Here is a 56,539-nt window from a genome sequence, read left to right as displayed (position 1 = left end):
CGGGCGGCCGGGGCGCACCCCCGCGCCGCCACCCCCGCCCCCGGTGTGGCGGCCCCGGGGCTCGGCCCCGGACCCCGCGCCTCAATCGCCGGCGGGGCTTGATATGCCCACCCGCCGCTGGGCTTGAAAAGCCTGCTCAATCGCCGCAGGGGCTTGAACTGCCCACCCGAAATGCCCGCCGCTCAATCGGGATTGATCGCTACGCCACCGCCGCGAGTTCGCGCGGAACGAACTGGACGTGGCGTTCGCCGCGGCGGAGGTCCACCTTCAACCGGAGGTTCGCCGCCCGGGCCAGCATGAGCCCGACGCCGACCGCGGCCACCGCACAGATCACCCCGGCCAGGGCAAAGCTGACCCGCACCCCGTACTCGTCGGCGAGCCAGCCGAAGAGCGGACCGCCCAGCGGCGTACCACCGGTGAACACCATCATGAACAGCGACATCACACGCCCCCGCATCTCCGGATCCGTACCCATCTGGACCGTGGAGTTGGCGGTCACGTTCACCGTCAGGCCGAGGATGCCGAGCAGCACGATCAGCGGGGCGAACGCCCAGACGCCCGGCGCCCACGCGGCCGCGACCTCCAGGACACCGAAGCCGATCGCCGCGCCGACCAGGACCCGCAGGCGGGTCGATCGGCGCCGGGCCGCGAGCAGCGCGCCGGCCAGCGAGCCGATCGCCATGAGCGTGTTGAACAGGCCGTACTGGCCGACCCCGCCGTGGAACACGTCGTCCGCGTACGCGCTCAGCCAGATCGGGAAGTTGAAGCCGAAGGTGCCGACGAACCCGACGAGCACGATCGGCCAGATCAGCTCGGGGTGGGCCGACACGTACCGCAGCCCCTCCCGCAACTGGCCCTTGCCGCGCGGCGCCCGCTTGATCTCGTGCAGCTCGTGCGTGCGCATGAGCATGAGGCCGGTGAGCGGCGCGAGGAAGGACAGGCCGTTGGCGAGGAACGCCCAGCCGGGGCCGACCGCGGCGGTCAGGGCGGAGGCGACGGCCGGGCCGATGAGGCGGGCGGACTGGAAGTTCGCGGAGTTCAGAGAAACAGCATTCCGAACCTGATCCGGTCCAACCATCTCCGACACGAACGACTGTCGCGTCGGGTTGTCGACGACCGTGACGAGACCCGTGAAGAAGGCCGCGAGGTAGACGTGCCACACCTGGACGTTGCCCGTGAGGGTGAGCGCCGCGAGGAAGAGGCCGGACAGGCTCATCGCGCCCTGCGTGCAGAACAGCAGGGTCCGCTTGGCGAACCGGTCGGCGATCACACCGCCGTACAGGCCGAAGAGCAGCATCGGGAGGAACTGCATCGCCGTGGTGACACCCACGGCGGCGGAGGAACCGGTCAGCGAGAGCACCAGCCAGTCCTGGGTGATGCGGGCCATCCAGGTGCCGGTGTTGGAGACGACGGCCCCGGTCGCGAACAGCCGGTAGTTGCGTACCTTCAGGCTGGCGAACATCGAGGGCTTACGTGGGCGGGCGTTCGAGTCGTGGGCGGCTGGTGCGGGGGCGGAGTCTGCTCCGGATCCCGTACTCAAAGTGGGTTCGCCTCCTCGGCGGTCGTCGGTCCCCAGGGGGGGCTCACAGGTGGGGCTCAGTGGGGGGGCTCAAAGGCAGGGCTCAGTGGTGGGGCTCAGAGGTGGGCGAGCTTCTCCAGGACGGGGGCGGCCGCGCGCAGCTTGGCCCAGTCGTCCTCGTCCAGCCCCTCGGCGAGGTTGGCCAGCCACGCGTTCCGCTTGCGGCGGCTCTCCGCGAGCATGGTCTCGGCCCGCTCGGTGGAGGTGACGACCTTCTGCCGGCGGTCCTCGGGGTGGGGTTCGAGACGGACCAGCTCCTTGGCCTCAAGGAGCGCGACGATTCTGGTCATCGACGGCGGCTGGACATGCTCCTTGCGGGCCAGCTCACCCGGTGTCGCGGAGCCGCATCCGGCGAGGGTGCCGAGCACCGACATTTCGGTGGGACTCAGCGATTCGTCGACCCGCTGGTGCTTGAGCCGACGCGACAGGCGCATCACTGCGGAACGCAGGGAGTTCACGGCGGCTGCGTCGTCGCCATGGGAGAGGTCTGGCATGTTCGTTAGCGTAACTCATTACTGTGTCTAACGACTACCCGCCGCACGACACACGTCCGTGATCCCCACCACCTCTTCACCTGTGGCAGGAGTGCAGAAAAGTTTCATCACCCATACGAGTGAGCCGGACGCGGAAAGTGACGCAACAGGTCGCGGAGCCCGGCGACCCTGTCCGTATGGGATCGACAGTGCTCAGTCTGCGGATCGACGTTGAGCTGCTCGACCGGCTCAAGGCGCATGCCGCCAAAAGAGGAATGAGCGTCCAGGACTATGTGGTCCGGACGCTCATTCGGGACGACTTCGACGAACGCTTCAAGACTGCCGTCGAGGAGACGGAGCGGTTCTACGGAGACGTGACTACGTAAGACGGAAACGCGACTACGTAAGGCGCGACTACGCAGGGTGCGATTACGTAAGGCCCAGCGCCGGCATCAGGTAGTAGAAGACGAACACGGCGGAGACGGCGTACATCGCGGCCGGCACCTCCTTGGCGCGGCCCGCGACCACGCGCAGCACCGTGAAGCTGATGAAGCCCATGCCGATGCCGTTCGTGATCGAGTACGTGAACGGCATCATCAGCATCGTGATGAACGCGGGGATGGCGACCGTCCAGTCGTCCCAGTCGATCTCACGGATGCTGCCCGACAGGATCAGGAAGCCGACCGCGATCAGCGCGGGCGTGGCCGCCCCGGACGGGACCATCGTGACGACGGGCGTGAGGAACAGCGCGACCGCGAACAGACAGCCGGTGACCACGTTGGCGAGGCCCGTGCGGGCGCCCTCGCCGACACCGGCAGTGGACTCCACGAAGCAGGTGGTGGCCGAGGAGGACGAGGCGCCACCGGCGGCGACGGCGACACCGTCGATGAACAGGACCTTGTTCATGCCGGGCATCTGACCCTTCTCATCGGTCAGATGCGCCTCGTCGCTGATGCCCATGATCGTGCCCATGGCGTCGAAGAAGCACGACAGCAGCACGGTGAAGACGAAGAGGATGCCGGTCAGGATGCCGACCTTCTCGAAGCCGCCGAACAGGCTGACCTGGCCGACGAGCGAGAAGTCCGGGCTGGCGACCGGGTTGCCGGGCCACTCGGGCACGGTCAGACCCCAGGACATCGGGTCGATGTCGGCCACGGCGTTGATGATCAGCGCGGCCACCGTCATCACGACGATCGAGATCAGGATCGCGCCCGGCACCTTGCGTACGAGCAGCGCCAGCGTGAGCAGTACGCCGAGCACGAAGACCAGGACCGGCCAGCCCATCAGGTGACCGCCGGTGCCGAGCTGGAGCGGGACCGTGGTCTGCGCGGCGTCCGGCATGCGCGTGACGAAGCCGGAGTCGACGAGGCCGATCAGCAGGATGAACAGGCCGATGCCGATCGCGATGCCCTTGCGCAGGCTGTACGGCACGGCGTTCATGACCCGTTCCCGCAGCCCGGTCGCGACGAGCAGCATCACGACGAAGCCTGCGAGGACGACCATGCCCATCGCGTCCGGCCAGGACATGCGGGGCGCGAGCTGCAGGGCGACGACCGTGTTCACACCGAGGCCCGCCGCGAGCGCGATCGGCACATTGCCGATGACGCCCATGAGCAGCGTGGTGAACGCGGCGGTCAGCGCGGTCGCGGTGACCAGCTGGCCGTTGTCCAGCTGGTGCCCGTACATGTCCTTCGCGCCGCCGAGGATGATCGGATTCAGCACGATGATGTAGGCCATCGCGAAGAACGTGGCGAGGCCGCCGCGGATCTCACGCGGGACGGTCGAGCCGCGCTCAGTGATCTTGAAGTAGCGGTCGAAGCCGTTCTTCGGGGCCGGCGGCGGCGAGTCATTGACATCGACCGGAGTGGTGGCCGAAGTGGACATGGATGACCTCAGCTGTATTCAGCAGTGAAATGCGGGCGGGGTGCGTGATGGAGTCTGGTCGTCGTGTGGTCACCTGCGGGTTACCCCGAAGTTTCCGCTGGTGTTTCATACGAACATAAGTGGCCAGGCTCAGGCTGTTTCAGTATGAACATATGAGGCCGAATTTGCTATCTCCGCGCGTAGACCCTTGCGGTGAGGGGCTTGTACCGGGTTGTCGGTGGGTCCTCGTAAGCTGTGCACATGGCGAAGTGGATCCCGAAGCACGAGGCACCCGAACCCCTTGAGGGGCCCGTGGTCACCACCATCATTGGTGGCACGATCCTCTGGTTCGTCCTCTTCCTCGTACAGCTGCCGTTCTACGGCTGGTTCGCCGACCGCGGGATCACGTGGTGGGTGTGGTGCTGCCTGGCCGGAGCCGGGCTCGGCCTGATCGGGATCTGGTACGTCCGCGGGCGTGACGCCGCGCTCAAGCGGGCGGCCGCCGCCGCGGTCACGGATCGTGAGGATTCCACACCCGAGGGGTAAACCCCCGAAATCGCCCGTACCGTCGTTTTCATGACGCACATCGACGCGGGAACGGAACTCGATCCGGGCGATCCGGGCGAATCCGCCGACCCGGCACCGATGCCGTCGCGGGCGAGGGCCCGTCTGACGGATCAGGCTGGATGCGGAGGGCCGCACACACTCGGCGCAGGCAAGCGGGTCCTGGCGCGTGCAGCTGCAAGGCGGAGGATTGAGGCATCGCGGAGCGATGGTGATTGACGACAACGCCGCAGATGCGCGCGCCAGGACCCGCGACTCCAGCAAGATCCGTCAGACGGGCCCTCGAGGGCTGACGAGCGCCGAGGTCGCCGAGCGGGTCGCGCGCGGCGAGGTGAACGACGTACCCGTGCGCAGCTCGCGGTCCGTGACGGAGATCGTGCGCGCCAACGTCTTCACCCGGTTCAACGCGATCATCGGTGTGCTCTGGGTGATCATGCTCAGCGTCGCGCCGATCCAGGACAGCCTCTTCGGGTTCGTGATCCTGGCCAACACCGGCATCGGCATCATCCAGGAGTGGCGGGCGAAGCAGACCCTGGACTCGCTCGCCGTGATCGGCGAGGCCCGGCCCACCGTGCGGCGCGACGGGAACGCCGTCGCCGTCCCCACCTCGGAGATCGTGCTCGGCGACCTCATCGAGATCGGACCGGGCGACAAGATCGTCGTGGACGGGAGCTGCGCCGAGGCCGACGGCCTGGAGATCGACGAGTCGCTGCTCACCGGCGAGGCCGACCCGGTGATCAAGCGGCCCGGCGACGCGGTCATGTCGGGCTCCTTCGTGGTCGCGGGCGGCGGCGCCTTCACCGCGACGAAGGTCGGGCGCGAGGCATACGCGGCGCAGCTGGCCGAGGAGGCGAGCCGGTTCACACTCGTCCACTCCGAGCTGCGCAGCGGCATCTCCACGATCCTCAAGTACGTGCAGTGGATGATGATCCCGACCGCGCTCGGCCTGATCATCAGCCAGCTCGTCGTCAAGGACAACGACCTCAAGGACTCGATCGCGCGCACCGTCGGCGGCATCGTCCCGATGGTCCCCGAGGGCCTCGTCCTGCTCACCTCCGTCGCCTTCGCGATCGGCGTCATCCGGCTCGGCCGCAAGCAGTGCCTCGTCCAGGAGCTCCCGGCCATCGAGGGCCTGGCCCGCGTCGACACGGTCTGCCTCGACAAGACGGGCACGCTCACCGAGGGCGGCATGGACGTCACCGAGCTGCGGCTGCTCGGCGACAGGACCGGGGACGAGACGTACGAGGCGTACGTACGGAAGGTGCTCGGCGCCCTCGGCGAGTCCGATCCGCGGCCCAACGCATCGCTCCAGGCGATCATCGACGCCTACCCGGACAGCGTGGACTGGCGCTGCACCGAGGCGCTGCCCTTTTCCTCCGCGCGCAAGTACAGCGGCGCCGCCTTCAGCGAGGGCGACGGGACGGACAGCGCCTGGCTGCTCGGGGCGCCCGATGTGCTGCTGCCCGCGGACGACCCGGCGCTCGCGGCGACCGAGGAGCTCAACCAGCGCGGCCTTCGGGTGCTGCTGCTCGCCCGCGCGCCCGAGGGGCTGGAGGGCGCGGGTGTCGTGGAGAGCGCCGAACCGGCCGCCCTCGTCGTCCTCGAACAGCGGCTTCGCCCCGACGCCGGGGACACGCTCGGCTACTTCGCCGAGCAGGACGTGCGGGCCAAAGTCATCTCCGGTGACAACGCCGTGTCGGTGGGCGCCGTCGCCGCGAAACTGGGTCTCGAGGGGCGGGCCGTCGACGCCCGTACGCTGCCCGAGGACCCGGAGGAACTGGCCGACGCGCTCGACGACGGCACGGTGTTCGGCCGGGTGACGCCGCAGCAGAAGCGGGACATGGTGGGCGCGCTCCAGGCGCACGGGCACACCGTCGCGATGACCGGCGACGGCGTCAACGACGTGCTCGCGCTGAAGGACGCCGACATCGGGGTCTCGATGGGCTCCGGCTCCGAGGCCACGCGGGCCGTCGCGCAGATCGTCCTGCTCAACAACTCGTTCGCGACGCTGCCCTCGGTGGTCGCGGAGGGCCGCCGGGTCATCGGCAACATCACGCGCGTGGCCACGCTCTTCCTGGTGAAGACGGTCTACTCGGTGATCCTCGCGCTGCTCGTGGTCTGCTTCCAGGTGGAATACCCCTTCCTGCCAAGGCACTTGACCCTCCTCTCCACCCTGACGATCGGCGTCCCGGCGTTCTTCCTGGCCCTCGCGCCGAACAAGGAGCGGGCCAGGCCGCACTTCGTACGGCGGGTGATGCGGTACGCGATTCCCGGCGGGGCCGTCGCCGGGATCGCCACGTTCGTGATGTACCTGATCGCCCGGCACTACTACGCGGGTTCGGGGGCGCTCGCCGCGGAGACCAGTTCGGCGACGCTGACGCTCTTCCTGATCTCGATGTGGGTGCTCGCGATCATCGCGCGGCCGTATACGTGGTGGCGGGTGGGGCTTGTGGCGGCGATGGGGTTCGGGTTCCTGCTGGTGCTTGCGGTGCCGTGGCTGCAGGAGTTCTTCGCGTTGCGGTTGGTGGGGTCCGTCATGCCGTGGACTGCCGTCGGGGTGGCGGTCGTTGCGGCGGGCCTGTTGGAGTTCTTGTGGCGGTGGGTGGGGCGGAGGTTCCCGGCATAGGTGTGTTGCGGCCTCGGGGCTCCGCCCCGGACCCCGCGCCTCAAACGCCGGCGGGGCTGGAAAGATCGCCTCAATCGCCAGCGGGGTCTGGGGCAGCGCCCCAGGTCCGCAACGACGGTGCCGGGTGCTAGTCGAACCACCTGTCGCGCGCCAGCTCAGCCGTGCGGGACGGGTCTTCCAGGAGGGCCGCGACCTCGAAGCGGCGGGGCCACTGGCCGGCCGCCCACGCGAGGCCCGCCGCGACGCCCTCCAGCGTCGCCGCGTGCACCACCCCGTCGGCCGTCCGGCACCAGTCGACCTCGACGTCGGAGACGTACAGCTCCTCGTGCTCGACGTACGACTCCGGGGTCGAGGGCCCGAGGAGGACGCGCACGGCCCCTGGCACCTCGTGCACGTCGCCGCCCTCCACCGCCCCGGAACCCACCGCCTCGCTCAGCCGCCGCACCTGGAACAGCTCCGCGAGGTGCGCCGCCTTCGACGGGGTGACCGGGAGGAGCGCGCGGCCCCCGGTGAGCGGGATCAGGTCGGGGGCGTCGGCGACGAGCGCGTCACGGGCGTCGACGATCACGACCTCCCCGTCCCGTACGGCCCGCAGTTCGTCGGGCAGCGTGACCTGCTCGGGGTCGAGGTCGGCCAACCTGCCGTAGAGGGCGTGGAGTTGAGCGGCCTCGACCGGGCGGTCGGGGTCGGCGAGCCGGTCGAGGAGCTCCGCTGCGCCGCCCGGCTCGTCGAGCAGCGCGGCGACGGAGGTACGGACGCCGAGGGCGCGCAGCACCTGCTCGTCGTCGAAGCCCGCGGCGTCGACGGGCTCGTACAGGCCGCTGAGCAGCGGGTCCCCGCCGTCGGCGCGCAGTCCGGCAGGACGGCGACCGTCGAGGACCGGGTTCCCGCGCAGCCACCAGGCGGTGTACGGGCGGACGAGTTCATGGGTGCCGTCGGGCAGCAGCACGCGGACCGGCTGGGTGAGGGCGTCCCGCAGCGGCGGCTGCGAGAGCAGCGCGAGCGCCTGCGGCCAGCGGTCCTCGTCGACCAGGTCCAGATCGCGTACGGCGATCAGTTCGGTGGCGACCGGCGGGACGGGCGTGTCGGGCAGCCCGTCGAGGACGTCCTCGCACCACACGTCGACGGCGTCGAGGAGCCCGGCGTCGTCCGGCTCGGGGAAGTCGCTCTCGCGCGGGTCGAGTTCGTCGGGGTCGAGGACGACGTCGGTGGCGCGGACGAGGGCGAAGGTCGCGAGGACGCCGCAGGCGGCGAGCGGCTGCTGCCCCCAGCGCCCGGCCAGCTCACCGTCCACGAACGGCAGTTCGTCCTCGCGCAGGACGGCGGCGATGGGACTGCCGGGGAGCAGCAGCTCGGCGGCCGGGGCGAGTTCGCCCTCGTCGTCGGGGAGGGCGAGCGCGCCCAGCCAGGGCTCGTCTCCTACGTCGAGGTGGGCGTCGCGTACGAGGGTGAGGACGACGTCGGCCAGCTCGTCGGCGTCCAGCGTCGTGTCGTCGTCCCAGGCGGACGCCTCGTCGTCGAGGGACGCGGCGACCGCGGCGCGCACCTGCGGGGTGCGCAGGACGGCTCGCGGGGTGGCGGGCAGGGCGCCCAGTTTCTCCAGGAGCGGGTGGGCGGCGTCGGCGTGCGCGACCTTGAGGCCGAGCCGGGCGAGCGCTTCACCGGGGACGGTGGAGGCTTCGGCGGTGGGGAGCAGCACCTGGCGCGGGCCGACGGTGGTGCGGCCGCCGGCGAGCGGCACGGGCAGCCCGCTGAGCCGGTCCGGGTCGACGCCGGCGAGGGACTCGTACAGCCGCCGCCACCAGCCGGGCTCCTTCTCAAGACCGGCCAGCCGGTCGACCGCCTCGGTCAGCGGGACGCGGGCGACGCCCAGCGTCCGCAGTTCCACGCGCCGTTCGAGCCCCGCGGGCAGCAGGCTCGGCAGCACGTCGGCGAGGACCCGTACGGTGTCGGCGCCCGCGCCCTCGACGACCTCGGCGTCGCGCGGCTTGAGGGAGGTGGGCCGGTCCTCGTCCTCGGGGTGGTCTCCCGGTTCGGTCGCCGGAGGCAGGAACGCGGTGCGCGGCAGCCGTTCCAGGACGGCGGCGCGCAGAGCCCCGTCCAGCTCGCTCCTGCCGAGCGGTCCTGGCACGAGGTCGATGATGCCGGGGCCCACGGGGCGCCAGCCGCCGAGCAGTTCCGCGTACGCGTCGGCGGCGCGCTCGGTGAGGAAGTCGGTGAGCGGGCCGGGGGCGACGTGCCGCCGCGCGGTGTCCAGCGGGTACGTGGCGATGAGCAGGGCCGGCACCCCGAGGGCCTCGTCGCTGGGGGTGGGCGCGTACAGCACGGGTTCGCTGCGCGGCCTCTGCGGCGCGCCTTCGGCGTCGACCGGCACGGCCCACGTCACGGCCCAGTGCGGCCGCAACCGCTCCTCGACGGGCCGGTCGGCGAGGAGGCCCACGTCCAGCTCACCGGTACGGGTGACGGTGCGGTACCGGTTTTGCCTTTCCAGCCCCGCCGGCGTTTGAGGCGCGGGGTCCGGGGCGGAGCCCCGTGAGGTCAACCCCGTGTCCGTGATCACGACGTAGGGCGCGTCGTCCGAGCGACGCAGCGTCCGCTGCCCCGCCTCCGTCGTGATCACGACCTCCGTCAACCCCGGCAGCGCCAGGAGAAGCGTGTCGTCAACCCCGTCCAACAGCCGCGAGGCCAACGCCTCCGCCGCCGCATCCCGCAACGGAAGGATGACCACCGTGTCGTACGGCTCGGGCGCGGAGCCCTCCGCCGCGAACGGCAGCCGCAGCAGCGGTACGTGCCCGTCCCGGCGGCGCAGCTCGTCGCCGAGGTCCGGGCCGCGCAGCGCCGTGTCCGACGCGGCGAGCCGCGCGTCCGTCAGGGACCACCGCACACCCCCGCTCCGCCCGACCACCGCGGGCTCGTCGGAGACGGCGAGCACGGCCGCGAAGCCGACGCCGAACCGGCCCACCGCGCCGCTCGTGTCCTCCCGCTTGGCGGAGGCCCGCAGCGTGGACAGCGACTCGACGCCTGCCGCGTCCAGCGGGGCGCCGGTGTTGGCGGCGGCGAGCACGCCGTCCTTCAGGGTGAGGGCGATGCGGCCCTCGACGCCGGCGCGGGCGGCGGCGTCCGCGGCGTTCTGTGCGAGTTCGACGACGAGGCGGTCGCGGTAGCCGCCGAGCGCGAGGTCTTCCTCGGCGTTGGCGTCCTCGCGGAACCGGGCGGCGCTGCCGGCCCATGCCTGGAGCACGGTGTGGCGCAGTCGCGCGGTGTCGAACGGGTCGACGCCCTCGGGTGCGGGGCGCGCGATGTTGCTGACGCTCACGGGTGACTCCTCTGGGCGGCGTGGTCGTGATCGGCCGAACCGTACCGCGCAGGGTTCCCCGTAGCGCCGGGAGCATGCGGCCGCACCGGCGTTACGCCCTCGGGGCTCCGCCCCGGACCCCGCGCCTCAAACGCCGGCGGGGCTGAAAAGATCGCCTCAATCGCCGGCGGGGCTTGATCTATCAAGCCCCGCCGACGCTTGAGACAATCCAGCCCCGCCGGCGATTGAGGCGATCAAGCCCCTGCGGCGATTGAGCAGGCCCGCATCATCAAGCCCCTGCGGCGATTGAGCAGGCCCGCATCATCAAGCCCCTGCGGCGATTGAGCAGGCCCGTCCGGCAGGACTTACGAGTGGCCCAGGTCGTCGTCGCCACCGCCGGAGGCCACCGCTCCGACCGAGCCGGCGTCCGGTTCCACGCGGAGCGGGAACGTGTCGACCACCGTCTCGTCGATCACCGGCGGCGCCGGCCTCGGGGCCTTCGGCATGACGGCCGCCTCGGAGTGGCCACCGCAGCCGTACGACAGGGACACGACCCGGCCGTCCGCGGAGGAGAACTCGTTGGCACAGACTCCGAAGGCCTGGCCGAGCGAGCCGCCGATCTTCGCGAGGAACCCGCAGGAGACACAGGTGGCGGGGGCCGCCTGCGCCATCGGGGTCTTCGCCCCGAAGGAGTCCTCCCAGCGGTCGGCCGCGACATGCAGCCCGTACCGGGAGAGCACCCGCGCCCGGCGCATGCCCAGCTCCTCGGCGACCGCCGCGATCGAGCCACGGGTGGGGGTCACCGGCAGCGCCCCCACGGGGCCCTCGGTGATCTCGGCGTCCTCCGCCTCGACGAGCTCCGCCATGTCCTCGGACACGGGAGAGTTCGGCGGCGGCCCGTCGTCGCCGGTGTAGCCGGGCTCCAGGCGCAGATCGTCGGCCTCGGTCGGCAGCAGATCGCCGGGCCCGAGGTCGCCGGGGCGCAGCCGCTCGCTCCACGGCACCCACTCGGGGGCGAGGAGGGCATCGGGACCCGGCAGCAGCACGGTCTCGTCGAGCGTGACGTACTTGGCACGGGAGGCACGGGCCACGGTGACGGCCCAGCGCCAGCCCCGGTAGCCGAATTCCTTGCACTCGAAGAGGTGCGTGACGACGCGGTCGCCCTCGACGACCGTTTCGACGTGCTCGCCGACCACCCCTGGTGCGGCGGCCTCCTCGGCCGCGGCCCGGGCGATGTCCACCGCCTCGGCGCACAGGCGGTCCGGGGTGCGGCTTCGCGTTGTCGCTGCGCTCACAGGTATCGCTTCTCTCCTACGCCGTCTCACGAGTGCGCCGTCCTGTGTGCGGGAGCGCGGACGGAGCGGACCGGGGGACCGCGTCGACGTCCGCGCCCGACGTTCCGGGCGCGCCTACGCCATCCATTCTGCGGGATGGCCGAGAGGCGCGCGGCCGAGAACAACCGCCGCGGGCGCGCTACGCACGCTACCTCCTCTGACGCCCTGGGCCCACACCGACGTACGAGCCGCACCTGGCCGGAAAGCCGACCAGCGTGTCCATAACGGCACTAGTACGGCCGAACAAGAGGCACCATTGGCTGCGTGGCTGCCGGTAGGTCGTCGTTCAAGTCGTCGTCGGGTTCGTCGTCGCGCGCGTCGGACGCGCCGAGCCCCCTTCGCAAAATCGGCCGCGCCCTGCACCTCCCTTTCACCGGCACCGCACGCGGTATCCGCAAAGCGACACACGCGCACGGCGCGGGCGAGTCGGGGCTCGGGAAGCTCATCGAGCTGCACGCGGTGAACGGTGCGGGCGATGTCATGATCACGGTCGCCCTCGCCTCGACGGTGTTCTTCTCCGTGCCCACGGACGAGGCGCGCGGCCGTGTCGCCCTGTATCTCGCGATCACCATGGCGCCTTTCACGCTCCTCGCCCCCGTCATCGGGCCGCTGCTCGACCGGCTGCCGCACGGGCGGCGCGCCGCGATGGCCGCGTCGATGCTGGCGCGGGCGCTGCTCGCCCTCGTCCTCGCGGGCGCCGTGGCGGGCGGCGGACTCCAGCTGTATCCGGCGGCGCTCGGCGTCCTCGTCGCGTCGAAGGCGTACGGGGTGGTGCGCTCGGCGGTCGTGCCGCGCCTGCTCCCACCCCGCTTCTCGCTGGTGAAGGCGAACTCGCGGGTCACGCTCGGCGGGCTGCTCGCCACGGGCGCGGCGGCGCCGGTCGGGGCGGGACTCCAGGCGCTCGGCCCGCGCTGGCCGCTGTACGGGGCGTTCGTGCTGTACGTGTGCGGGGCCTTCCTGTCGTACTCGATGCCGCACAAGGTGGACTCGGCGCGGGGCGAGAGCAAGGCGCTGCTCGCGGCGGACGAGGAGCATCTGCACGGTCCCGCGAAGAAGCGGGGGCAGCGCAGGCCCGGACTGCGGACGGTCGGCCCCGCCGTCACCCACGCCCTCGCCGCCAACGCCACGCTGCGCTGTCTGTCCGGCTTCCTCATCTTCTTCCTGGCGTTCCTGCTGCGCGAGCATCCGCTGCCAGGCCAGAGCGCGGCCGTCTCGCTCGCCCTGGTGGGCGTGTCGGCGGGGGCGGGGAACGCGCTGGGCACGGCGGTCGGGGCGTGGCTGAAGGCGCGGGCCCCCGAGGTCATCATCGTGACGGTGCTCGCGGTGGTGCTCGGCGTGGCCGTCCTGTCCGCCCTCTTCTTCAGCGCGCTCATGACGGCGTGTCTGGGCGCGGTCGCCGGGTTCGCGCAGGCGCTGGCCAAGCTGTCCCTCGACGCGACGCTCCAGCGGGACGTCCCGGAGGCGGTGCGCACGTCGGCGTTCGCGCGCTCGGAGACGTTGTTGCAGATGGCGTGGGTGGTGGGCGGGGCGATCGGGATCGTGCTGCCGCTGAACGGGGTGCTCGGGCTGTGTGTCGCGGCGGCCATCGTGGCGGCGGGCTGGCTCTCCACGGTGCGCGGATTGCTGGCGTCGGCACGCCACTCCGGGCCCACCCGCCGGGCACGCGTGGCGTGAGGCCGGCCTCACGGTGCAAACGCGACACCCGCTCCCCCACTCGGAGCGGGAGCGGTGGCGCCAGATAGCCTTCCGCCATGACCTCCCAGCGTTTCGCCCAGCGCCACCGCCGCGCCGCTGCCGCCGTCGGTGTTGTCGGCGCCGGACTGCTCGTCCTCTCCGCCTGTGACAAGCCGACTCCGATGGCCACCGTCACGGTGGACCGCAACTCGGTGAACTCTGAGGCCAGCTGCTACAACGACGGCGACGCCCTCAAGCCGACCTCGTTGCAGGGCTGCCTGAAGGACGCGAAGGACGCCAAGTCCATCAAGGTGGACCCGGACGCCACGGTCCGCTTCGGCGTCGACCCGGAGATCGCGGACAAGGGCTGGACGCTCCTGATGAACGGCCAGCCGCTCACGGACTCCAGCAAGAAGACGTACCGCACGGTTCCGGGCAGCGTCTTCTTCAACCAGCAGTACGGCGCCTCCGGTTCCGCGACCACCGTCACGATCCTGGCCGGCGGCAACTCCAAGGCGTACGGCCTGTGGTCGTTCAAGCTCGAGAAGGACTCCTGACGAACACCGCACGCGTACTCGTAGCCACCGCCGTCCCGGCCGAACGGGACGCGGTGGCGGGCGCGCTGCACGACCACCCCGCCCTTGATGTCGTAGCGGTCGGCGTGGGCCCCGCGGCCGCCGCGGCCGGCACCGCGACCGCGCTCACCAGGGCCGAACTCGCGGGCAACCCGTACACGCTGGTCGTCTCGGCCGGCATCGGCGGCGGCTTCACGGCCGCGCCCGGCGCGGTCCTGGTCGCGGACGCGATCACCGTCGCCGACCTGGGCGCCGAGACCGCCGAGGGTTTCGTCCCCGTCACCGGACTCGGTTTCGGCACCGTCACCCACACGCCCCCGGAGTCCCTCGTACGGGACCTCGCGTCGGCCGCCTCCGCCACGGTCGGCACCGTGCTCACCGTCTCCACGGTGACCGGCACCGCCGACCGCGCCGCGCTGCTCGCGCAGCGCCACCCGGGCGCCGTGGCCGAGGCGATGGAGGGCTTCGGGGTCGCGGAGGCCGCCGCCGCGCACGGCGTGCCGGTGGCCGAGATACGTGCCGTCTCCAACGCCGTCGGTCCCCGCGACCGCGACGCCTGGCGCATCGGTGACGCACTCGCCGCGCTGGCCTCCGCCTTCGGGAAGACCGCGCCCGTACTGGAGAGTTGGAAGAACACATGACCGACACCGCCACCACCACGGCACGCATCGCCTTCTCGCCCTGCCCGAACGACACCTTCGTCTTCGACGCCTGGGCCCACGGCCGCGTCCCCGGCGCCCCCGCGCTCGACGTGACCTTCGCCGACATCGACATCACCAACGGCGTCGCCGAACGCCGCGAGGACGCCTACGAGCTCCTCAAGGTCTCGTACGCGGTCCTGCCGTACGTCCTCGACGACTACGCGCTGCTGCCGTGCGGCGGTGCGCTCGGGCGCGGTTGCGGCCCGCTGGTCCTCACCCGCGAGGCGGGCGTGGACCTGTCCGACAAGCGCGTCGCGGTGCCGAGCGAGACCTCCACCGCGTATCTGCTGTTCCGGCTCTGGGCCGCGGACGTGGTGCCCGGTGGCGGGGTCGGCGAGATCGTCGTCATGCCGTTCCACGAGATCATGCCCGCGGTGCGCGACGGCAAGATCGACGCCGGGCTCGTCATCCACGAGGCGCGTTTCACGTATCAGAACTATGGCCTGCACAAGCTTGCCGACATGGGTGAGCACTGGGAGGCGACCACCGGGCTGCCGATTCCGCTCGGTGCGATCATCGCCCGCCGCGACCTGGGCGCCGACAAGCTGCGTTCGTACGCGGATGCCGTGCGCGCCTCGGTGCGGATGGCCTGGGACGAGCCCGAGGCCAGCCGGCCGTACGTCATGGCGCACGCGCAGGAGATGGATCCGGCCGTCGCCGACCAGCACATCGGGCTGTACGTCAACGAGTTCACGGCCGACCTCGGGGAGGACGGGTATGCGGCGATCCGCGGGCTGTTGACCCGGGCCGCCGCGGAGGGCCTGGTGCCGGCCCTTGGCCCGGACGCGCTGGCTTTCCCGTAACGGTGGGCCCCCACGGAGCTGAGGCCTGGGGCTCTGCCCCAGACCCCGCTGCTCAATCGCCGCAGGGGCTCAATAGATCAACCGCCCGCAAGGGCTTGAAAGGCCTGCTCAAACGCCGCAGGGGCTTGATATGGCGCCCACCCGCCCGCAGGGGCTGAAAGGCTCAGACGTCCAACTGGTCCGCCACCGCACGCAGCAGGCCCGCGATCTTTTTGCCCGCCGTCTTCTCCGGGTAACGGCCGCGTTCCAGCATCGGTGTGATGTTCTCCAGCAGCGTCGTCAAGTCCTGGACGATCGAGGCCAGTTCGTCCGGCTTGCGGCGCTGTGCCGCCGCGATCGACGGGGTCGGGTCCAGGACGGTGACGGAGAGCGCCTGGTCGCCGCGCTGTCCTGCGACCACCCCGAACTCGACCCGCTGGCCGGGCTTGAGTGCGTCCACGCCTGCGGGAAGTACGGAGGAATGCACGAAGACGTCGCCGCCGTCGTCGCGGGAGAGGAAGCCGAAGCCCTTCTCGCTGTTGAACCACTTGACCTTGCCGGTAGGCACGTGAAGTCCTCGTCCTCGTACTAGAAGAAAACGCTGGGATAAAGCGGCTGGATAGCAGGACGGCGGGCCGTGGCCCGACCCGCCGTCACCAAGACTATTGGTCTCGGGCCCGGTGACAAGATGTCGCCCGAGGGTTCGCTCGCTGGTCTGATCTCGTCTGTGCTCGGCCCGTGTTCGTCCCTCTGCGCTGGGAACTACCCTGGTGGGGTGCGTGACAAAACCCAAGCCAATTCCGCGGTGGCCGAGACCGGCCCCGGCGACGGGCTCGTGAAAGCCGGCGGCATCGTCTTCATCGTGGGGGCGATCGCCACCCTCGTCACGATGGCGCCGCTGTTCCTCCACACCGACCCGTTCCCGCCCATTTCCTATGCGGTGTGCATGCTGATGGGCGTCGGGTTCATCGTCGCCGCGGCCGGCGTGCTGCGTGGTGTGGCCGCGCAACGCCGTCAGGCGCGCTCGGCGACGTAACCCTCCAGCCAGGCCGGGAACTCGGTCAGGTCGTTCAGCACCACGTCGGCGCCCGCCGCCCGCAGCTCGGCGGCGTCGCACGGCCCTGTCGTCACGCCCACGGACAGGGCGTCCGCGGTGCGTGCCCCGCGTACGTCGCCGACATGGTCGCCGACGTAGACGCTCGCGCCGTGCTCGCGCAGCGCGTGGCCCTTGCCCTCGGCCCACAGATCGCCGATGACGGCGTCCGCGTCGATGCCGAGGTGCGCCAGGTGCAGCTTGGCGTTCGGCTCGTACTTGGCGGTGACGACGATCGCCCGGCCGCCCGCCGCGTGCACGGCCGCTATGGTCTCGCGCACGCCCGCCATCAGCAGCGTCGGCCCGATGCCGTATGTGGGATACATCTCACGGTAACGGTCGGCCATCGCCGGGATCTGCTCCGGCGGGCACCAGTGCGCCAACTCGTCGGTCAGCGGCGGGCCCAGGCGCGAGACGATCAGATCCGCGTCGATCCGCATCCCGGTCTCCTCGGACAGGGCGACCCAGGTGGCGCGGATGCCGGGCCGGGAGTCGATCAGCGTCATGTCGAGATCGAAGCCGACGGTGGGGCCGGTGGGCGTGGGGTCTGTGTGAGGAGCCATGGGGATCATTCTGCCCGCACGGTGACGGCTTCCCCGAAGGCGATCCCAGGGGCACCATGGGCCCCCATGAACCACACCCGCCTCGCCCTCGGCGCCTCCCTCGCCCTCGCGCTCACCCTCACCGCCTGCAGCTCGGACGACGGCGGGGGCGCCGCCAAGCCCGCCGCGAAGGCCTCCGGCAGCCATACGGTCGGCACCGCCATGGGCGACGTCAAGGTCAAGAACCTTCCCGAGCGCGTGGTCGTCCTGAACACTGCAGGACTCGACTCGGCGATCACGCTCGGTGTGCGGCCCGTGGGCGCCACCCGGGCCGGCGCCGGACAGCCCTTCCTCTCGTACCTGCCCGCGGCGAAGACCAAGGGCATCGCCGAGGTCGGCGAGAGCGGCAGCCCCGATCTCAAGAAGATCGCCGCGCTGAAGCCCGACCTGATCATCGGCGACAAGGCCCACGACGGCCGGCGCTACAAACAGCTCACCGCCCTCGCCCCCACCGTCCTCACCGGGTCCGCCGACGACGCGTGGAAGCGGAACTTCCTCGTGCACGCCGACGCGCTCGGCGAGAAGACGCGGGCGAAGCAGGTCGCGGCCACGTACAAGGAACACGTCGCCACGGTCACCAAGGCCATGGGCGGGGCGGGCGCCGCGGCGCGGACCGAGGTCAACGTCGTCCGGTTCGTCGCGGGCTCCGACATCCGCATCTCCGGCAGCCGGACGCCCACCGCCACGGTCCTGTCCGACGTGGGCCTCGGCCGCCCCGCGATCACCAAGCAGGCCAGGGGCGGGATCGCGTACGAGGTGGGGCCCGAGCGGATCGGCGAGGCGGACGCGGACGCCATCTTCACGTCCACGTACGGGAATCCGGGCCTTGCCAAGGTCGCGGAGGCGACGACGAGCGGTCAGTGGCGCGGCATCAGGGCGGTGCGGGACAGCCGGGTCTACACCGTCGACGACGACCTGTGGGCCCAGGGCGTCGGCTACACGGCGGCCAACCAGATCCTTTCGGAGCTGGAGTCGGATCTGGCGCGGTGAGGCGTGACAGGCCTCAGAGCCGTGGTGAGCGGGCCCGCCACACCAGGTAGAGCGCCGAGGCGAACGCCGCGCAGCGCAGCACCCACGGCCACGTCTCGTCGAGCGCGCCGCTCAGCCGGCCGTCGGCGATCGGATCGCCCCAACGCCCGTCGCCACGCCCCCACAACCAGACGATGCCGCTGAGCGCGGCGAGCCCCGGCAGGCCGAACACCGCCCACTTCTTCTGCCCGATGGTCAGCTGCCGGGACAGGTAGACGACGGCCCAGCCGATCAGCAGCACGAGGATGTTGCCGAGTACGGCGCCGACGACCAGGGCGAGGGCGGCGAGCAGCAGGAAGGGCTGGTTGAAGGAGCGGCCGAAGGAGGCGCGGGGGACGCGGCCGGCCACGCCGCGGGGCCGGAAGAGGCGGCGGGTCCTGCCGGGGCCGGACTCGTCGTCCTCCTCGTACTCGTCCTCTTCGTATGCGTCCTCTTCGTACTCGTCCTCGGCCCTGGCCGGTTCGGGGATCGGGCGCTTACGGAGGTCGGGACCGCGGCCCGCTCCCGGCGGCTTGAGGATGTCCGGTATCTCTATGCCTCCGACGAACCCCGGCACGTCGTCGACCTCGGTACCCGGTATGCCGCCCCCGGCGCGCCACCAGTCGGCGGCCTCGACCGTGCCCAGTTCGTCGGTCCCCGCGAGGTGCACGGGCGTCGGCCCGTCGTCCGCGTCCGCTTCGACGGGTGACTCGGCCGGCGTCGCCCTGCGGCGTACGCGGGCCTTCGGCACGATCCGGCCGAGCGTGCCCCTGCCCTGCCCGGGCTCGTCGGGCGTGGGACCCGCGGCGCCGAAGTCGAAGGTGCCGTCGCCGTCCTTCGCCCCGGCGACGATCTGGTCCGGCGTGCCGATCCGGCCGATCAGCCTGCGCACGGCGGCGGGGCTTTCGGCGCCGCCCGCTGCGCGGCGTTTGTCGATCTCGGAGCGGAGGTCGGCGACGAGGCGCATGCGGGTCGATGACGGGAGTTGCCGTGACTGGGCCAGGTCTCCGACCTTGCTCAGGTAGTCGAAGACGATCTGATCACTCTCGATCCCCACGAAGTCCCCTCCGGGGTGGCGCTGTTGACGTTCCGACGGTATCGCGGATGTTTCCGGGAGTCCGTCCCCCGGTCCCGGGGCTCTGCCCCGGACCCCGCGCCTCAATCGCCGGCGGGGCTGAGAACCAGCCCCTGCGGCGATTGAGCCCCGGGCCGCTAACGTGGTGCGATGAGCAGCGACGAGCAGACGACCGCGGCAGCACCCCGCTCCCTCGCGGAAGCGCTCCGCGCACGCAACGACAGTTCCCTCGCAGCGCTCCTGCGCGCCCGCCCGGACCTGCTGGGCCCCGTGCCGAACGACATGACGCAGCTCGCCACCCGCGCCGGCACCCGCGCCTCGGTCATCCGCGCGCTCGAGCGCCTGGACCGCTACACGCAGCAAGTGGCGCAGGCCCTCGCCGTGGCCCCGGACCCCACGACGTACGACACGCTGGAGACCCTCCTCCCCGGCGAGGACTCCGTCGCCGCGCTCCCCCGCGCCGTCGCCACCCTCCGTGGGCAGGCCCTCGCCTGGGGCGGCGACGACCAGCTGCGCCTCGTCCGCACCGCCCGCGAACTGCTCGCGCCCACCCCCCAGCACCCGTCCCCGACCGGGCTCGGCCCCACCGTCGCCGAGGTCACGTCGGGGATGTCGCCGGGGCGCGTGCAGGAGATCGTCGCGGCGGCGGGCCTGCCGTCGACGCACGATCCGGTCTCCGCCGTGGCCGCGCTCACCGCCCTGTTCACCGACCCGACCCGCATGTCGGCGCTGCTCGACGAGGCGCCGACCGAGGCCATCGACGTACTGAACCGGCTGGTCTGGGGCCCGCCGTACGGCCAGGTCACGGCCCAACCGGCGGCGCACCTGCGGTGGTTGCTCGACCGCGGTCTGCTCGTGCCGACCAACCCCGGCACCGTGGTGCTGCCGCGCGAGACGGCGCTGCACCTGCGCGGCGGCCGCGCCCACCGGACACTCGAACCGCTCGCACCACCCCTGCGGGAGAAGGCGGCGCACCGTCCACAGGTTGTGGACGCGACGGCGGCGGCCGAGGCGTACACGGCGGTGACGACCGTCGAGGAGCTGCTGAAGGACTGGGACGAGGGCGGGCCCGCCGTGCTCCGCGCGGGCGGCCTCAGCGTCCGCGACCTCAAGCGCACCGCCGTCGCCCTCGACAGCACCGAGCAGACCGCCGCCTTCTGGGTCGAACTCGCTTACGCAGCAGGCCTGTTGGCACCCGACGGCGAGGCCGACGAACGCTACGCCGCGACGCCCGCGTACGACGAGTGGGTACTGCTGCCGCCCGCCGAGCGCTGGGGACGGCTCGCGGCCGCGTGGCTGCCCGCGACCCGCACGGCGGGCCTGGTGGGCGGCCGTGACGGCAAGGACAGAACGCTGTCCGCCCTCGGCCCGCACCTGGACCGTTCGGCGGCTCCCGAGGTACGGGGCCGGGTGCTCGCCCTGCTGCACGACGAGCTGCCGGAGGGCTCCTCCCCCGAGCCCGACTCGGTGATCGAACGCCTCACCTGGGAACGCCCCTCCCCCGCCGCCCTCGACCTCCGCACCCGCCTCGCCCAATGGACCCTCACGGAGGCCGAACTCCTCGGCATCACGGGCCGCGGAGCGCTGTCCGCGCACGGGCGATCCCTACTCCAGCCCCTCGCAAATCAAGCCCCGCCGGCGATTGAGGCGCGGGGTCCGGGGCAGAGCCCCGCGACCGACCGCGCCGCGAAGCTCCTCGCTCCGCTGCTCCCCGAACCCCTCGACCACGTCCTCCTCCAGGCCGACCTCACCGCAGTCGCACCCGGCCCCCTGGAACGCCCCCTCGCAGACGCCCTCTCCGTCCTCGCGGACATCGAGTCGAAGGGCGGCGCCACGGTCTACCGCTTCACACCGGGCTCCGTACGCCGCGCACTCGACTCCGGCCGCACCGCGTCCGACCTGCAAGCCTTCCTCGCCGAACACTCCCGGACACCCGTCCCGCAGCCCCTCGCCTACCTCATCGACGACGTCGCCCGCCGCCACGGCCACCTGCGGATCGGCGCCGCCTCCGCGTACGTACGCTGCGACGACGACGCCGTGCTCGGCGAGATCATGGCGGACAAGCGGTCCGCGCCACTGCGCCTGCGCCGCCTCGCGCCGACCGTCCTCGCGGCCCAGGCCGACCCCGGCACGCTCCTCGAAGGCCTGCGCTCCATGGGCTTCGCCCCGGCCGCCGAGACCCCCGAGGGCGACGTCCTGATCGCCCGCGCGCACGCCCACCGCACGCCGCCCCGCACCGCGCCCGACCCGGTCCCGGACGGCCCGCCGCTGCCCGACGACACCCTCGTCGAGGCGGCGCTGCGGGCGATCCGCGCGGGCGACGCCGCCTCCACCGCCCCGCGCAAGCAGGCCCCCGCCCACCCCGGCAACGGCGAGCTGCCGCGCACAGGATCCGCCGAGACCCTCGCCACGATGCAGGCCGCGGTCCTCACGGGCGAGGCCCTGTGGATCGGCTACGTCAACGCGGAGGGCGCCGCGAGCCAGCGCGTCATCGCCCCCGTCCGCGTCGAGGGCGGCTTCGTCACGGCGTACGACCACACCGCCGACGAGGTCCGCACGTATCCGCTGCACCGCGTGACGGGGGTGGCGGAGCTCTCGGAGCAGTGACGCCCCCCGCCTGCCGGGATGCGGCACACTGGACGTTTGGCCCGTGCGGAAGGAAGTGCGTACGTGAACGGTCCACTCATCGTCCAGAGCGACAAGACCCTGCTCCTCGAGGTCGACCACGAGAAGGCCGACGCCTGCCGCCGGGCCATCGCGTCGTTCGCCGAGCTGGAGCGGGCTCCCGAGCACATCCACACCTACCGGGTGACGCCGCTCGGGCTGTGGAACGCGCGGGCCGCCGGGCACGACGCGGAGCAGGTCGTGGACGCGCTGGTGGAGTTCAGCCGGTACCCCGTGCCGCACGCGCTGCTCGTCGACATCGCCGAGACGATGGACCGCTACGGGCGCCTCACGCTCAGCAAGCACCCCGCGCACGGCCTCGTGCTCACCAGCACCGACCGTCCTGTCCTTGAGGAGATCCTCCGCTCGAAGCGGGTCCAGCCGCTGGTCGGCGCCCGGATCGACGCCGACACCGTCGCCGTGCACCCCTCCGAGCGCGGTCAGATCAAGCAGACGCTGCTGAAGCTGGGCTGGCCGGCCGAGGACCTCGCCGGGTACGTGGACGGCGAGGCGCACGAGATCGCGCTCGACGAGACCGAGTGGTCCCTGCGCCCGTACCAGAAGCAGGCCGTGGAGAACTTCTGGCACGGCGGTTCCGGTGTCGTCGTCCTCCCCTGCGGCGCGGGCAAGACGCTCGTCGGCGCCGGGGCCATGGCCGAGGCGAAGGCGACCACGCTCATCCTCGTCACGAACACCGTCTCGGCCCGTCAGTGGAAGCACGAGCTGATCAGGCGGACGTCGCTGACCGAGGAGGAGATCGGCGAGTACAGCGGTACGAAGAAGGAGATCCGCCCGGTCACCATCGCCACGTACCAGGTTCTGACGACGAAGCGGAAGGGTGTGTATCCGCACCTGGAGCTGTTCGACTCCCGCGACTGGGGCCTGGTCGTCTACGACGAGGTGCACCTGCTGCCCGCGCCGGTCTTCAAGTTCACCGCCGACCTCCAGGCCCGCCGCCGCCTCGGCCTGACCGCGACCCTCGTACGCGAGGACGGCCGCGAGTCCGACGTCTTCTCGCTCATCGGCCCCAAGCGGTTCGACGCTCCGTGGAAGGAGATCGAGGCGCAGGGCTACATCGCGCCCGCCGACTGCGTCGAGGTCCGGGTGAACCTGACGGACTCCGAGCGGCTCGCCTACGCCACCGCCGAGGCCGAGGAGAAGTACCGGTTCTGTGCGACGACGGCCACGAAGCAGAAGGTGACGGAGGCGCTGGTCCACAAGCACAAGGGTGAGCAGACGCTCGTCATCGGCCAGTACATCGACCAGCTCGACGAGCTGGGTGAGCACCTGGACGTGCCCGTCATCAAGGGTGAGACGACGAACGCGGTGCGCGAGAAGCTCTTCGAGGCGTTCCGGCAGGGCGAGATCAACGTCCTGGTGGTCTCCAAGGTCGCGAACTTCTCCATCGACCTGCCGGAGGCGACGGTCGCGATCCAGGTGTCCGGCACGTTCGGCTCGCGCCAGGAGGAGGCGCAGCGGCTGGGCCGCGTTCTGCGCCCGAAGGCCGACGGCCACGAGGCCCGCTTCTACTCGGTCGTCGCCCGCGACACCATCGACCAGGACTTCGCGGCGCACCGCCAGCGTTTCCTGGCGGAGCAGGGCTACGCCTACCGAATCGTCGACGCGGACGAACTCCTCGCGGAGAGCTGACCCGCCCCCGTTACGGTCGACCGTCCCCCGGCCACGGGGCTCCGCCCCGGACCCCGCTGCTCAATCGCCGCAGGGGCTTGATCGGCTACGGTCGGCCGTCGCCGCCTTGGGCAATCTGCCGCCTTGGGCGGCAGGGTGGGCAAGGCGGCGCCCCGGTGCAGCGTGCGCAGGGCGGTAGGCCCAGAGCACGGCGCAGCCGGCCAGGGCGTACGGGGACGCCAACGGCTGTTGCCACCAAGGGAGTTGCAGGTCAAGAGCCCCCTCGTGCGGCAGCAGCCACATCGTGCGGGCCGTGAAGAGGGCCGCGAGCCCCCACGCCGTACGCCGTCGGCCCTCCGCCCACACCACCGCGATCAGCGGCACGCACCACACCCAGTGGTGCGACCAGCTGATGGGTGAGACGAGCAGCGCGGTGAACGCCGCGAGCACCACCCCGCGGGGCCCCTGGACGCGCCACGCCACGTACAGCCCCACCACCGCGACGCCCCCGGCCGGCACCGCCCACAACAACCCCGGCTCGGCGGTGTGCAGCACCCTCGCGACCAGCCCCTGCAAGGACTGGTTGTCCACGATCCACGCCTTGCCGACCCGCCCCGTCTCGTAGAGCCGCCGCGCCCAGAACTGCCCACTGGCGTACGGCAGTACGAGCGCACCCACCGCGACGGTGCCGACGAACCCGCCGACCGCGCAGGCCGCTTCCCGCCGCCTCCCCGTCAGCCACAGGTACACGATGAAGATCGCGGGCGTGAGCTTGATGCCGGTGGCGATGCCGAGCGCGAGGCCCTTGCCGGGCGCGCCGGGCGGCCGCGTCAGATCCCACAGGATGAGGCAGGCGAGGGCGAGGTTGATCTGCCCGAACAGCACCGTCTGGAAGACCGGTTCGAGCCACAGCGCGAGCGCCGCGACCGCGCACACCGCCGCCCGCGACACCCACAGCCCCGCGAGCCGGCAGGACAGCCGGACCAGGACCACGACCAGCGCGATGTTGCCGAGGAGGAAGACGCCCTTGAGCACCGGCAGCGACACCCACGCCATCGGCGCGAACAGCAACGCCGCGAACGGCGGATAGGTCGCCGGCAGCCCCCACTCCGTCACGGCGAACCCATAAAGATCCCTCCCACCCGCAAGCACCGCACCCCCCTCGGCCCGATAGACGACCACGTCCGCCATGGGGGCGGACTGGAGGACGCAGAGCCCGAGGAGGGCGATGACGGAGACAACGAGAAGAAGAAAAGGACCAGCAACACGCACACGGTCAATCACGACAAGTGACCCTATTTCAACCACCAAGGCTCTGCCCCGATTGAGCCGGCCTTTCAAGCCCCGCTCTTGTGACGAGAGCCAGCGGGGTCCGGGGCAGCGCCCCGATCTTTAAAGCCCCGCCGCCGCGCGCCTAGAAACTCCCCCGGAACCCCCGCAACCGCAGACTGTTCCCCACCACGAACACCGACGAAAACGCCATCGCCGCCCCCGCGATCATCGGACTCAGCAACCCCGCCGCGGCCAGCGGAATCGCCGCCACGTTGTAGGCAAACGCCCAGAACAGGTTCACCTTGATCGTCCCCAGCGTCCGCCGCGACAGCCGAATCGCGTCGACCGCCGCCCGCAGATCACCCCGTACGAGCGTGAGGTCCCCCGCCTCGATCGCCGCATCCGTCCCCGTGCCCATCGCAAGCCCCAGGTCCGCCTGCGCGAGCGCCGCCGCGTCGTTGACGCCGTCGCCGACCATGGCCACCGAACGCCCCTCGCCCTGAAGGCGCTTGACGACGTCGACCTTGTCCTGCGGCAGCACCTCCGCGATGACGTCCGCCGGATCCGTGATGCCGACCTCCGCCGCCACGGAACGGGCCACCGCCTCGTTGTCCCCGGTCAGCAGCACCGGCCGGAGCCCGAGCCCGCGCAGCCGCCGGACGGCCTCCGCGCTGGTCTCCTTCACCGCGTCGGCGACTTCGAGGACCGCGCGCGCCTCGCCGTCCCAGGCCACGGCGATCGCCGTACGCCCGGCCTCCTCGGCCTCCGCCTTGGCCTTCGCGAGCGACTCGGGCAGCTTGATCTCCCACTGCGCGAGCAGCGCCTCGCGCCCGACGAGCACCGCGTGCCCGTCCACGACGCCCTGGACGCCGAGCCCGGCGACGTTCACGAAGTCCTCGGGCGTAGGCAGCGCCCCGGCCTCGGCCGCCGCCCCCGCCGCCACGGCCTGCGCGATCGGGTGCTCGGAGGCGTGCTCCAACGCGCCCGCCAGGCGCAGCGCTTCGGCGCGCGAGACGCCTTCGGCGGTGTGCGCCGCGAGCAGGGTCATCCGGCCCGTCGTCACGGTTCCGGTCTTGTCGAGGACGATCGTGTCGACCTTGCGGGTGGTCTCCAGGACCTCCGGGCCCTTGATCAGTACGCCGAGCTGGGCGCCGCGACCGGTGCCGACCATGAGGGCGGTGGGCGTCGCGAGGCCGAGGGCGCACGGGCAGGCGATGATCAGGACCGCGACCGCCGCGGTGAAGGCCGCCGTCAGACCCGCCCCGCTGAGCAGCCACCCGGCGAGTGTGACGAGCGAGAGCGCGATGACGACCGGCACGAACACCGCTGAGATCTTGTCGGCGAGGCGCTGGGCGGCGGCCTTGCCGTTCTGCGCGTCCTCGACGAGCTTCGCCATCCGGGCGAGCTGGGTGTCGGCGCCGACGCGGGTGGCCTCGACGACGAGCCGCCCGCCCACGTTCAGCGTGGCGCCCGTGACCGCGTCCCCGACCGCGACCTCGACCGGTACGGACTCGCCGGTGAGCATGGAGGCGTCCACGGCGGAGGAACCCTCGACCACGGCACCGTCGGTGGCGATCTTCTCCCCGGGCCGCACCACGAACCGGTCCCCGACCTTCAACTCGCTTACGGGGATGGTCTCCTCGCGCCCACCGCCGCGTACGACGGTCACGTCCTTGGCGCCCAGGTGCAGCAGCGCCCTGAGCGCGGCGCCCGCCTTCCGCTTGGAGCGCGCCTCGAAGTAGCGGCCCGCGAGGATGAACGCGGTGACGCCGGCGGCGGCCTCCAGGTAGATGTTCCCCGCGCCGTCGGTGCGGGCGATGGTCAGCTCGAAGGGGTGCGTCATGCCGGGCATGCCGGCCGTACCGAAGAACAGCGCCCACAGCGACCACAGGAACGCGGCGGAGACCCCGACCGAGACCAGGGTGTCCATGGTGGCGGCGCCGTGCCGCGCGTTGGTGAAGGCGGCCTTGTGGAAGGGCCAGGCCGCGTACACGACGACGGGCGCGGCGAGGGTCAGGGACAGCCACTGCCAGTACTCGAACTGGAGGGCCGGGATCATCGACATCGCGACGACGGGCACGGCGAGCACGACGGCAGTGATCAGCCGCTCCCGCAGCGTCCGGAGCTCGTGGCTCTCCACCTCGCCCTCCGCGTCCCCGCTTCCCTCCGCATCGGGCACCGGGGCGGTCGGGGGCGCGGGCTGCTGCGCCGAGTACCCGGTGGCCTCGACCGTGGCGATGAGGTCCGCGACCTCCACCCCGTCCGCGTAGCTGACCTTGGCCTTCTCGGTCGCGTAGTTGACGGTCGCCTCGACGCCGTCCATGCGGTTCAGCTTCTTCTCGATACGGGCGGCGCACGACGCGCAGGTCATGCCGCCGATCGCGAGTTCCACCTGTTCGGGCGGGACGACGGTCTGCGCCGACATGGTGCCTCCTCGATTGCGGGGTGGGTCCGAGTACGCTCCGAGTACCCCCTATGGGTACCTCATCACGTGATCCAGTTATACCCCCTGGGGGTACCTTGCGCAAGGGGTGCGGGCGCGCGGCGGGGAGTGCTCGCGCTCGCGGTGCCCGCGGCGTAAAGTGAGCGCCGCGGATCAATGGACTAGACCTGTCTGGAGCCTCATGAGCGAGCGTGCACTCCTGGAGGTGATCGCCCTCGACGCCGAGGACGCGGTCGCCGCTCAGGCCGGAGGTGCGGACCGGCTCGAGCTGGTCACGGACATGGCCGCGGACGGGCTTACGCCGGCCGTGGAGACGTTCACGGCGATCCGCGCCGCTGTGGACATCCGGCTGCGCGTGATGCTGCGACTCGCCGACGGGTTCGCGGCGGGGGACGTCTCCGCTCTCGTACGTGCCGCGCGGGCGCTGCGGGCGGCGGGCGCGGACGAGTTCGTGCTCGGGTTCCTCGACGAGCAGGGTGGTCCCGACCTGGCGGCGGTGGAGTCGGTCGTGGCCGAACTCGACGGCTGCCGCTGGACGTTCCACCGGGCCATCGACCGGGCCGCCGATCGCGACGCGCTCCGTAAGCAGCTCGCCGATCTGCCGGGGCTCGACACGTACCTCACCGCGGGTTCGGCGGGTGGGGTGGACGCGGGGCTCGATGTGCTTCTCGCGGAGGCGTCCCGCACGGTTTCGGGTGAGCCGGGTTACGCGCAGCAGCTCCTGGTGGGCGGGGGCCTCCGCCTCGACCACCTGCCGGCCCTGCGGGCGGCGGGTGTCTCGGCCTTCCACATCGGCGGAGCGAGCCGCCCCGCGGGTTGGTCGGCCCCGGTGTCATCGACCGCGGTACGCGTCTGGCGCGAGGCCCTGGACTCATAACGGCCAACCGCCCCCACGCCACGGGGCTCCGCCCCGGACCCCGCGCCTCAAACGCCGGCGGGGCTTGATAGATCAAGCCCCGCCGGTGAGTGGGCATTTCAAGCCCCTGCGGCGATTGAGCAGCGGGGTGCGGGGCGGAGCCCCGGCCTTTCGGCGTCGGTCACGGCTGGGTCAAGGCCGGAGGCAACGGTGCCGAGTGGGTGACCAGCAGGCCCGAGACCGCACGCGTCAGCGAAACGTACAGGCGGCGCAGCCCCGTCCGTTCGTCCGGTTCGCCGTCGACCACGGCCGCCGGCTCGTCCAGGACCACGTAGTCGTACTCCAACCCCTTGGCGAGAGACGCCGGGACCAGCGTCAACCGCGCCGACGCCGTCGTCTCCTCGCCAGGAGCGAGATACCCGAGCCCCGCCTCCGCCAAGGCCCGCGCCAGCACCCCGCACCGCGCGTCCGCCGCGATCAGCCCCACCGACCCCTCGTACCGCAACGCCTCGACGCACGCCTCCACCACGTCCCCGACCCCGTCCACGACCCGCACCTCGAACGCCCCCGGGTTCTCCCGGACCGACGCCACCGGCCTGAGCCCCGGCGCGATCTCCGGCAACAGCCGCGACGCGTACGCGATGACGTCCGTCGGGACACGGAAGCCCGCCGTCAGCTCCTCCACGAGGGCGTCCGACTTGCCGAGGTGGGCGAGCGCAGCGTCCCAGCTCCGCGTCGCCCACGGCGTCGTACCCTGCGCGAGATCCCCGAGAACCGTCACCGAACCCGTCGTCGCCCTCCGCCCCACCGCCCGGTACTGCATGGGCGACAGGTCCTGCGCCTCGTCGAGGACGACATGGCCCAGCGAGTGGGTCCGCTCGATCAGATCCGTCGCCTCGTCGATCAACACCGCGTCCGCCGCGGACCACTTCGCGCTCTTCACGCTCCGCGCCGGCTTCTCCCACAGCACCGTCTTCTGCTCGTGCGCGTCGAGCAACCCGTCCGCGTGCTCGGCCAGGAAGTCCGCGTCCGAGAGCAGCCGCAGCACCAGCTTCGCGGGGTCGACCGCCGGCCACACCTCCTTCACCAGCGCCTTCACGGCGGCATTGCGCGCCACCGCGCTCTGCACCCGGTCGTCGGGCGCCTCGCCCGCACGCTCCATCTGGACGAGCACGGCGTGCGCGACCCGCTGCGACAGCGCCTCGCGCGCGGCCCCGTACCGCATGTCGCGCGCCGCCAACTCCCGTACGATCTCCTCCAGTTCGTACGAGGCGACGCGCCAGCGCCGCGAGCCGCGCACGACCACCACGCCTTCGGCCGGCAGGCCGATGTGCGAGCGCAACGCCCGCCGCAGCACCTCCGCCATCCGGGCGTCGCCCTTGACCATCGCGGCGGCGGGATCATCGGCGCCCCGCACCTCCACCCGCGCCACGAGGTCGTCCACGGTCGCCTGCTTGACCTCCAACTCGCCGAGTGCGGGCAGCACTTGCTCGATGTAGTGGAGGAAGGACGCGTTCGGCCCGATGACCAGCGTCCCCGTCCGCGCGAGCCGCTCCCGGTGCGCGTAGAGGAGATACGCGACGCGGTGCAGGCCGACGGCGGTCTTTCCGGTGCCGGGCCCGCCCTGTACGCAGACGGACCCCGCGAGGTCGGCGCGCACGATCTCGTCCTGCTCCGGCTGGATCGTCGCGACGATGTCGCGCATCGGTCCGACACGCGGCCGCTCGATCTCCTGCTGGAGCAGCTTGCTGGTGCGCTCGATCTCCGCCGGGTCGGTGAGGTGCTCGTCCTCGTACGCGGTGAGGTCCCCGCCCGTGTAACCGAAGCGGCGGCGCAGCGCGACGTCCATCGGGTCCTTCTTGGACGCCCGGTAGAAGGGCTGCGAGACGGGTGCGCGCCAGTCGATGACCATGGGGTCGCCGTCGGCGTCGTGCACGTGCCGCCGCCCGATGTAGAACTTCTCGCCACTGTCGCCCTCGGCGAGCTCCGCGCCCGGGGCGTGCAGATAGTCGAGCCGGCCGAAGAAGAGCGGGGTGTGGCTGAGGTCGGCGAGCGCCTTGATCCGCGCGTCGATCTGGTGCTGGAGGACCTCGGCGTTCACCCAGTTCGCGGTGACGTCGCGGATGTCGAGCGCCTGCGCGTCCTCGCGCATCGCGCGCAGGGCGGCGCGGGACGAGACCAGGTGCCCGCGCTCGTGGTCGAGCGGCGAGGGCGCGGGCGCGGACGACGACGGTGACGTGCTCACGGGGTTCTGCCTCCGGATCCGGGTACGCGTACAGAGCAGTCCCGGCCGGTTTCCGTCCGGTCGGTGGCGCTCCGACTGGCCGTCGGAGCGGCGCAGGGAGGTGGCAGACGGGCGAGTGTACGGGACGGCTGCCGCCGGGGGCGAACGGTTTTCTGGGCGGTCCGCCGCCCCCACGCCACGGGGCTCCGCCCCGGACCCCGCGCCTCAAACGCCGGCGGGGCTGGAAGGATCGGGGCTCCTGTCGACGGGGCTAGGGTCGGTCGCATGATGCACGAAGACCACACGGCCAACCCGGACCTGCGTGAGCGCTGGGCTCGCACCCTGCGCGCGGTGGCCGGGGGCGCGGGGCCCGACCCGTACCCGTACGCCGACAATCTGCTGGCCCGGTGGTCCGAGCCGCAGCGCAGGTATCACACGGTCGACCATCTGACGGCGGTGCTCGACCACATCGACGTGCTGGAGGAGCACGCGGATGACGCCGGGCTCGTACGGCTCGCGGCCTGGTTCCACGACGCGGTGTACCGGCCGGACCGCTCGGAGAACGAGGAGCGGTCCGCCGTTCTGGCCGAACGTGCGCTGGCGGAGGCCGGATTGCCGGACGCCCAGGTCGCCGAGGTCGCCCGGCTCGTCCGGCTGACCGTCACCCACGACCCGGCCGAGGACGACGCCAACGGCGAGGCCCTGTGCGATGCCGACCTGGCGATCCTGGCGGCGCCCGCGCCCGCGTACGCCGCGTACACGAAGGCGGTCCGCGAGGAGTACGCCTTCGTGCCGGACGAGGCGTTCCGGGACGGCCGGGCCGGTGTTCTGCGTCAACTCCTCGACCTGCCACGGCTGTTCCGCACCCCGCACGGCAGGTCCCACTGGGAGTCCGCCGCCCGCGAGAACCTGACGGCCGAGCTGGACCTGCTGACGCCCTGACGGCCTGACGGCCGGGCACGTAGCGCGGCGCGTGTGAACGGCGTACGTGAGCGGCGCGTGTGAACGGCGTACGAACGATGCGCCACGACCGCCCCGTCCGGGAATGCCACCCGTCACGCCCCGGTTGGCTCCTTACATGTCCCCACAGCCCAGCCCTCCGGACTCACCGGACTCCCCGACCCCCACCACTCTCCGCTCGAACACCCGGATGCCCCTGGCCGTCTACATCCTCGGCCTCAGCGTCTTCGCCCTGGGCACCAGCGAGTTCATGCTCTCCGGCATCCTGCCCGCGGTCGCCGACGACATGGACGTCACGATCCCGCAGGCCGGGCTGCTGATCTCGGCCTTCGCGATCGGCATGGTGGTCGGCGCCCCGCTGCTCGCCGTGGCGACGCTGCGGCTGCCGCGCCGGACCACCCTGATCTCGCTCATCACGGTGTTCGGCCTGGGCCAGGTCGCGGGCGCGCTCGCCCCGACCTACGCGATCCTGTTCGCCTCCCGCGTCGTCTCGGCCCTCGCCTGCGCCGGTTTCTGGGCGGTCGGCGCGGCGGTCGCCATCGCGATGGTGCCGGTGAACCAGCGGGCCCGCGCCATGGCCGTCATGATCGGCGGCCTGTCGATCGCGAACGTGCTCGGCGTCCCGGCGGGCGCGTTCCTCGGTGACGGGCTCGGCTGGCGCGCCGCGTTCTGGGCGGTGGGCGTCGCCTCCGCGATCGCCCTCGTCGGCATCGTGACGCTGGTGCCGAAGATCCCGGTGCCCGCCGAACGCCCGCGGCTCAAGCGGGAGTTGAGCATCTACGCCGACCGCCAGGTGTGGCTCTCCATCGCCGTCACCGCGCTCGCCGCGGGTGGTGTCTTCTGCGCGTTCAGCTATCTCTCGCCGCTTCTGACGGATGTCGCGGGCCTGCCCGAGAGCTGGGTTCCGGCCGTGCTCGCCCTGTTCGGGTTCGGCGCCCTCGCCGGTACGACGCTGGGCGGGCGGATCGCCGACGCGCACCTCTTCGGGGTCCTGCTGACCGGCATCACCGCGTCCACCGTCTTCCTCGCGGCGCTCGCCGTGCTCGGCCATGTCGCGCTCGCCGCGGTGGTCCTGTCCTTCCTGCTCGGCTTCTCCGCGTTCTATACGGCGCCGGCGCTCAACGCCCGGATGTTCAACGTCGCGGGCGCCGCGCCCACTCTGGCGGGGGCCACCACGACCGCCGCGTTCAACCTGGGCAATACGGGTGGGCCCTGGCTCGGGGGGACGGTCATCGACGCGGGGCTCGGATATCCGGCGACCGCGTGGGCCGGCGGGGCGATGACGGTGCTGGCGCTTGCCCTCACCGTGGTGTCGTTGCGGCTGCACCGGCGTACGCGGTCGAGGGTTGTGACGGGGTCGGGCAGCGGCGCGGCGCTCCCCGACCTCAGCAAGGTGAGCTCCTAGGACGAGGTGGGCGGCCTCACCAGGGCCGCCCCTTCGGCCTGCGCAGCCCCGCCTCCGTAAGTCTGCGCACCAGTTCCTTCGAGCCGATCTCGACCGCGCCCGCGCGCACCGCGTCCTCGTACCGGTGCGACGGGAGGTCGTAATGGTCGCGCTCGAAGGCGCGCGGCGGAACGCCCAACTTCTCGGCGAACGCGTGGAGTTCGTCGTACGAGACGTCGCTGACCAGGTGCGACCACATACGGTTGTGGCCCGGCCAGGTCGGCGGGTCGATGTAGACCGTCAAGAGACCGTCACCCCGTCACCGACCCGAGACCGCCCACCGGCGCCACGGACACGCCCGCCTCCGAGCACACCCAGTGCGGGTCCGCGCCCAGCTCCGGCTCGACGTCCAGCGCGTGCGGGGCCTCGGCACCGGAGCCGGGACCGCACACCGGGCAGAGCGGCCAGCGGCCGTGGCGCTCCAGGATCCCGTCCTTGACGTCCTGGGCGACGAGCCCGGTCACGAACTCCGCCCCCTCCGGCCACTGCTCCACCCACCAGCGCCGCTCGACGATCGACTCCTCCACGAGCGACACGATGTCCGGATCCGCGACGTCCCCCGCCTTCAAATCCGCGAGCACAAGGGCACGGGCCGCGTGCAGGGCCTGCTCCAAGGGGCTGATGGTGTCCATCCCCCAATTGTGCGCCCTCGCGCGCTCAAGCCCCGCTCTTGTGACGAGAGCCAGCGGGGTCCGGGGCAGCGCCCCGTGACCGCGACCACACCTCCCGGGCCGAAGGACCCTTGACCCCACGGCCCCGCGAAAATATCTTTCATTACGTGAGCAAAGACGTGAAGGAAAGTTTCGCCGGAGACGCGCCGCCGGCCCCCGCGGCCCTCGCCGCCAAGGTCCGCACCCTCGCCCCCTCCATGACCCGCTCCATGCAGCGCGTCGCCGAGGCCGTCGCCGGGGACCCGGCCGGCTGCGCGGCCCTGACCGTCACCGGACTCGCCGAGCTCACCTCCACCAGCGAGGCCACGGTCGTCCGCACCGCCCGCATCCTCGGCTACCCCGGCTACCGCGACCTGCGCCTGGCACTCGCGGGACTCGCCGCCCAGCAGCAGTCGGGCCGGGCCCCCGCCGTCACCGCGGACATCGCCGTCGACGACCCGCTGACCGACGTCGTCGCCAAGCTCGCCCACGACGAGCAGCAGACCCTCGCCGACACCGCCGCCGCGCTCGACACCGCGCAGCTCGGCGCCGCCGTGAGCGCCATGGCGGCCGCGGGCCGCGTCGAGGTCTACGGCATGGCGGCCTCCGGCCTCGTGGCCCAGGACCTCGCGCAGAAGCTGCTGCGCATCGGCCGCCACGCGTACGCGCACTCCGATCCGCACCTGGCCGTCCACAACGCGGTGACGCTCCGCTCCGGGGACGTGGCGGTGGCGATCACCCACTCCGGCACGACCGGGGACGTGATCGAGCCGTTGCGGGTCGCCTTCGAGCGTGGCGCCACCACGATCGCGATCACCGGTCGTCCCGGCAGCCCGGTCGCCCAGTACGCCGACCACATACTGACGACGTCCATCGCGCGGGAGAGCGAGTTGCGCCCGGCGGCGATGTCCTCGCGGACCAGCCAGCTCCTGGTCGTGGACTGCCTGTTCGTGGGCATCGCCCAACGCACCTACGAAACAGCGGCCCCGGCCCTCTCCGCCTCCTACGAGGCCCTGGCCCACCGCCACCAGTCCGCTCCGCGGGGAGGCCGCCGCTAATGCCCGCCACACCTCTCCCCCAGCCACGGGGCTCCGCCCCGGACCCCGCGCCTCAAACGCCGGCGGGGCTGGATCGCCTCAATCGCCGGCGGGGCTTGATGAATCAAGCCCCTGCGGCGATTGAGCAGGCCTTTCAAGCCCCTGCGGCGACTGAGCAGCGGGGTCCGGGGCAGCGCCCCGTGACCGCAACCCCGTCGCCGCGCAACGAGAAGCCCGCCCCGCCCACCGCACAGAAGGCGCCCCCGATGACCGCCACCCCCGACGCCAACTACCGCGACCTGCGCGAGCAGCTCGCCACCCTCACGACGGAGGCGTTCCGCCCGGAACTCGCCGAGATCGACCAGCTCTCCACCCAGGAGATCGCCAAGCTGATGAACGGCGAGGACGCCACCGTCCCCACCGCCGTCGCCGCCCAACTCCCCCAGATCGCCGCCGCGATCGACGGCACCGCCGACCGCATGGCCCGCGGCGGCCGCCTCATCTACGCGGGCGCCGGCACCGCGGGCCGCATGGGCGTCCTCGACGCCTCCGAGTGTCCGCCCACCTTCAACACCTGGGACGGCCAGGTCGTCGGCCTGATCGCGGGCGGCCCCTCCGCCATGGTCAAGGCCGTGGAGGGCGCCGAGGACTCCAAGGAACTCGCCGCCGCCGACCTGGACGGCATCGACCTCACCGAGAACGACATCGTCGTCGGCATCTCGGCCTCGGGCCGCACCCCGTACGCGATCGGCGCCGTCGAACACGCCCGCACCCGCTACGGCGCACTCACCGTCGGCCTGTCCTGCAACGCGGACAGCGCCCTCGCCGCCGCCGCGGACCACGGCATCGAGGTCGTCGTCGGCCCCGAGCTGCTCACCGGCTCCACCCGCCTGAAGGCGGGCACGGCCCAGAAGCTCGTACTCAACATGCTGTCGACGATCTCCATGATCCGACTCGGCAAGACGTACGGAAACCTCATGGTCGACGTACGCGCGTCGAACGAGAAGCTGCGGGCCCGCTCCCGCCGCATCGTCTCCCTCGCCACCGGCGCCGACGACGACGACATCGAGGCCGCGCTCGCCGCGACCGACGGCGAGGTCAAGAACGCCATCCTCGTCGTGCTCGGCGACGTGGACGGGCCGACGGCGGCCCGCCTGCTGACCGAGTCCAACGGACACCTGCGCACGGCGCTCGCGTCCACCGTCTGACCCCTCCCCCTCCCGAGGCGGCCCCGCTCCCTCCCCGCACAGCAAGGCACAACGCACCATGGCCGATAACGCCGAGAACAAGAACCGCGCCGTCGCCGCCGCGATCCTCCCGCTCGTCGGCGGCGCAGCGAACGTCACCTCCGTGGTCCACTGCATGACCCGGCTCAGGCTGGGTCTCGCGGACCGTTCGCTCGTCCAGGACGAGGCGCTGAAGGCGCTTCCCGACGTCATGGGCGTCGTCGAGGACGAGACGTACCAGATCGTCCTCGGGCCCGGAAAGGTCGCCCGGGTCACGCCCGAGTTCGAGACCCTGGTCGAGGAGGGCAAGGCCGCCGCTCCGGCACCGGAGCCCACCGCCGGGCACTCCGCCGAAGACCTCGCCGCCCAGGGCGCGGCGATGAGGGCCCAGCAGAAGGCGAAGAACGCGACGCCGTTCAAGCTGTTCCTGCGCAAGATCGCCAACATCTTCGTGCCGCTGATCCCGGCCCTGATCGGCTGCGGCATCATCGCCGGCCTCAACGGCCTGATGATCAACCTCGGCTGGCTGCCGTCGGTCACCCCCGCACTCGCCGCGATCGCCTCCGGCTTCATGGCGCTGATCGCGGTGTTCGTCGGCTACAACACGGCGAAGGAGTTCGGCGGTACGCCGATCATCGGTGGCGCCGTCGCGGCGATCATCGTCTACCCGGGAGTCGCCGAGATCTCGGCGTTCGGGCACAAGCTCTCCCCCGGCCAGGGCGGCGTCCTCGGCGCGCTCGGCGCGGCGGTGCTCGCGGTCTACATCGAGAAGTGGTGCCGCAAGTGGGTCCCGGAGTCGCTGGACGTCCTGGTGACACCCACCCTCACGGTCCTGATCTCCGGCCTGGTCACGATCTTCGGCCTGATGTTCGTGGCGGGCGAGGTCTCCACCGCCATCGGCACGGGCGCCAACTGGCTCCTGGAGAACACCGGCGTCTTCGCCGGCGCGGTCCTCGGCGGCCTCTTCCTCCCCCTCGTCATGCTGGGCCTGCACCAGGCCCTGATCCCCATCCACACCACCCTGATCGAGCAGCAGGGCTACACGGTCCTCCTCCCCATCCTGGCGATGGCGGGCGCGGGCCAGGTCGGCTCGGCGATCGCGGTCTACAAGAAGCTCAAGCACAACAAGTCGATCCGCAAGACCATCAAGTCGGCGCTCCCGGCGGGCTTCCTGGGCGTCGGCGAACCCCTGATCTACGGTGTCTCGCTCCCCCTCGGCCGCCCGTTCATCACGGCGTGCGTCGGCGGTGCGGCGGGCGGCGCGTTCATCGGCGTCTTCTCGATGCTCGGCACCCAGGTCGGCTCGACGGCCATCGGCCCGTCCGGCTGGGCCCTGTTCCCGCTCCTCGACGGCAACAAGGGCCTGGGCCTGACCTGCGCGATCTACCTGGGCGGCCTGCTCGTCGGCTACATCGTCGGCTTCCTGGCCACGTACTACTTCGGCTTCACACAGGACATGCTGGTCGAGTTCAACCAGGACGTGGACGCGGGCGAATCCCCCGAGGCCCACGCGGAGGCGAACCCGTCGGCCCCGAAGCCGGCCTCCACCACGGGCAAGGAACCGGCGAAGGTCTAGCGGGCGCCCCTCACACGCCGCGAGGTCGGCACCCCGTACGGAACGGGGCGCCGACCTCGCGGCGTGATGGACGCGGGGACTACCGCAGCGGCCACGTACGACCCGACGTACCACACATCCCACAGTCCGTTCCCGACGTGCGTTCCCGTGGAGCGCGTCCCACTGCTCGTTCGACATGATCACCGTATGCCCCGGCGGCTCGGGCTGATGATCGGCGGCGCACGCGGCAGACGCACCCGCCCCCGCCAGGGCCATGGCCGCCAGAGCCGTCGTCAGTACGCGCACACTCAACCTGTTGGTCATGCCCGCCCAACAAGCGCCGTCACCCGCAGGCCACCGCTCCACATGCGCCCGGACCGGCCCTCCCGCATCCTGGCCCCATGGCTGACAGCACCCTTTCGAAGATCTCCTGGACCGAGTTCCGCCCGGACCGGCGCCGGCTGACCGCGGGGGCCGCGCTCACCGGGATCGGCACCCTCACCGCGATGGCCGGGATCGGCGTCCTCGTCTACGAGCTGGCCCGCGCGGGCCGCAGCTGGACCGGCACCTGGGACGTCCCGCCCGCCGAACTGGCCTCCCGCGCCCTCCACCAGGCCCAGGCCGCCGCCACCAGCGCCACCCGCGCGGGCCGCGACACCTGGCAGAGCTTCTCCGAGCAGTCCTCGGCCTGACCGGTCGGCCGAAACCGCGCCCGAGGCCCCCTCACCTCGGGCGCGGTTTCGGCTGCCCGGACGGCTCACGTCCCGCGCCGCCCCTCGTGCAGTACGGCGACGATCCGCATCGCCGTATCAAAGTTCACGCACCCCAGATCGACGAGCGGATACCCGACCTCACCGGCCGCCGACACGGGGTCCACCCGCAGCGACGGCAGCACAATCCCCAACACCCCGGTTTCCGCCCGCAGTTGAGCGACCACCTCCTCGACCACCCGCAACCGCTCCGCGCTCCGCACCGCCATCACGCACTCCTCCACTCCCGGTTCCACTTTCGCCACCCAGAGTGACCGTCCTCGCTCTACGCTGGCCAGGGGCAACGGCCCAACAGACGCCGCTGCTGGACCGGGAGTTGATGCACGTGACCGGACCCAAGGACCTCGACCCGTCGTCGCGCCGCGTAATGATCGGCGAAGAACTCCGCCACGCGCGCGAGAGAGCGGACCTCACCCAACAGTCGCTGGGCGAGCTGCTGTTCGTCAGCGGTTCGTACGTGGGCCAGATGGAGGCGGGCACGCGCCGCATCCTGCCGGACATGGCGGCCCGTCTGGACGAGGAGCTGAAGACGGGCGGCTTCTTCGCCCGTAACTGCGTGAAGGCGAACAGGTCCCGCTTCCCCGAGCACTTCGCGGAGGCGGCCGAGGCCGAAGCCATAGCGACGGCCATCCGTCAGTACGCGGCCCTGCTCATCCCCGGCCTGCTCCAGACACGGGCGTACGCGGAGGCGGTCTTCCACGCGTACCAGCCCACCGCGCCGGACGACCGGATCGACGGCCTGGTCGCCGACCGCCTGACGCGGGCGCGCCTGCTCGACGATCCAACAACGCCGTTGTTGTGGACGGTCCTGGACGAGGCGGCACTGCGCCGCGCGGTCGGCGGACCGCAGGTCATGGCGGAGGCGCTGCACCACGTGGCGGACTTGGCTCGACGACACCGCGTGCTGGTGCAGGTCCTGCCGTTCGGCGAGGGCGCGCACGCGGCGATGGAGGGCACCCTCAAGCTGATGGAGTTCGAGGACGCCCCACCGCTCTCCTTCGTCGAGGCCCCCGACATGGGCAGGCTCACCGACGACCCGGCCACGGTCGCCCGCCACACCTTCATGTTCAACCTCCTCCAGGCGACGGCCCTTTCGCCCCTGGATTCCCTGGCCCTGATCGAGACGGTGGCGCAGGATTACGCCCATGAGGAACAGCACCCCTGAGTACGACCTGAACGACGCCGCCGCCTGGAGCTGGCACAAGTCCAGCTACAGCGGCGGCCAGGGCGGCGACTGCGTAGAGGTCGCCACCTGGCGCAAGTCCAGCTACAGCGGCGGCAGCGGAGGCGACTGCCTCGAAGTCGCCGACACCCACACCCCGGTGACGGGCATCGTGCCGGTCCGGGACTCCAAGAACCCCGACGGCCCGAAGCTCGCGTTCCGGGCGGAGACCTGGTCCACGTTCATCGCCGACCTGCGACGGACCACGTAACCATCACCCCGAGGCTCAAGCGCCGCGCCCCGAGCCCTGCTTTCAAGGATTGGGTGGTGGGTCTCAACCCACCCACCCTCCCCGCGAGTTGGGGAATCCGGACACTTCTCGTCACCGGCTTGCCGCGGAGGGTAACCACGCTCTAACGTGCCCGATAACCGAACGACCGTTCCTAGATAGTGAGCGGGAGTGAGTCGTAGATCCACTGCCGCTCACTACGCCCGTCCCGAACGGTGTTGGGCGGGCTGGGTCGCCGCTTTCGCTTCCCCGGCGGCGACACCACTTGGGGTGGTGGTCCGGTCCGGGGCGGGCGGGTTCCCTCACGCCCGGGTTGTCGGGGTGCGGCCTGGACGGTCCGATGCCCCACGCGATCGCTCCGGTCACGTGGGGGCGGTGCCGTCCGTCGCCGCGCCCCGAATCCCCGGGCGCGCCTTCCGATCACGAGGCTGGCAGCCTCGTGCCGGGTGGTCTGGTGGGTGGCGGTTGAGGTCGACTGTTGCCAGTGCTGTCCACCCCATCTACTGCTGTACGCGGCATCGACCGCGATCACGCTGATGTCCTGCCCGGCAGACATGGAGATGAGCCGGGCGGCCAGGCGTGCGGTTGGGAAACGGGAGATGAGCCGGCGGAACTTCTTCTTGCGGCCGTGCTTCTCCCGGGTCGTGGAGTCGGTGAAGTCGAGGTTCTCGATCGCAATCGCACTCGCCCCGCACCGCTTGGCGTAGTGGAGCAGGCGGCTGGAGGCGTGCCGGATCTGCGCGTCGCGGTGCGCCGCGGTGCCGGACAGGTCGTAGTCGAAGCGCTCCGGGCGGCCGATGGGATTGCCGTGCCGATCGAGGCGCCAGGCCGCATAGTGATCGTTGTTGGTGTCCACGCCGATCACGGTGCCGCCGGCGAGTGCCGCCTTAAGCGACAGCTGCGTTGTGGCGGTGTGCCGCCAGGACGCGGTGACATACCAGCGGTCCCGTCCCACGTCGTAGTGGATGCGATAGGCGACCGCCCGGTTGGCTGCCACCCGGTCCGCCCACTCGGTGCCCCGATACGCGAAAACGGCACGCGCGTCCATGACGTACCGGCCGTGCGGGGCATTCGCCAGCCCGGCCAGCGGGGACGGGAGTTTCAGGCTCACCTGGCCGTCCGGGGTGAGGCGGATAGTCTGGTTGCCGCCGCGCTTGCCGGACTCGCCGTCGGCGGCCAGGAATAGGCGGGCCGCCTCCCAGTGTGCCCGCCACCCCGCCTCGTCAAGGCCCGCCGCATCCAGGTGGTGGCGGGTGGTGGCCAGGCGTTTGCCTCCGCGCACCACCCGCACCCGGCCCGCATCCCAGTCCGCACGCGCCGCCGCCAGCCGGTCGACAAGGACGTGCAGGCGGCGGGACTTGGCATGCCACTCACGCCGCGAGCGATACCCGCCCGGCACACCTCTGCTGCCCGGGGCTCCCAGATCCAGCGCCAGACGTTGCCGGATCCGGGCGATACCCGCCTCAAGATCCCGGATATTCGCGGCTAGGCACCGCCGAGCCAACGCCCACTGATCATGCGTGGCCCTCGTGATCGACCCCGCCCAGCGCGCCGACGAGGTGGCACTCAACTCCCGCTTACGCAGCGCCCATTGAGTTGCGTCGTGTTCCAGCCCGGCCGCACACCGCGCATTGATGTCCCGCCCGGCCAGGGACCCCAGATGCCGCCCCACCGCGCCCAGCACCTCAACATCATGCGCGGACAAGCCCTTCAGCCGGGTCCGCACCGCCACCCCATTCGGGGGCGGCGCAACGAACGGAGCCGCCAACACCCGCAGTGCATTGCCCGCCATCCCTCCGCCTCCCCGTGCGATCCGATCACCCGTCAAACACTCAACGAGCCAGGTCTCGTGAAGGTCACGCATTCGACCATGGCAACCCTGTTCCCGTCGCACACCCCACACGCCCACAATCACTCCTGCGAGGTAGAGCACAGTCACGACCGAGCAGTTCGCAACCCCAGGGAGTGCGAGTGAACACCGTCTCCCCCGGCCGGGTCCGTACAGCGATGTGCAAGAGCCTGACGGCTTATGGCGCCGGGCTCGCGGCCCCGACGGGCGTCCCCCACGCCGACCTCCCTGCGGGGCTGCCCTCAACCATGGGCATGCTCATCGGCCGGCTCGTCGAACCAGAAGAGGTCGCGGCCCTGATCACCTACCTCGCCTCCCCACCACCTGACACCGAAGCCCCGCCGGCGATTGAGGCGCGGGGTCCGGGGCAGCGCCCCGAGACGTCAACCACGGCTGGGGGCAACAAAAAGCTGAGGGCGGCCCCGTCTCACGTGGAGACGGAGCCGCCCTCAGCTACAGACGAGCTGAACCGCGACCGGCTCAGAAGTCCATGTCACCGCCCGGCATACCGCCACCGGCCGGCGCAGCGCCCGCCTTCTCCGGCTTGTCGGCGATGACGGCCTCGGTCGTGAGGAACAGCGCGGCGATCGACGCGGCGTTCTGCAGCGCGGAGCGCGTGACCTTCGCCGGGTCGATGATGCCCTCGGCGATCATGTCGACGTAGTCACCCGTGGCGGCGTTCAGACCGTGACCGACGGTCAGGTTGCGCACCTTCTCCACGACGACGCCACCCTCGAGACCACCGTTGACGGCGATCTGCTTGAGCGGGGCCTCCAGGGCGAGCTTCACGGCGTTGGCGCCGGTCGCCTCGTCACCCTCGAGCTCCAGCTTCTCGAACACCGCGGAGGCCTGGAGGAGGGCCACGCCACCACCGGCGACGATGCCCTCTTCGACGGCCGCCTTCGCGTTGCGAACGGCGTCCTCGATGCGGTGCTTGCGCTCCTTGAGCTCGACCTCGGTGGCCGCGCCCGCCTTGATGACGGCCACGCCGCCGGCGAGCTTGGCGAGGCGCTCCTGGAGCTTCTCGCGGTCGTAGTCCGAGTCGCTGTTCTCGATCTCGGCACGGATCTGGTTGACGCGACCCTGGACCTGGTCGCTCTCACCGGAGCCGTCGACGATCGTCGTCTCGTCCTTGGTGATGACGACCTTGCGGGCGCGGCCGAGCAGGTCGAGACCGGCGTTCTCGAGCTTGAGGCCGACCTCCTCGGAGATGACCGTGCCGCCCGTGAGGATGGCGATGTCGCCGAGCATGGCCTTGCGGCGGTCACCGAAGCCCGGGGCCTTGACGGCGACGGACTTGAAGGTGCCACGGATCTTGTTGACGACCAGGGTCGACAGGGCCTCGCCCTCGACGTCCTCGGCGATGATCAGCAGCGGCTTGCCGGACTGCATGACCTTCTCGAGCAGCGGAAGGAGGTCCTTCACGTTGCCGATCTTCGAGTTGACGATCAGGATGTACGGGTCCTCGAGCGAGGCCTCCATACGCTCCATGTCGGTGGCGAAGTACGCCGAGATGTAGCCCTTGTCGAAGCGCATGCCCTCGGTGAGCTCGAGCTCCAGACCGAAGGTCTGCGACTCCTCGACGGTGATGACGCCTTCCTTGCCGACCTTGTCCATCGCCTCGGCGATGAGCTCGCCGATCTGGGTGTCGGCGGCCGAGATGGAGGCGGTGGAGGCGATCTGCTCCTTGGTCTCCACCTCCTTGGCCTGCTCGAGGAGGGCGGCGGAGACGGCCTCGGTGGCGCGCTCGATGCCGCGCTTGAGGGCCATCGGGTTGGCGCCGGCGGCTACGTTGCGAAGGCCTTCGCGAACGAGCGCCTGGGCCAGGACGGTCGCGGTCGTCGTGCCGTCACCGGCGACGTCGTCCGTCTTCTTCGCGACCTCCTTGACCAGCTCGGCGCCGATCTTCTCGTACGGGTCCTCGAGCTCGATCTCCTTGGCGATGGACACACCATCGTTGGTGATCGTGGGGGCGCCCCACTTCTTCTCGAGGACGACGTTGCGACCCTTGGGGCCCAGGGTCACCTTGACGGCGTCGGCGAGCTGGTTCATGCCGCGCTCGAGGCCGCGCCGTGCCTCCTCGTCGAACGCGATGATCTTGGCCATGTGAAGTGGTCCTCCCGGACGGGGTGGAAAAGCAAGCAAACGGACCGTGCTGGTGCCCGCGACGGACGGCCTGCAGGCCTTGTGGTTCCTTGCACCACCCGGCCCCCGGACCTCACCGACCCGATCCAAGTTCTGTCACTCTCACTCGGAGAGTGCTAAGCCCAATGATTAGCACTCGACCCCCTCGAGTGCAAGGCCGTCCAGTGAACGCGCAGGTAGCACGAAGGGCCCGTCCCCGGTCAACCCGGGAGACGAGCCCTCCATGACGTGCGACGTGCAAGCTTGCAGTCGGACGCGCGTTCAGCCGGCGGCCACGCGGACCATGTCGGCCTGCGGCCCCTTCTGGCCCTGCGAGATCTCGAATTCCACCCGCTGACCCTCTTCGAGGGTGCGGTAGCCGTCCATCTGAATCGCGCTGTAGTGGACGAACACATCCGCACCACCGTCGACCGCGATGAAGCCGTACCCCTTCTCCGCGTTGAACCACTTGACGGTGCCCTGAGCCATGCCTAACTCCCCTATTACTGGCCCTTACGCAGGACCGCACTTCGCGGACCCGGGTCAGACCTCACGCCCCATGGGATATGGGGGTGTGCGCCGGAACGCGTCGACCGCGGCTGAATGTATCTGCCCAACTGCCGTCTGCAACAGGTCAGTCGGACGAGAATTCTGGGCACACCAGATCGGGGGAACCGGGCCAACTCACCGGATTCCAGGTCAAGTCGGGCCGCGTAAATGCCGTAAAAGGCCCGAAAGGGCCGAGCACTTTGGCTACTTCTTGTCGGGCTTCGGGCGAGAACTCATATGCGCCCGTCATGCACCGCTCGGGGAAACGCAGCAACTTCCCCAACTGTACCGCGCTCAACCATGCAGAATTGCCCCCTCCGCTTCTCTGGCGGAGAGGGCAATTCGGATAACTCAGCGTAGAACGCGAACGATCAGTCGTCCGCGCCCTGCCCGACGATCAGCCGCCGGCGACGGCCGGAATGATCGAGACGCCCGCGCCGTCCGGCGTCGACGTCTCGAGGCCCTGCTCGAAGCGGACGTCGTCGTCGTTCACGTACACGTTCACGAAGCGGCGCAGCTTGCCCTGGTCGTCGAGGACGCGGGCGGCGATACCGGTGTGGTTCTTCTCGAGGTCGGCGATGACATCGGCGAGGGTGGCGCCCTCGGCGGCGACCTCGGCCTTGCCGCCGGTGTAGGTGCGCAGGATGGTGGGGATGCGAACGTTGACGCTCATGGTGGTAACTCCTGTTGCTACAAGTCGGTCGGGCTCAGTGGTCGGCGGCGAGGCCGGCCTCGCGGAACGCGTCGAGGCTGGGCCGGATCGTGGCCGTGGCCTGAGACGAATCGGCGACCGCGTCAAGCGTCTTGAGGCCGTCACCGGTGTTCAGGACCACCGTGGTCAGCGACGGGTCGATGTGACCCGACTCGATGAGCTTCTTCGTGACGCCCAGCGTCACACCGCCGGCGGTCTCCGCGAAGATGCCCTCCGTGCGCGCGAGCAGCTTGATCGCGTCGACGACCTGCTCGTCGTTCACGTCCTCCACGGCGCCGCCGGTGCGGCGCGCGATGTCGAGGACGTAGGGGCCGTCGGCGGGGTTGCCGATGGCGAGGGACTTGGCGATGGTCGTCGGCTTCTGCGGGCGGACCACGTCGTGGCCGCCCTTGTAGGCGACGGAGACCGGGGAGCAGCCCTCGGCCTGGGCGCCGAAGAGCTTGTAGGGCTTGTCCTCGACGAGGCCGAGCTTGATCAGCTCCTTCAGGCCCTTGTCGATCTTCGTGAACTGCGAGCCGGACGCGATCGGGATGACCAGCTGGTCCGGGAGCTGCCAGCCGAGCTGCTCGCAGATCTCGTACGCGAGCGTCTTGGAGCCCTCGCCGTAGTACGGGCGCAGGTTGACGTTGACGAAGCCCCAGCCCTCGCCCAGCGGGTCGCCGATGAGCTCGGAGCAGAAGCGGTTCACGTCGTCGTAGTTGCCCTCGATGGCGACGAGGTCACCGCCGTAGACACCGGCCATGACGACCTTGCCCTGCTCCAGGTCGTGCGGGATGAACACGCAGGACCGGAAGCCGGCACGGGCGGCGGCGGCGCCGACGGCGCCGGCCAGGTTGCCGGTGGAGGAGCAGGAGAGCGTGGTGAAGCCGAAGGCGCGGGCGGCCTCGATGGCCTGCGCGACGACGCGGTCCTTGAAGGAGTGCGTCGGGTTGCCGGAGTCGTCCTTGACGAACAACTTGCCCTCGGCGACGCCCAGTTCACGGCCGAGGTTGTCGGCCTTGACGAGCTTGGTCCAGCCGGGGTTGATGTTCGGCTTCTCGGCGACGTCGGCCGGGACGGGCAGCAGCGGGGCGTAGCGCCAGATGTTGGCGGGCCCTGCCTCGATCTGCTTGCGGAGCGCCTCGGGGTCACCGACGGGGAGGTCGTACGCGACTTCGAGGGGGCCGAAACACTCGGCGCAGGCGAAGACAGGGCCGAGCGGGACGACGGCGCCGCACTCGCGGCAGGAGAGGCCGGAGGCCGGACCAAGGTCGACGGAGCCCGTCGAGGCGGCGGTTTCGGTGGCGGCAGTCTGTACGGACATGGAGCGAGGCCCTCTCTCCTCATCTTCCTCGCGACGCATCTCGCCGCGAGACGGAATTGGCACCTTCCCCACCGTGACCTCGCGGTCGGCGGGAGGGTTGCCGGGGCTTCAACGGGCCGTTTCCCTCTGCCCCTCTGGATGAGCGGTATTCGATTGTGTGGATTCAGTTGTGTACGGCAGGCGACCCCCGGCATGCGATGGTCACCAGCCTTGTTCAAGACTGTAACCGAAGGCCCGGACCCTAGAGATAGTCGTCCGAACCGCGAGATGGATCACATGGCGATCCTTAGGGAAGGAAACCAGACCGTGCTGGAAGAGGTCGAGCGCTGGCTGAACAGGCGCTCCTGGTCCGTGGCGGACCTTCCGCTGCACCGGTTGGTCGCCGCCAAGCACGCGTCGGGGCAGACGGTGAGTGTCGTACTGCCCGCGCTGAACGAGGAGGAGACGGTCGGCGAGATCGTCTCCGAGATCCGGCGGACGCTGATGACGGACGCGGTGCCGCTCGTCGACGAACTGGTCGTGATCGACTCCGGCTCCACCGACCGCACCTCCGAGGTCGCGGCGGCGGCCGGGGCGCGCGTCGAGCACCGGGACGCGATCCTGCCGCGGATCCCGGCCAGGCCCGGCAAGGGCGAGGTGCTGTGGCGCTCCCTGTTCGTCACGTCCGGTGACATCGTGTGTTTCGTCGACGCCGACCTGAGGGAGTTCTCCGCGGACTTCGTCTCCGGGATCGTCGGGCCGCTCCTGACCGAGCCGGGCGTGCACTTCGTGAAGGCGATGTACGACCGCCCGCTGGCCGGGGCCACCGGGGAGGGCGGCCGGGTGACCGAGCTGATGGCGCGGCCGATACTCAATCTGCACTGGCCCCAACTGGCCGGATTCGTCCAGCCGTTGGGCGGCGAGTACGCGGCCCGGCGCTCGCTCCTCGAACGGCTCCCGTTCCCCGTCGGATACGGCGTGGAGCTCGGCCTGCTCGTGGACGCGCTGCACACCGTGGGCCTCGACGCGCTCGCCCAGGTCGACGTCGGCGTGCGCAAGCACCGGCACCAGGACGGGCAGGCGCTCGGCCGGATGGCGGCGGCGATCTACCGCACGGCCCAGCTGCGGCTCGCGCGCGGGCACCTCGTCAGGCCGGTACTCACGCAGTTCGAGCGCGGCGAGGACGGCTTCGAGCCGCGAACGCACCCGGTCGACACGGAGGAGCGGCCTCCGATGATCGAAATCGGTGAGTATGCGGAGCGTCGCGTGGCATAAGCGCCGCATAATCATATGTTTTGTCTAGTTTGCCCTTTATGTGGCTTAGACAATTCAAGGGCAGGGCGGCGTGCGCCGTCACCGCCACCCTCGCCGCCTGTCTGACAGGCATGGCGGGCCTCGCGCCGAGTCCCGCCTCCGCGGATGTGGTCTCCCCCTTCGCCAAGCGCTACGACGAATCGATCTACGGCGACTTCAAGACCATCGGCAACACGGTCATGGGCTGCCCGACGGACGACGCCACGATGGCCGCGCGCTGCGCCGTCGCCGCCAACGGCGAGGGCAAGGACAACAACAACACGTTCGTCATGCAGCGGATCAACACCGCGGGGACGACGGACGGCTACGGCTCCAGCACCGGCCGGGTCACCATCCCGCCCGGCGCCGAGGTCGCCTACGCCCGCCTCTTCTACGGCGGCAACGACGGCACGTACAAGGGTCCGAGCGGGGCCCAGATGAAGCGCTGCGACATCTCCGGCGCCGATGTGGACCCCTCGCCCGGCGACCCGCTGGACGCGACGCCCTCGGTCGGCGTGAACGGCACGGCCCCGACCAAGGTCTCCCCCGAGAACCTGGTCAAGGACCCCGCCTCGACCAACGGCCCGCACTACTACACGGGCGAGGCCGACGTGACGGGCCTCTTCAGCGGGGTCACCGGCACGGGCACCCCGGTCCCGGTCTCGGTCGGCGACATCTGGGCGCCCACCGGCAAGGGCTGTGTGGCCGGCTGGTCGATGACCGTCGTCTACAAGTACGACTCCCCGAACGAGACCTACGCTCCGGACCGCCGCAACGTCTACGTCTACGGCGGCCACGTCCTGCAGCGCTCCACCTCCCCGGCCACCCGGGTCACCGTGGACGGCTTCTACCGGACCTCGGGCACGCCGCACGCGAGCGTCACCGCGTACGAGGGCGACTGGAACACGCCGGGCGACAAGTTCGCCGTCGGCGGCCGGAACATCCCCGAGGCGCACACCGGCAACACCAACAACTTCTTCGTCTCCGAGGACGACGGCGCCCTCGCCCCGAAGATGGTCAACAACCTGAGCATCGACGCGAAGGAGTTCGACGTCACGGGCAGCGGCACCACGCGCGCCGCGGGGGCCGAGCCGATCCCGGTCGGCTCCACGTCCACGACGCTTGACTTCTCCACCAAGGGCGACACCTACGTCCCCTCGGCGCTCGCCCTGTCCGTCCCGGTGCCCGACCTGGAGATCAGCAAGACGGCGAGCCCGGCCAAGGTCGAGCCCGGCGACACGGTCACGTACACGGTGAAGGCGAAGAACGTCAGCCGGCTGCCGTACCCGAACGCCAAGTTCACCGACGACCTCACCGAGAACCTCGACGACGCGACGTACAACGACGACGCGGCGGCGAGCATCGGGAACGTCTCCTACACCGAGCCGAAGATCAACTTCACCGGTGACATCCCGGCCGGGAAGACGGCGACCGTGACGTACTCCGTGAAGGTCAACGACCCGGTGAGCGGTGACGGCAAGCTCACGAACAGCGTCACCGCCGACACCCCGCGCACCAACTGCGAGGACGGCTCCCCCGACGCGCGGTGCGGCATCACGCCCATCATCGGGGAGGCGCCGGCGCCGGCCAGCCCCTCGCCGGCCGGCCCCTCGCCGACGAGCCCGGCGCCGAGCGAGCAGCCCAGTGAGCAGCCCGGTGAGCAGCCGGGTGCGCAGACGCCCGAGCCGACCCCATCGACGGGCACCCAGAGCCCGCAGGCCCGGCCCACCCCGCCGAACCCGCCGAACGGTGGCGAGATGGCCGAGACCGGTTCCGACTCGAATCTGCCGCTGTACGGCGGCCTCGCCGTCACGCTGTGCGGGCTCGGCGCGCTGATCCTCGCCGCCGTCCGCGGCCGCAAGGGCTGACCCGACCGCAGGTGTCGTATACGGCCGGGCCCCGTCGGGGCCCGGCCTTACGTTTGAACGTTTCCGGGCCGGGCTAGCGTGCCCGTATGAGTTCCACGACGCATGGTGCTGCTGAGGTTCTCGTCGCGTCCAACCGCGGCCCGGTCTCGTACGAGGTCGACGACGCCGGGGGGATCGCGGCGAAGCGCGGCGGGGGCGGTCTGGTGTCGGCGCTCAGCGTCGTCGAGGACAAACTGTGGGTGTGCTCGGCGCTGAGCGACGGCGACCGGGAGGCGGTGCGGCGCGGGGTCGCCGAGCCGGGCGTACGGATGCTCGACATCGACGCCGACGTGCACACGGACGCGTACAACGGGATCGCGAACTCGGTGCTGTGGTTCGTGCACCACATGCTGTACCAGACGCCTCTGGAGCCGTCGTTCGGCCCGGAGTTCCGCAGGCGGTGGGCGTCCTACGAGGCGTACAACCGGGCCTTCGCCGAGGCGCTCGCCGAGGAGGCGGCGCCGGGCGCGACCGTGGTCGTGCAGGACTATCACCTGACGCTGGTGCCGGGGATGCTCCGCGAACTCCGCGGCGACCTGCGGATCGGGCACTTCTCGCACACGCCCTGGGCGCCCGTCGACTACTTCCGGATGCTGCCCGACGACATCGCCGAACAGGTGCTCAGGGGCATGCTCGGCGCCGACCGCTGTGCCTTCCTGACCCGGCGCTGGGCGGACGCCTTCACCGACTGCTGTACGCATCTCGTCGGCGGCACGTCCGGGACCCGGATCGGGGTGCACGGGCTCGGCGCCGACGCGGACTTCCTGCGTGAGCGGGCGCACCGGGACGACGTGGAGGAACGCCTTGCGGCGCTGCGGGCGCAGATCGGCGGGGACGGGTCACGGAAGGTGATCGTCCGGGTCGACCGGACCGAGCTGTCGAAGAACATCGTGCGGGGGCTGTGGGCGTACGAGCTGCTCCTTGAGTCCGCGCCCGAGTGGCGGGAGCGGGTCGTGCACGTCGCGTTCGCCTATCCGTCGCGGCAGGACCTGGCCGTGTACCGCGATTACACGGACGAGGTGGCGCGGGTCGCCGAGTCCATCAACTCGCGGTGGGGAACGGAGGATTGGACCCCGGTCGTACTCCACGTGAAGGACGACTTCGCGCGCTCGCTCGCGGCGTACCGGCTCGCGGACGTGGCCCTGGTGAACCCCATCCGGGACGGGATGAACCTGGTCGCCAAGGAGGTGCCGGTCGTCTCCGACGACGGGTGCGCGCTGGTGCTCTCGCGGGAGGCGGGGGCGTACGAGGAGCTGGCCGAGGACGCGCTGACCGTCAACCCCTATGACGTGAGCGGGACTTCGCGGGCCCTCGCGGAGGCGCTCGCCATGCCGTGGGACGAGCGGGCGGAACGCACGAAGCGGCTCGCCGCCGCGGCGACGGCGCTGCCACCGGGAACGTGGTTCCTCGACCAGCTACAGGCGCTGCGCGAGGGCTGAGAAGAAGGCGGCCAGTTCGGCGGGGCCGTCCACCAACAGGTCGGCCCTTTCGGCGAGTTCGGGCACGACCCTGTCCGCCGCCACCAGGAGGCCGGGCACCCCGTCGGAGCGCAGCTTCTCCACTGCCGCGAAGGCCGGGAGGTCGCCGAGGTCGTCGCCCGCGTAGAGGACGGACTCCGCGCCCACCTCCCGTACGTACTCGGTGAGCGCCACGCCCTTGTCGACGCCGGGCGGGCGCAGCTCCAGGACCAGGCGGCCCGGCTCCACGATCAGGCCGTGCCGGGCGGCGAGCTCGGCCAAGAGGTCGCGGAGGGTTTCGAAGGCGGCCCGCGGGTCGCGCGCGCGGCGGGTGTGGACAGCGACGGCGCGGCCCTTCTCCTCGATGTACGTGTCGTGCCAGAGGTTCGACTCGGCCAGTACGCCGGGGAGTTCGGAGCGTACGGAGGCGACGCCCGGGTGCGGGGCGGGGGCGGTCACCGTGCCGGTGACGGCGTCCCAGCGTTCGGCGCCGTAGTGGCCGAGGACGACGAGATGTTCCAGGCCGGGGACACCGGCGAAGCCGCCGTGGCGGACCGCGGTGGCCGCGGGGCGGCCGGTGACGACCGCGACGGAGGCGACCTTCGGGGCCAGGGCGGCGAGGGCCGGGACGGCGTCGGGGTGGGCGCGGGCCTGGTCCGGGTCGGGGACGATGGGGGCGAGGGTGCCGTCGAAGTCGATGGCGACGACTCCCCTCCGGGGGTGGGCCAGGAGGGCGTCCAGGCCCTCGCGTCCTGCGGTCGTCCGGGGGGCGTACTCGTGGCTTGCCATGCCGTTGACGATAGCCGCGCCGTCCCTGCGCCACGGGGCTCCGCCCCGGACCCCGCGCCTCAATCGCCGGCGGGGCTTGATCGTTCAATCCCGGCAGGGCGCGATAGTTCAAGCCCCGGCGGGGGTTGGTATTTCAAGCCCCTGCGGCGATTGAGCAGCGGGGTCCGGGGCGGAGCCCCGGGGGTTAGCGTTCGCGGCGGCGCGCGTCCCGGACCCGGCGCAGCCTGTTCACCGTGACCGGGGCGAATTCGAGGGCGCGGGGGTCGTCCAGGAGGGCGTTCAGGAGTTGGTAGTAGCGGACGGGGGCGAGGTCGAGGTCCTCGCGGATCGCGCGTTCCTTGGCTCCCGGCGAGGGCCAGCCACGGCCCTCGAACGTGAGCACCTCGCGTTCGCGATCGCCGAGAGCATCCATACGGCTCACGCTACTCGGCGGATTCCGCCGCCGCCGCATCGTTCTGGATCGACCCGAGCGTCCCCGCCGCACTCCCCTGCGGAGCCACCGTGGAGCCGATCTGCTTCTTGATCTCGGCGCTCACCTCGGGCCAGGACGTCTTGTTGGCCGGGTAGTACGTCGCGCCCGCGAGCTCGTCGATGAACGGACGCAGCGCCTTGTCCTTCGCCGAGGACGTCATCGCGTTCGACGCGGAGACCGTGACCGGCGCGACGGTGTACTTGCGGGAGAACTCGAGGACGTTCTTCTTGTTGTACGCGTAGTCGAGGAACGCCCCGGTCTCCTTGGGGTGGCCGCCCTGCTTGAACGCCATCATCCAGTCGTTGACGCCCATCGTGGACCTGGGCGTGCCGGACGGACCGGGGATGGCCACGTCTCCGTAGTCGACGCCCTTGGCCTTCGCCATGTTCATCAGCGTGGGGTGGCCCGACAACATGCCGACCTGGCCCTTGGCGAAGGCCTGGAACGCGGGCGTGCGGTTGAGCTTCGCGGGGGCGGTCGGGCCGGTGAGGCCCTTGGTGACCAGGTTGTTCTTGAGCCAGGACAGCGCTTCGACGTTCTTCTTGTCGTCGAGGGCGTAGCTGCCGACGTTGTCGGTGTAGCCGCCGCCGTTGCTGAGCGTCCAGATCAGCGTCTCGGCCTGCGCCTCTTCCGTGCCGAGCGGCAGCGCGAAGGGGTAGCGCACGCCCTGCGCCTTGAGCGCCTTGGCGTCGGATACGAGGTCGGCCCACGTCTTCGGCGGCGTGATGCCGGCCTCGGTGAAGAGCTTCTTGTTGTAGAAGAGGCGGCGCGTGGAGGCGGCGAACGGCATGCCGTACTGCGCGCCCTTGATCTCGCCCGCCTGGCTCATCTGACCGATGAAATCGGCCTGGACGGGGACCGAGAGCAGCTTGTCGACGGGGTACAGCTTGCCCGCCGCGGCGTAGTCGGCGTACGCGCCGATCTGCGCCATGTCGGGCGCGTGGCCCGCGGCGACCATGTCCTTGACCTTCTTGTCGACGACGTCCCAGGAGTGGACGTCGACGTCGACCTTGATGTTCGGGTGCTGCTTCTCGAAGCCGGCGGCGAGGTCGTCCCAGTACTTCTGGGAGCTGTTGGCCTTGGAGTCGCCGTAGTCGGCCGCGACCAGCCGCAGCGTGACGGCGTCGTCCGAGCCGCCGCTTCCACAGGCTGTGAGCAGCGACGACGCGGCCACTACTCCGAGCGCGGCCGCCACGGTCAGAGCCGTCCTCCCCTTGCGCACTGCCGCACTCCAACTGTGTCCCTCGCGCCACAGGCCTGTCCCATGGTCCCCCGGAAGGTCTACACCACATGGGCGCCACAGCGGAAACGAGGGGGGACTGGACTAGACCTCTCAAGGGTGGACGCGCGAGACTGTCCCCCGTGAAACATGTCATCGCCCTGGACGTGGGCGGCACCGGGATGAAGGCCGCCCTGGTCGGGGCCGACGGCAATCTGCTGCACCAGGCGCGCCGGGCGACCCAGCGCGAGCGCGGCGCCGACGCGGTCGTGGAGTCGATCCTCGGCTTCGCCGCCGACCTGCGCGCGTACGGCGAGAAGCACCTCGGCGAGCCCGCCCGCGCCGCGGGCGTCGCGGTGCCCGGCGTCGTGGACGAGACGAACGGCATCGCCCTGTTCGCGGCCAACCTCGGCTGGCGCGACGTACCCATGCGGTCCCTGCTCAGCGAGCGGCTCGGCGGCATCCCCGTGGCCCTCGGCCACGACGTGCGCACCGGCGGGCTCGGCGAGGGCCGGCTCGGGGCGGGCAAGGACGCCGACCGGTTCCTGTTCATGCCGCTGGGCACCGGGATCGCCGGCGCCATCGGCATCGACGGGCGCATCGAGCCCGGCGCGCACGGCTCCGCCGGCGAGATCGGCCATGTGGTCGTCCGCCCCGGCGGCGTGGCCTGCGGCTGCGGTCAGCGCGGCTGCCTGGAGCGGTACGCCTCCGCCTCCGCGGTCACCCTGGCCTGGCAGGAGGCGAGCGGCGACGAGAAGGCGACCGCGGCGGACTGCGCGAAGGCCGTCGACGCGGGAGACCCGAAGGCGGTCCGGGTCTGGCAGGACGCGGTGGACGCGCTCGCCGACGGCCTTGTGCTCGCGCTCACTCTGCTGGACCCCCGCACGCTGATCATCGGTGGCGGGCTCGCCGAGGCCGGGGAAACCTTGTTCACGCCCCTGCGCGCGGCCGTCGCGGAGCGCGTCACCTTCCAGGCGCTCCCCACGATCGTCCCGGCCGTCCTCGGGGACAGCGCCGGATGCCTGGGCGCGGGACTGCTCGCCTGGGACCTGCTAGCCGACGTCACTGTCGACACCACGGAGGTAACCGCCTGATGGCCACAGCAAAGGTGCTCGCCGGTGCCCAGGTGGTGCTGCCCACCGGGACCGTCACCGACGGACGCGTCATCGTCGACGGCACGCGGATCGTCGGGAGCGCTCCCGACGGTGCCGAGACCCTCGACCTGACCGGCCACTGGGTGGTCCCCGGCTTCGTCGACATGCACAACCACGGCGGCGGCGGCGCGTCCTTCACCTCCGGCACGCTCGACGAGATCCTCACGGGCCTGCGGACGCACCGCCAGCACGGCACGACCACGGCCGTCGCGTCCTTCGTCACCGGCAGCATGGACTTCCTCGTCCAGCGTGCGGGACTGCTCTCCGAGCTGGCCGAGCACGGGGAGATCGCGGGCATCCACTTCGAGGGCCCGTTCATCTCGCCGTGCCGCAAGGGCGCCCACGACGAGACGCTGCTGCGCGACCCCGACCCGGCCGAGGTCCGCAAGCTGCTCGACGCCGCCCGCGGCCAGGCCAGGATGGTCACGCTCGCCACCGAACGGCCCGGCGGCATCGACTCCGTACGCCTCCTCGCCGAGCACGGCGTGCTCGCCGCGATCGGCCACACCGACGCGACGTACGAGCAGACGGTGGAGGCCGTCGACGCGGGCGCCACGGTCGCCACGCACCTGTTCAACGCGATGCCCGCCCTCGGCCACCGCGACCCCGGGCCGATCGCGGCGCTCCTGGAGGACGAGCGGATCACCGTCGAACTGATCAACGACGGCACACATCTGCACCCGGCCGCCCTGGAGCTGGCGTTCCATCACAAGGGCGCGGAGAAGGTCGCGTTCATCACCGACGCGATGGACGCGGCCGGGTTCGGCGACGGGCGCTACATGCTCGGCCCGCTGGAGGTCGAGGTGAAGGACAGCGTGGCGCGGCTCGTGGAGGGCGGCTCCATCGCCGGCTCGACGCTCACCCTCGACCGGGCGTTCAAGCGGGCGGTCACGATCGACAAACTGCCCGTCGAGGACGTCGTCCGGGCCATCTCCGCCAACCCGGCCCAACTCCTCGGCATCTACGACAAGGTGGGCTCGCTGGAGCCCGGCAAGGACGCCGACCTCGTGGTCCTGGACGCGGAGTTCGAGGTCAAGGGCGTGCTGCGCAAGGGCGAGTGGCTGGTCCGGCCGTAACACCGGCGTTAACTCCCGACCGATACAAGGCGGTTGGTCCGCGGCCTGGGCCAACCGCCTTGACTTTGGCATGATCAGGCCCCGTTACTGAAAGTACGTAAGGGGGGTGAGGTCCTGTGATCCTCACGGTCACGCTGAACACCGCACTCGACATCACGTACCGGGTGCGGTCCCTGCGCCCGCACACGACGCACCGCGTCACCGAGGTCACCGAGCGGCCCGGCGGCAAGGGTCTGAACGTGGCGCGGGTGCTCGCCGCGCTCGGTCACGAGGTGGCCGTGACGGGGTTCGTGGGCGGCGCGACGGGCCGCACGCTCCAGGACCAGCTGCTCGGCACCCCGGGTGTCGCGGACGCACTGGTACCCGTCTCCGGCACGACCCGGCGCACGATCGCCGTCGCCGACGCCTCGACCGGCGACACGACGCAGCTCAACGAGCCGGGCCCGACGATCACGCCCGCCGAGTGGGCGGCCTTCCAGGAGGCGTACGCGGATCTGCTGCGCTCCGCCTCCGCGGTCGCCCTGTGCGGCAGCCTGCCGCCGGGCGTCCCGGTCGGCGCCTACGCGACGCTGGTGCGCGCGGCGCGTGCCGCTTCCGTCCCAGTGCTGTTGGATACCAGCGGCGAACCGCTGCGCCGCGGCGTCGCGGCGCGCCCCGACCTGGTAAAGCCGAACGCGGACGAGCTGGCCGAACTCACCGGCTCCCACGAGCCGTTGCAGGCCATGAAGGACACGCGGCGCCGCGGGGCGCATGCGGTGGTCGCGTCGCTCGGGGCGGAGGGGCTGTGCGCCCTTACGGCGGACGGGGAGTGGCGGGCACCGGCGCCGGGCCACCTCACCGGGAACCCGACGGGGGCGGGTGACTCCGCCGTGGCGGGGCTGCTGTCCGGCCACGTCGACCACCTTCCGTGGCCCCAGCGGCTCGCCCGAGCGGTGGCACTCTCGGCGGCGACCGTCGTGTCCCCCGTCGCCGGCGAATTCGACCCGTCGACGTACGAGGACCTGGTCGGCCGTGTCACGGTCGCCGAACAGGTCGGCGCGGCCTAGGGCCTCCGGCGGTTGAGCCAATCAAGCCCCGCCTTGTGGACGAGAGCCAGCGGGGTCCGGGGCGGAGCCCCGGGGCGCTCGCCGGGTAGCCGTGGCTGGGCTTGGGGCTCTGCCCCATACCCCGCGCCTCAATCGCCGGCGGGGCTTGAGTGACGCAGCCTCAATCGCCGGAGGGGCTTGATTTG

Annotated in this window: 48 protein-coding genes and 1 riboswitch; of the genes, 26 read left to right on the top strand and 22 right to left on the bottom strand. The window is 71.3% G+C overall.

Features of this window, described 5'->3' with window-relative positions; all coding sequences use genetic code 11:
* Positions 1–199 precede the first annotated feature (199 nt).
* On the bottom strand, positions 200–1,540 hold the full coding sequence (locus ACIRHA_RS41145; protein WP_403856643.1) for an MFS transporter: 1,341 nt from the start codon (positions 1,538–1,540) through the stop codon (positions 200–202).
* Between the two features lie 95 nt (positions 1,541–1,635).
* Positions 1,636–2,073 carry a MarR family winged helix-turn-helix transcriptional regulator gene (locus ACIRHA_RS41140; RefSeq protein ID WP_403856641.1) on the bottom strand — a complete coding sequence of 146 codons (438 nt, stop codon included), beginning with the start codon at positions 2,071–2,073 and terminating at the stop codon, positions 1,636–1,638.
* 176 nt (positions 2,074–2,249) lie between these two features.
* On the opposite strand from ACIRHA_RS41140, the gene ACIRHA_RS41135 reads away from it, so the two are divergent.
* Positions 2,250–2,438 (top strand): ribbon-helix-helix protein, CopG family, encoded by a 189-nt coding sequence (locus ACIRHA_RS41135; protein ID WP_403856639.1) that lies wholly within the window; start codon positions 2,250–2,252, stop codon positions 2,436–2,438.
* 43 nt (positions 2,439–2,481) lie between these two features.
* Here ACIRHA_RS41135 and ACIRHA_RS41130 read toward each other — a convergent pair whose 3' ends face one another.
* Positions 2,482–3,936 (bottom strand): NCS2 family permease, encoded by a 1,455-nt coding sequence (locus tag ACIRHA_RS41130; RefSeq protein WP_403856637.1) that lies wholly within the window; start codon positions 3,934–3,936, stop codon positions 2,482–2,484.
* Between the two features lie 240 nt (positions 3,937–4,176).
* Here ACIRHA_RS41130 and ACIRHA_RS41125 point away from each other — a divergent pair, with 240 nt between their 5' ends.
* The gene (locus ACIRHA_RS41125; protein ID WP_403856635.1) at positions 4,177–4,461 is read left to right on the top strand and encodes a DUF2530 domain-containing protein; all 285 of its coding nucleotides are present in this window, start codon (positions 4,177–4,179) and stop codon (positions 4,459–4,461) included.
* A gap of 226 nt (positions 4,462–4,687) precedes the next feature.
* A complete protein-coding gene (locus tag ACIRHA_RS41120; RefSeq protein ID WP_403856633.1) occupies positions 4,688–7,105 on the top strand; it encodes an HAD-IC family P-type ATPase in 2,418 nt (805 codons plus the stop codon).
* Between the two features lie 127 nt (positions 7,106–7,232).
* Here the strand turns inward: ACIRHA_RS41120 and ACIRHA_RS41115 are convergent, their stop codons facing one another.
* Complete coding sequence (locus tag ACIRHA_RS41115; RefSeq protein ID WP_403856631.1) at positions 7,233–10,421, bottom strand: sacsin N-terminal ATP-binding-like domain-containing protein; 3,189 nt, start codon at positions 10,419–10,421, stop codon at positions 7,233–7,235.
* 344 nt (positions 10,422–10,765) lie between these two features.
* Positions 10,766–11,695, bottom strand: coding sequence for a DUF3027 domain-containing protein (locus ACIRHA_RS41110; RefSeq protein ID WP_403856629.1), 930 nt, complete (start codon positions 11,693–11,695; stop codon positions 10,766–10,768).
* A gap of 303 nt (positions 11,696–11,998) precedes the next feature.
* On the opposite strand from ACIRHA_RS41110, the gene ACIRHA_RS41105 reads away from it, so the two are divergent.
* From ACIRHA_RS41105 to ACIRHA_RS41090, 4 genes are all read left to right on the top strand, one after another.
* Entirely contained in the window at positions 11,999–13,408 is a 1,410-nt protein-coding gene (locus ACIRHA_RS41105; RefSeq protein WP_403856627.1) for an MFS transporter, read from the top strand.
* Between the two features lie 77 nt (positions 13,409–13,485).
* Complete coding sequence (locus ACIRHA_RS41100; RefSeq protein WP_403856625.1) at positions 13,486–13,965, top strand: DUF2771 domain-containing protein; 480 nt, start codon at positions 13,486–13,488, stop codon at positions 13,963–13,965.
* Positions 13,935–14,624 carry a futalosine hydrolase gene (locus ACIRHA_RS41095; protein WP_403856623.1) on the top strand — a complete coding sequence of 230 codons (690 nt, stop codon included), beginning with the start codon at positions 13,935–13,937 and terminating at the stop codon, positions 14,622–14,624. Before ACIRHA_RS41100 ends, ACIRHA_RS41095 begins: the two co-directional genes overlap by 31 nt.
* A complete protein-coding gene (locus ACIRHA_RS41090; RefSeq protein WP_403856621.1) occupies positions 14,621–15,487 on the top strand; it encodes a 1,4-dihydroxy-6-naphthoate synthase in 867 nt (288 codons plus the stop codon). Before ACIRHA_RS41095 ends, ACIRHA_RS41090 begins: the two co-directional genes overlap by 4 nt.
* 163 nt (positions 15,488–15,650) lie before the next feature.
* Here the strand turns inward: ACIRHA_RS41090 and ACIRHA_RS41085 are convergent, their stop codons facing one another.
* Positions 15,651–16,034 carry a cold-shock protein gene (locus tag ACIRHA_RS41085; RefSeq protein ID WP_403856619.1) on the bottom strand — a complete coding sequence of 128 codons (384 nt, stop codon included), beginning with the start codon at positions 16,032–16,034 and terminating at the stop codon, positions 15,651–15,653.
* Between the two features lie 207 nt (positions 16,035–16,241).
* On the opposite strand from ACIRHA_RS41085, the gene ACIRHA_RS41080 reads away from it, so the two are divergent.
* Positions 16,242–16,502: a hypothetical protein gene (locus ACIRHA_RS41080; protein WP_351343289.1), complete on the top strand. Its 261-nt coding sequence runs from the start codon at positions 16,242–16,244 to the stop codon at positions 16,500–16,502.
* Here the strand turns inward: ACIRHA_RS41080 and ACIRHA_RS41075 are convergent.
* A complete protein-coding gene (locus tag ACIRHA_RS41075) occupies positions 16,481–17,122 on the bottom strand; it encodes an HAD family hydrolase (RefSeq protein ID WP_403856617.1) in 642 nt (213 codons plus the stop codon). The two genes, ACIRHA_RS41080 and ACIRHA_RS41075, sit on opposite strands and share 22 nt — an antisense overlap.
* Positions 17,123–17,188: 66 nt before the next feature.
* On the opposite strand from ACIRHA_RS41075, the gene ACIRHA_RS41070 reads away from it, so the two are divergent.
* The gene (locus tag ACIRHA_RS41070; RefSeq protein ID WP_403856615.1) at positions 17,189–18,151 is read left to right on the top strand and encodes an iron-siderophore ABC transporter substrate-binding protein; all 963 of its coding nucleotides are present in this window, start codon (positions 17,189–17,191) and stop codon (positions 18,149–18,151) included.
* A gap of 13 nt (positions 18,152–18,164) precedes the next feature.
* Here ACIRHA_RS41070 and ACIRHA_RS41065 read toward each other — a convergent pair whose 3' ends face one another.
* Positions 18,165–19,226: an HAAS signaling domain-containing protein gene (locus ACIRHA_RS41065; RefSeq protein ID WP_403856613.1), complete on the bottom strand. Its 1,062-nt coding sequence runs from the start codon at positions 19,224–19,226 to the stop codon at positions 18,165–18,167.
* A gap of 168 nt (positions 19,227–19,394) precedes the next feature.
* Here ACIRHA_RS41065 and ACIRHA_RS41060 point away from each other — a divergent pair, with 168 nt between their 5' ends.
* Together ACIRHA_RS41060 and ACIRHA_RS41055 are read left to right on the top strand one after the other, a co-directional pair.
* Positions 19,395–21,851, top strand: a complete 2,457-nt coding sequence (locus ACIRHA_RS41060) for a helicase-associated domain-containing protein (RefSeq protein ID WP_403856611.1) — start codon at positions 19,395–19,397, stop codon at positions 21,849–21,851.
* A 63-nt stretch (positions 21,852–21,914) separates the two neighbouring features.
* Positions 21,915–23,558: a DNA repair helicase XPB gene (locus ACIRHA_RS41055; RefSeq protein ID WP_403856609.1), complete on the top strand. Its 1,644-nt coding sequence runs from the start codon at positions 21,915–21,917 to the stop codon at positions 23,556–23,558.
* Between the two features lie 60 nt (positions 23,559–23,618).
* Here the strand turns inward: ACIRHA_RS41055 and ACIRHA_RS41050 are convergent, their stop codons facing one another.
* A complete protein-coding gene (locus ACIRHA_RS41050; RefSeq protein ID WP_403856607.1) occupies positions 23,619–24,728 on the bottom strand; it encodes a glycosyltransferase 87 family protein in 1,110 nt (369 codons plus the stop codon).
* A gap of 223 nt (positions 24,729–24,951) precedes the next feature.
* Positions 24,952–27,234, bottom strand: a complete 2,283-nt coding sequence (locus tag ACIRHA_RS41045; RefSeq protein WP_403856605.1) for a heavy metal translocating P-type ATPase — start codon at positions 27,232–27,234, stop codon at positions 24,952–24,954.
* Positions 27,235–27,433: 199 nt separating this feature from the next.
* On the opposite strand from ACIRHA_RS41045, the gene ACIRHA_RS41040 reads away from it, so the two are divergent.
* A complete protein-coding gene (locus tag ACIRHA_RS41040; protein WP_403856603.1) occupies positions 27,434–28,129 on the top strand; it encodes a copper homeostasis protein CutC in 696 nt (231 codons plus the stop codon).
* 160 nt (positions 28,130–28,289) lie between these two features.
* On the opposite strand, the gene ACIRHA_RS41035 is transcribed toward ACIRHA_RS41040, so the two are convergent.
* The gene (locus ACIRHA_RS41035) at positions 28,290–30,260 is read right to left on the bottom strand and encodes a HelD family protein (RefSeq protein ID WP_403856727.1); all 1,971 of its coding nucleotides are present in this window, start codon (positions 30,258–30,260) and stop codon (positions 28,290–28,292) included.
* Between the two features lie 357 nt (positions 30,261–30,617).
* Here ACIRHA_RS41035 and ACIRHA_RS41030 point away from each other — a divergent pair, with 357 nt between their 5' ends.
* Together ACIRHA_RS41030 and ACIRHA_RS41025 are read left to right on the top strand one after the other, a co-directional pair.
* Entirely contained in the window at positions 30,618–31,274 is a 657-nt protein-coding gene (locus tag ACIRHA_RS41030; RefSeq protein WP_403856601.1) for a hypothetical protein, read from the top strand.
* 208 nt (positions 31,275–31,482) lie between these two features.
* Entirely contained in the window at positions 31,483–32,697 is a 1,215-nt protein-coding gene (locus ACIRHA_RS41025; RefSeq protein WP_403856725.1) for a Cmx/CmrA family chloramphenicol efflux MFS transporter, read from the top strand.
* 16 nt (positions 32,698–32,713) lie between these two features.
* Here ACIRHA_RS41025 and ACIRHA_RS41020 read toward each other — a convergent pair whose 3' ends face one another.
* Together ACIRHA_RS41020 and ACIRHA_RS41015 are read right to left on the bottom strand one after the other, a co-directional pair.
* On the bottom strand, positions 32,714–32,980 hold the full coding sequence (locus ACIRHA_RS41020; protein ID WP_403856599.1) for a DUF4031 domain-containing protein: 267 nt from the start codon (positions 32,978–32,980) through the stop codon (positions 32,714–32,716).
* A gap of 7 nt (positions 32,981–32,987) precedes the next feature.
* Complete coding sequence (locus tag ACIRHA_RS41015) at positions 32,988–33,368, bottom strand: hypothetical protein (protein ID WP_403856597.1); 381 nt, start codon at positions 33,366–33,368, stop codon at positions 32,988–32,990.
* 146 nt (positions 33,369–33,514) lie between these two features.
* On the opposite strand from ACIRHA_RS41015, the gene ACIRHA_RS41010 reads away from it, so the two are divergent.
* The 4 genes from ACIRHA_RS41010 to ACIRHA_RS40995 all read left to right on the top strand — a co-directional run bounded on the left by ACIRHA_RS41010 (position 33,515) and on the right by ACIRHA_RS40995 (position 37,896).
* Entirely contained in the window at positions 33,515–34,444 is a 930-nt protein-coding gene (locus ACIRHA_RS41010) for a MurR/RpiR family transcriptional regulator (protein ID WP_403856595.1), read from the top strand.
* A 245-nt stretch (positions 34,445–34,689) separates the two neighbouring features.
* Positions 34,690–35,631 (top strand): N-acetylmuramic acid 6-phosphate etherase, encoded by a 942-nt coding sequence (gene murQ, locus ACIRHA_RS41005; protein WP_403856723.1) that lies wholly within the window; start codon positions 34,690–34,692, stop codon positions 35,629–35,631.
* A 58-nt stretch (positions 35,632–35,689) separates the two neighbouring features.
* Complete coding sequence (locus tag ACIRHA_RS41000; protein ID WP_403856593.1) at positions 35,690–37,225, top strand: PTS transporter subunit EIIC; 1,536 nt, start codon at positions 35,690–35,692, stop codon at positions 37,223–37,225.
* Positions 37,226–37,605: 380 nt separating this feature from the next.
* Positions 37,606–37,896, top strand: coding sequence for a hypothetical protein (locus ACIRHA_RS40995; RefSeq protein ID WP_403856591.1), 291 nt, complete (start codon positions 37,606–37,608; stop codon positions 37,894–37,896).
* 65 nt (positions 37,897–37,961) lie between these two features.
* On the opposite strand, the gene ACIRHA_RS40990 is transcribed toward ACIRHA_RS40995, so the two are convergent.
* Entirely contained in the window at positions 37,962–38,183 is a 222-nt protein-coding gene (locus tag ACIRHA_RS40990) for a hypothetical protein (protein ID WP_403856589.1), read from the bottom strand.
* A 116-nt stretch (positions 38,184–38,299) separates the two neighbouring features.
* Between ACIRHA_RS40990 and ACIRHA_RS40985 the strand changes: the two genes are divergently transcribed.
* Together ACIRHA_RS40985 and ACIRHA_RS40980 are read left to right on the top strand one after the other, a co-directional pair.
* Positions 38,300–39,139, top strand: coding sequence for a Scr1 family TA system antitoxin-like transcriptional regulator (locus ACIRHA_RS40985; protein ID WP_403856587.1), 840 nt, complete (start codon positions 38,300–38,302; stop codon positions 39,137–39,139).
* Positions 39,120–39,407 carry a DUF397 domain-containing protein gene (locus tag ACIRHA_RS40980; RefSeq protein WP_403856585.1) on the top strand — a complete coding sequence of 96 codons (288 nt, stop codon included), beginning with the start codon at positions 39,120–39,122 and terminating at the stop codon, positions 39,405–39,407. The genes ACIRHA_RS40985 and ACIRHA_RS40980 overlap by 20 nt, the downstream gene beginning before the upstream one ends.
* A gap of 172 nt (positions 39,408–39,579) precedes the next feature.
* Here ACIRHA_RS40980 and ACIRHA_RS40975 read toward each other — a convergent pair whose 3' ends face one another.
* The 5 genes from ACIRHA_RS40975 to thrC form a co-directional block, all read right to left on the bottom strand.
* Positions 39,580–41,217 carry an IS200/IS605 family accessory protein TnpB-related protein gene (locus ACIRHA_RS40975; RefSeq protein WP_403856584.1) on the bottom strand — a complete coding sequence of 546 codons (1,638 nt, stop codon included), beginning with the start codon at positions 41,215–41,217 and terminating at the stop codon, positions 39,580–39,582.
* A gap of 537 nt (positions 41,218–41,754) precedes the next feature.
* Positions 41,755–43,380: a chaperonin GroEL gene (groL, locus tag ACIRHA_RS40970; protein ID WP_266712587.1), complete on the bottom strand. Its 1,626-nt coding sequence runs from the start codon at positions 43,378–43,380 to the stop codon at positions 41,755–41,757.
* 300 nt (positions 43,381–43,680) lie between these two features.
* Positions 43,681–43,887, bottom strand: a complete 207-nt coding sequence (locus ACIRHA_RS40965) for a cold-shock protein (protein ID WP_030576453.1) — start codon at positions 43,885–43,887, stop codon at positions 43,681–43,683.
* 457 nt (positions 43,888–44,344) lie between these two features.
* Entirely contained in the window at positions 44,345–44,620 is a 276-nt protein-coding gene (locus ACIRHA_RS40960) for a ubiquitin-like small modifier protein 1 (protein WP_403856582.1), read from the bottom strand.
* A gap of 34 nt (positions 44,621–44,654) precedes the next feature.
* Positions 44,655–45,962 carry a threonine synthase gene (gene thrC, locus ACIRHA_RS40955; RefSeq protein WP_403856580.1) on the bottom strand — a complete coding sequence of 436 codons (1,308 nt, stop codon included), beginning with the start codon at positions 45,960–45,962 and terminating at the stop codon, positions 44,655–44,657.
* A 16-nt stretch (positions 45,963–45,978) separates the two neighbouring features.
* Positions 45,979–46,107: riboswitch (SAM riboswitch) on the bottom strand.
* A gap of 161 nt (positions 46,108–46,268) precedes the next feature.
* Between thrC and ACIRHA_RS40950 the strand changes: the two genes are divergently transcribed.
* From ACIRHA_RS40950 to ACIRHA_RS40940, 3 genes are all read left to right on the top strand, one after another.
* Positions 46,269–47,216, top strand: a complete 948-nt coding sequence (locus ACIRHA_RS40950; RefSeq protein WP_403856721.1) for a glucosyl-3-phosphoglycerate synthase — start codon at positions 46,269–46,271, stop codon at positions 47,214–47,216.
* 38 nt (positions 47,217–47,254) lie between these two features.
* Positions 47,255–49,102 carry a hypothetical protein gene (locus tag ACIRHA_RS40945; RefSeq protein ID WP_403856579.1) on the top strand — a complete coding sequence of 616 codons (1,848 nt, stop codon included), beginning with the start codon at positions 47,255–47,257 and terminating at the stop codon, positions 49,100–49,102.
* A gap of 86 nt (positions 49,103–49,188) precedes the next feature.
* Positions 49,189–50,580 carry a trehalose-6-phosphate synthase gene (locus ACIRHA_RS40940; RefSeq protein WP_403856577.1) on the top strand — a complete coding sequence of 464 codons (1,392 nt, stop codon included), beginning with the start codon at positions 49,189–49,191 and terminating at the stop codon, positions 50,578–50,580.
* Here the strand turns inward: ACIRHA_RS40940 and otsB are convergent.
* From otsB to ACIRHA_RS40925, 3 genes are all read right to left on the bottom strand, one after another.
* Complete coding sequence (gene otsB / locus ACIRHA_RS40935; protein WP_403856575.1) at positions 50,557–51,387, bottom strand: trehalose-phosphatase; 831 nt, start codon at positions 51,385–51,387, stop codon at positions 50,557–50,559. The genes ACIRHA_RS40940 and otsB overlap by 24 nt on opposite strands.
* A gap of 184 nt (positions 51,388–51,571) precedes the next feature.
* Positions 51,572–51,799 (bottom strand): DUF3263 domain-containing protein, encoded by a 228-nt coding sequence (locus tag ACIRHA_RS40930; RefSeq protein WP_403856573.1) that lies wholly within the window; start codon positions 51,797–51,799, stop codon positions 51,572–51,574.
* A gap of 10 nt (positions 51,800–51,809) precedes the next feature.
* Positions 51,810–53,081 carry an ABC transporter substrate-binding protein gene (locus tag ACIRHA_RS40925; protein ID WP_403856571.1) on the bottom strand — a complete coding sequence of 424 codons (1,272 nt, stop codon included), beginning with the start codon at positions 53,079–53,081 and terminating at the stop codon, positions 51,810–51,812.
* 140 nt (positions 53,082–53,221) lie between these two features.
* Between ACIRHA_RS40925 and ACIRHA_RS40920 the strand changes: the two genes are divergently transcribed.
* From ACIRHA_RS40920 to ACIRHA_RS40910, 3 genes are all read left to right on the top strand, one after another.
* Positions 53,222–54,172: an ROK family protein gene (locus tag ACIRHA_RS40920; protein WP_403856569.1), complete on the top strand. Its 951-nt coding sequence runs from the start codon at positions 53,222–53,224 to the stop codon at positions 54,170–54,172.
* Positions 54,172–55,308: an N-acetylglucosamine-6-phosphate deacetylase gene (nagA, locus tag ACIRHA_RS40915; RefSeq protein ID WP_403856567.1), complete on the top strand. Its 1,137-nt coding sequence runs from the start codon at positions 54,172–54,174 to the stop codon at positions 55,306–55,308. The genes ACIRHA_RS40920 and nagA overlap by 1 nt, the downstream gene beginning before the upstream one ends.
* 116 nt (positions 55,309–55,424) lie before the next feature.
* Positions 55,425–56,354 carry a 1-phosphofructokinase family hexose kinase gene (locus ACIRHA_RS40910; RefSeq protein ID WP_403856565.1) on the top strand — a complete coding sequence of 310 codons (930 nt, stop codon included), beginning with the start codon at positions 55,425–55,427 and terminating at the stop codon, positions 56,352–56,354.
* Positions 56,355–56,539: the final 185 nt, after the last annotated feature.

The sequence above is a fragment of the Streptomyces sp. NPDC102360 genome (genome assembly GCF_044766085.1).
In the GTDB taxonomy this organism is placed as follows: Bacteria; Actinomycetota; Actinomycetes; order Streptomycetales; family Streptomycetaceae; genus Streptomyces.
The sequence above is the reverse complement of the archived record's forward strand: the minus strand, read 5'-3'. Positions and strand labels throughout refer to the sequence as shown.

Bases quoted from the DNA above. Each gene is read 5' to 3' on its own strand.
- ACIRHA_RS41140 (WP_403856641.1), bottom strand. From the start codon at position 2,073: ATGCCAGACCTCTCCCATGGCGACGACGCAGCCGCCGTGAACTCCCTG.
- ACIRHA_RS41135 (WP_403856639.1), top strand. From the start codon at position 2,250: ATGGGATCGACAGTGCTCAGTCTGCGGATCGACGTTGAGCTGCTCGAC.
- ACIRHA_RS41130 (WP_403856637.1), bottom strand. From the start codon at position 3,936: ATGTCCACTTCGGCCACCACTCCGGTCGATGTCAATGACTCGCCGCCG.
- ACIRHA_RS41125 (WP_403856635.1), top strand. From the start codon at position 4,177: ATGGCGAAGTGGATCCCGAAGCACGAGGCACCCGAACCCCTTGAGGGG.
- ACIRHA_RS41120 (WP_403856633.1), top strand. From the start codon at position 4,688: ATGGTGATTGACGACAACGCCGCAGATGCGCGCGCCAGGACCCGCGAC.
- ACIRHA_RS41100 (WP_403856625.1), top strand. From the start codon at position 13,486: ATGACCTCCCAGCGTTTCGCCCAGCGCCACCGCCGCGCCGCTGCCGCC.
- ACIRHA_RS41090 (WP_403856621.1), top strand. From the start codon at position 14,621: ATGACCGACACCGCCACCACCACGGCACGCATCGCCTTCTCGCCCTGC.
- ACIRHA_RS41075 (WP_403856617.1), bottom strand. From the start codon at position 17,122: ATGGCTCCTCACACAGACCCCACGCCCACCGGCCCCACCGTCGGCTTC.
- ACIRHA_RS41070 (WP_403856615.1), top strand. From the start codon at position 17,189: ATGAACCACACCCGCCTCGCCCTCGGCGCCTCCCTCGCCCTCGCGCTC.
- ACIRHA_RS41060 (WP_403856611.1), top strand. From the start codon at position 19,395: ATGAGCAGCGACGAGCAGACGACCGCGGCAGCACCCCGCTCCCTCGCG.
- ACIRHA_RS41050 (WP_403856607.1), bottom strand. From the start codon at position 24,728: ATGGCGGACGTGGTCGTCTATCGGGCCGAGGGGGGTGCGGTGCTTGCG.
- ACIRHA_RS41045 (WP_403856605.1), bottom strand. From the start codon at position 27,234: ATGTCGGCGCAGACCGTCGTCCCGCCCGAACAGGTGGAACTCGCGATC.
- ACIRHA_RS41040 (WP_403856603.1), top strand. From the start codon at position 27,434: ATGAGCGAGCGTGCACTCCTGGAGGTGATCGCCCTCGACGCCGAGGAC.
- ACIRHA_RS41035 (WP_403856727.1), bottom strand. From the start codon at position 30,260: ATGCGCGAGGACGCGCAGGCGCTCGACATCCGCGACGTCACCGCGAAC.
- ACIRHA_RS41030 (WP_403856601.1), top strand. From the start codon at position 30,618: ATGATGCACGAAGACCACACGGCCAACCCGGACCTGCGTGAGCGCTGG.
- ACIRHA_RS41025 (WP_403856725.1), top strand. From the start codon at position 31,483: ATGCCCCTGGCCGTCTACATCCTCGGCCTCAGCGTCTTCGCCCTGGGC.
- ACIRHA_RS41015 (WP_403856597.1), bottom strand. From the start codon at position 33,368: ATGGACACCATCAGCCCCTTGGAGCAGGCCCTGCACGCGGCCCGTGCC.
- murQ (WP_403856723.1), top strand. From the start codon at position 34,690: ATGACCGCCACCCCCGACGCCAACTACCGCGACCTGCGCGAGCAGCTC.
- ACIRHA_RS41000 (WP_403856593.1), top strand. From the start codon at position 35,690: ATGGCCGATAACGCCGAGAACAAGAACCGCGCCGTCGCCGCCGCGATC.
- ACIRHA_RS40995 (WP_403856591.1), top strand. From the start codon at position 37,606: ATGGCTGACAGCACCCTTTCGAAGATCTCCTGGACCGAGTTCCGCCCG.
- ACIRHA_RS40990 (WP_403856589.1), bottom strand. From the start codon at position 38,183: ATGGCGGTGCGGAGCGCGGAGCGGTTGCGGGTGGTCGAGGAGGTGGTC.
- ACIRHA_RS40980 (WP_403856585.1), top strand. From the start codon at position 39,120: ATGAGGAACAGCACCCCTGAGTACGACCTGAACGACGCCGCCGCCTGG.
- ACIRHA_RS40975 (WP_403856584.1), bottom strand. From the start codon at position 41,217: ATGGCGGGCAATGCACTGCGGGTGTTGGCGGCTCCGTTCGTTGCGCCG.
- groL (WP_266712587.1), bottom strand. From the start codon at position 43,380: ATGGCCAAGATCATCGCGTTCGACGAGGAGGCACGGCGCGGCCTCGAG.
- ACIRHA_RS40965 (WP_030576453.1), bottom strand. From the start codon at position 43,887: ATGGCTCAGGGCACCGTCAAGTGGTTCAACGCGGAGAAGGGGTACGGC.
- ACIRHA_RS40960 (WP_403856582.1), bottom strand. From the start codon at position 44,620: ATGAGCGTCAACGTTCGCATCCCCACCATCCTGCGCACCTACACCGGC.
- thrC (WP_403856580.1), bottom strand. From the start codon at position 45,962: ATGTCCGTACAGACTGCCGCCACCGAAACCGCCGCCTCGACGGGCTCC.
- ACIRHA_RS40945 (WP_403856579.1), top strand. From the start codon at position 47,255: ATGTGGCTTAGACAATTCAAGGGCAGGGCGGCGTGCGCCGTCACCGCC.
- ACIRHA_RS40940 (WP_403856577.1), top strand. From the start codon at position 49,189: ATGAGTTCCACGACGCATGGTGCTGCTGAGGTTCTCGTCGCGTCCAAC.
- otsB (WP_403856575.1), bottom strand. From the start codon at position 51,387: ATGGCAAGCCACGAGTACGCCCCCCGGACGACCGCAGGACGCGAGGGC.
- ACIRHA_RS40930 (WP_403856573.1), bottom strand. From the start codon at position 51,799: ATGGATGCTCTCGGCGATCGCGAACGCGAGGTGCTCACGTTCGAGGGC.
- nagA (WP_403856567.1), top strand. From the start codon at position 54,172: ATGGCCACAGCAAAGGTGCTCGCCGGTGCCCAGGTGGTGCTGCCCACC.